Raw genomic sequence first — 56,048 nt, forward strand, 5'->3', positions numbered from 1 at the left:
GACCCGCGCTTCACCGTGCTGATCGGCGGCTCAAAGGCGAAGACCATAGTCACCATCAACAACAAGAAGAAGCCGCTCGACGACGTCCGCGTCCGCCGCGCGATCCTTGCCGCGATCGATCGCAAGGCGATGATCGAAGGCGCCGTCGACGGCCTGGGTACGCCGATCGGAAGCTTCTACGTGCCGGGCTCGCTCGGCTATGTCGACACCACCGACATCAATCCCTACGACCCGGAGAAGGCCAAGAAGCTGCTGGCGGAAGCCGGCATCGCCACGCCGCTGCAACTGTCGCTGCGGCTGCCGCCGCCGGCCTATGCGCGCCAGGGCGGCGAGGTGCTCGCGGCTCAATTGGCCAAGGTCGGCATCGTCGCCAAGATCGAGAATCTCGAATGGGCGGCGTGGCTGTCACAGGTGTTCAACGGACCGCATGATTTCGACCTGACCATCGTCTCGCATGTCGAGCCGTTCGATCTCGTGAAGTTCACCGATAAGAACTACTATTTCGGCTATCAGTCCGAGGCCTTCGACAAGCTGTATCAGAAGATCGTCGACACGCCGAACGAGGCGGAGCGCACCAAGCTGCTCGGCGACGCTCAGCGCATGCTGGCAACGGATGCGGCCGCCGGCTTCCTGTTCCAGCCGCAGTGGATCACGGTGATCAACAAGAAGCTGAAGGGCGTCTGGAAGGACGTGCCTCAGTTCGAGAACGATTTCGCGAGCTGGTCGTGGGAATGATCGTGAGCCCGTTTTGCTTGGCTGCGAAATAATTCCTGCGCAATGCGGTGCCCTCTCCCCTTGTGGAAGAGGGCATCGCCGGTCCATCCATATGTGCGGTCGCGTGAGGGGTATCTCTCCACGAACGACACCATTAATTCTACAGATCAGTTCGGCCATTCGATCGGCGTGAACCGCATCTGCCGCCGTCGCATTTCAGCCTGAAGCTCCTGGGCGTATTGCTTGGCCCGGTCTCCAATGAGCCGATAGGGTCCCCCGATCCGACTATCAGCGGCAACTTGCTTTCGGACACTCTCATAATAGGCCAACAGACTTTCGTCGGTTGAATTCTCAAATCGCATCGATGCTCCCCGAAACGCAACCTTAGGTGTCAAATTTTGCCACTATCGCCGCGGCATGGCAGTGACATAGGTTAAGTTCCGTTGCCCAAAAAAAGTTCCTTGTGTGTTCCGGATTATGGCCGAGCGAATTTTGCTCCGGAGCCCGGGGGGGGGGGAACTTGGGACCGCGGGCTGCGTAGAATTTGGGGTGTCGGCGTCGACCGAGCGCTCAGGAACCTGCCGGTTTCGGCAGCGGTCGCGCGCATGGGACGAACAACGGTTTCGCGGCAGACGCGGCCGAGCTGTCAAGAAGGGCGAGGGGCTGCGATGCGCACCGAAGTTCTCGTCGTCGGCGGCGGGCCGGCCGGCCTGATGGCCGCGATCTATCTGGCGCGGTTCCGACGGGACGTCGTGATCATCGACAGCGGCGCATCTCGGGCAGCCCTGATTCCCCGCAGTCATAATCTACCTGGCTTTCCTGACGGCATTTCGGGACATGAGCTGCTCGCGCGGATGGAGCATCAGGTGGAGGACCTCCGCGTCCCGATCATCCGCGGCACGGTGACATCGCTCGACAGGACCGGCGCGGACGTCGTCGCGACATATGCTGACGGTGCAATCGCCGCTCAGCGGGTGATTCTGGCGACGGGGATCGTCGACAGGCAGTTTCCTCTTCCCGACTGGATCGAGGCGGTTCGCCAGGGTGAGCTGCGCTACTGCCCTGTCTGCGATGGCTACGAGGCAGCCGACCGCAAGATCGCGATCGTCGGCGCACTCGGTCATGCTGCAGGCAAGGCGCTGTTCATGCGTGTCTACAGCGCCGACATCACGTTGATCCCGAGCGATGACGCGCAGAACGACGCAGCGCGGGAGGAGCTGGCCGCGGCCGGGGTTCGCGTGATGCCGCCTCTCCGGTCGCTTCAGCGCCGGAGCGGTGCCATCGAGGCGGTGTTCGCAGATGGCGCCAGCGAACGCTTCGAGGTCATCTATCCCGCGCTGGGGGCTGAGGTCCGCTCGGAGCTCGCCATCCGGATGGGCGCGCGACACACGGCCGAGGATTTTCTGGAGGTGGATGCCAAGCAGCGCTGCGGCGTCGACGGGCTTTATGGTATCGGCGACGTCGTCACCGACCTACACCAGATCTCGGTCGCGTTCGGCCATGCCGCGGTGGCCGCCTGCCACGCACATCATTCGCTGCCGATGCGCTATGTGTAACCTTCCGACAGGACAATCATGCGAAGTCGATCACAACCTCAGATCGCGCTATCCTGTGTTAACGCGTTTGGTGTTGATCTGTCGGACCTTGGCGCATGGACAGGAAATCGGCATGTTTGGCGGCGGCGTCAAGCTGCCATGAGGAAGCCGCACGCGATCCGGCACGCCGCGACCTTTGGCTGCAGGAAGCATCGAAATGGACGGCGCTGGCGGGCGAGCCGGCTGGCAACGCGGTCATCGTCTGCGAACAGGGCGCCTCTGCGACCAAGGAAGCCCGCGGCTGAGTGCAGCTATTGCAGCGTCGGGTCGAGCCGGTCACGCAGCCAGTCGCCGATCACGGACACCGCAAGCGTGGTCACGACGATGATGATCGCCGGCGCCAGCATGATCCACGGCGCGCGCGTGAGATATTCGCGGCCATAGCCGACCATGTTGCCGAGGCTCGTCATCGGCGGCTGCACGCCGAGCCCGAGGAACGAGAGGCCGGACTCCAGCAGGATGACTTCCGGAAACACCAGCGTCATCGACACGATCAGGGTCGAGGCGATGTTCGGCAGGATGTGCTTGAGATACACGCGCTGCGGCGTCGCGCCGAGCTGGCGCACGGCGGCGGCGTAGCCTTGCGCATTGGCGGAGATCGCGAGCCCGCGCGCGATCCGCGCATAGCGCTCCCAGCCGAACAGGCCCATCAGCCCGATCAGCAGCGGCAGCGAGTTGCCGAAGAAGGCGAGCACGGCAAGCGCGAGGATCAGGAATGGCATGCTGGCCTGGAAGTCGGCGAGCATCAGCACGGCCTGCTCGACGAGGCCGTGGAAATGCGCGGCGAGAAAGCCCAGCGTGGTGCCGGCGATGGCGGAGATCGCGGTGGCGCCGAATGCGATCAGGAGCGAGATCCGGATCGAGACGATCAGACGCGACAGCACGTCACGGCCGAGTTCGTCGGTGCCGAGCCAATGCGCGGCGTTGCCGGGCAGCGTCAGGCGATTGCGCAGGTCGAACTTGGTGAAGCCATAAGGTGCGAACTGGTCGGCGAAGACGGCCAGCAGCAGCATTGCCGCGATCCAGCACGCGGCGATCGTGACGGAGACGGGAACGTCGGGCCAGCTCAGCCGCCGCGCGGCAGGTGCCTTCATCGCAACGTCGGTCATGCCTCCGCTCCCTTGCTGCGCAGCCGCGGATCGAGCAGGCCGTAGAGGAAATCGACGATCAGGTTCGACGTGACCATCGTCATCGCCACCAGCAGCAGGATGCATTGCACGACCGCGAGGTCGCGGTTGGCGACGGCGACGACGAGCAGCCGGCCGACGCCCGGCCACGAGAACACGCTTTCCACCACGACCGCGCCGGCGATCAGGCTGCCGACCATGAAGCCGAGGATGGTGACGGTCGGGATCGCGGCGTTCGGCAGCGCATGGTCGGTGATGACCCGGCGCCAGGGCACGCCCTTGGCTGATGCGGTCCGTATATAGGGCTGGCCGAGGATCTCGAGCATCGCGCTACGCGTGAACCGCGCCAGCACCGCAGCGCCGCCGAAGCCGAGCGTCACGATCGGCAGGATGGCATGACGCCAGGAGTCCTGCCCGCCCGACGGCAGCCAGCCGAGCTGGACGGCGAAGATCAGCACCAGAATCAGCGCCAGCACGAAGCTCGGCACCGTGAAGCCGGCCACCGCCGTGATCATCACGGCGCGGTCGATGGCCGAACCGCGGTGAAGCGCTGCATAGATGCCGGCGGGAATGCCGAGCAACACCTTCACTAGGAACGCCGGGATGGTCAGCGCCAGGGTCGCCGGGATGCGCTCGATGACGAGCTGGATCGCCGGCCGGCCGTCGCGCATCGAGCGTCCGAGCTCGCCCTGGCCGATTGCCTTGAAGTAGTCGAGATATTGCATCCAGATCGGATGATCGAGGCCCCACGCCTTGCGAAACGCGGCGATGACCTCGGGCGGCGCTTCCGGCCCCATGATCATCAGCGCGGGATCGCCCGACAGCCTGAGCACGATGAAGGCGAAGGTGACGACGAGTGCGATCGTCAGCAGCGCGCGCGACAGGCGGATCGCGAAATAGCGCAGCATCACGCGGCATCCTGGGTCTGTGACTGTGGCCCCGTCACGAGATGGCAAGCCACCTGGCGCTGTTGATCCAGCGCGGTGAGCGCGGGCACCTCATTGGCGCAGCGGGCGGTCGCGCGGCTGCAGCGCGGATGGAAGGCGCAGCCGGAAGGACGCGCCGCCGGATTCGGCGGATCGCCGGTCAGGACGATGCGGTTGGTGCTGCGGCGTCCCGGAGCAGGGGAGGCCGAGACCAGCGCCTGCGTATAGGGATGCTGGGGCCGCGCGAACAGATCGTCGGCATCGCCATATTCGACGATGCGGCCGAGATACATCACCGCGACCTTGGTGCTGATCTGCCTGACGACGCGCAGGTCGTGGCTGATGAACAGCATGGTCAGCCCGAGCCGCGCCTGCAGATCGACGAGCAGGTTGACCACCTGCGCCTGGATCGAGACGTCGAGCGCGCTGACCGGCTCGTCGCAGACGAGAAAGTCCGGCCTGGTTGCCAGTGCGCGAGCGAGCACGATGCGCTGACGCTGGCCGCCGGACAGTGCGCCGGGATAGCGCCGGCCATGGCTGTCGTTGAGATCGACGGCGTGCAGCAGCTCGCGCACGCGCGCCTCGCGCTCTGGCTTGGTCCCGATGTCATGGATGTCGAGCGGCTCGCGGATCTGCTCGGCGACGGCAAGCCTGCGATCGAGCGCGCCGAGCGGATCCTGGAAGATCATCTGCATGCGCGCGCGCTGCGCGCGCCAGGCCGCCGAGCCTAGTGCTGCGATCGGCGCGCCGCCGAAGCGCACGCTGCCCTGGTCGGGCGGCTCGAGTCCGAGCACCATGCGCCCGGTGGTGGATTTGCCGGAGCCGGATTCGCCGACGATGCCGAGCGTCTCGCCCTTCGCAATCGCAAAGCTCAAGCAGTCAACGGCGTGGACCGATGCAGGACGCCCGAACAGGCTGGACCTCATCCGGTAGGTGCGCGAGATCCCGTGGACCTCGACCAGCGGCGCGGTCATTCGGCGGCGAGCTCCACCGGCAGACGCTGCGGCCGCAGGCAGGCCACCGCGCGGTCCGGCTCGATCGGCGCCAGCGGCGGCACGCCGGCATGGCAGCCGTCGCCGGCAAACGTACAGCGCGGTGCGAAGGCGCAGCCGCTCGGCAGCGCGCGCGGATCGGGCACCGTGCCGGGAATGGCCTGCAGCCGCCGCCTGATGCCATCGAGCGGCGGCAGCGCGCCGATCAGGCCCTGCGCGTAGGGGTGCCAGGGATCATCGAACAGCCTCGTCGCCGGGGCGCGCTCGACGATGCGGCCCGCATACATCACGCAGACGCGGTCGCAATTCTCGGCGACGACGCCGAGGTCGTGGCTGATCAGGACCATCGCCATGTTGAACTCGCGCCGGATGGCCGACAACAGATCGAGGATCTGCGCCTGGATCGTGGCGTCGAGCGCGGTGGTCGGCTCGTCCGCGATCAGGAGGTCGGGCTGGCCGGCGAGCGCCATCGCGATCATGATGCGCTGGACCTGGCCGCCGGAGAACTCGTGCGGATAAGCCGACAGCCGCCGCGCCGCATCGGGAATGCCGACGAGATTGAGCAGCCTGAGCGCCTCGGCCCGCGCGGCCTCGCCGTGCAGCCCGCGATGCAGCGCGAGGCTTTCGCACAACTGGCGGCGGATCGTGAGCACCGGATTGAGCGCGCTGGCGGGATCCTGGAAGATCATCGCGATGCGGCGGCCGCGCACCTGGTCGAGCACCTTGCCATCAGCACCCAGCAGCTCGCGGCCTTCGAGCTTGGCTGATCCGGACACTTTCGCCTTGACCGGCAACAGGCCGAGCGCCGCGAGCCACGTCACCGACTTGCCGGATCCGGACTCGCCGACGAGGCCGACGGCCTCGCCCTTGCGGATGTCGAGATCGATGCCATGCAGCACGGGCGTGCCGTCGAAGGCGACCCTGAGGCCGGAGATGCTGACCAGCGGCGCCACGGCATCACGCTCCGTAGTTGCCGGTGCGGAAGTCCATCGCGAAGGCCGGCGAGGCCTTCCACTTGATCGACTTCGGCTTGGCGGTGAAGGTCGCGTTCTGGTGCAGCACCGTGTAGGCCGGGTCCTCGCGCTCGGCGATCTCCAGCATCCGGCGGAACGCCTTCTTGCGGGCCTCGCGATCGGTCGAGGTTTCCAGGAACTCCGACAGCCGGTTGAGCTCGTCGTTGCTCCATTCGCCGACCTGCTGCTGCTGGCCGTTCGGACCGTGCTGGGCGACGAGCGACGACACCGGATCGTTGAACGCGGCCGAGTTCGACCAGTCGCGCACGGCGCGGGTGGGCGCGCGCTCCAGGATCTGCGACCAGTTCTCCTTGGTCTCGATCTGCACGTTCAGGCCGACCGCCTGCCACATCTCGACCAGCACCTGCGCGGTCGCGACCTGGTTGGTGTAGTAGTTGTTCAGCAGGCGATAGGGGATCGGGTCGCCCTTGTAGCCGGCCTGCTTCAGCAGGTCCTGCGCCAGCTTGGGATCGAATGCTGGCACGCTCCAATCGGCGACGAACATGTCGCCGTAGAACTCCCACTGCAGGCCCTTCGGCACGCGGGTGCGGCCGGCCCACAGGCTGTCGACGATGGCCTGGCGGTCGATCGCGTGGGTGAAGGCGCGCCGCACCAGCGGATTGGCGAGCTGCGGATGATTCTTGTCGAACACGGTGAGGCGGTGGTTAAGGATGGTGCCGCCCTGGACCTCGAACGCCGCGTTCTTCTCGATGCCGGCGATCTGGTCCGGCGGGATGTCGCAGGCGAACTGATATTCGCCGGAGAGAAGCCCATTGATGCGGCTCGCGACCTCCGGCACTTCGAGGAAGCGGATGCGCTTCAGCGGCGGGCGGCCGCCCCAATATTCGTCGTGGGCCTCGAGCGTCAGCGACACGTCGGGCTTGAACTCGACGATCTTGTAGGGACCCGTCGTGATCGGCTTGCGCGCCCAGTCGAGGTAGCTCGCCGCCTCCTCCCAGCCGCGCCGGCTCATGATATCGGAGCCGTAGCGCATCAGGCGGCCTTCGATGGTCACGTCAGGCGTCGCGTTGACGAAGCGCACGGTGTATTTGTCGACCGCATCGACGCGGACCAGATCCGGCCACATCCGGCGGGCGACGCCGATCACGTCCGGCGGCAGCTCCTTGCCCGGGCGCGGCGCCGGGATCTTCTCGAACGCCTTGATCGTGGTGCGGCTCTTGGCCTCGCTGTCGCCGAACATGCGCTCGCGGCTGAACGAGAACACGACGTCCTCGGACGTCATCTCGTCGCCATTGTGGAACTTGACGCCCTGGCGCAGCTTGAGCTCGACGGTCTGGTCGTCGATGCGCTTCCACTCGGTGGCGAGGCCGGGAACGGCTTCGAGGTTGCCGCGGAAGTTCTTCGAGATCAGGCTTTCCCACAGCGACGAGTAGAACACGCGCTCGCCGACATTGGACTGCTCGCGCAGCACGTCGAGCACGTTCGAGTTGGTCACCTTCTGCACGGCGATGGTGACCGAGGGACGGTTGTCGGCTTGCGCGATCGAGACGCGCGGCAGGATGAAGCTGCCGCCGATCGCGGCGCCGGCGCCGAGCAGGCCGCGGCGGGTGAGCTTGGTCATGGCAATATCTCTGTGGTCTGAGGTTGTCCGAGAAATGAGGATGCGTTGGCTTATTGAGCGAGCTCGAGCGAGGCGAGATACGCTGCGCCGGCCTTGACGTGATCATGATTGCGCAGTTCGAGGATCAGGCGCGGATTGGAATTCAGCTTCGCCAATGCGCGGAACACGGCGACCCAGCGGATATTGCCTTCGCCCGGCGCCCAGTGGCGGTCGGCGTAGCCGTCGGTGTCCTGCAGATGGACATGGGTCAGCATGTCGCCGGCAGAATCGACGTAGTAGTCGACGGGCGGCGCGCCGGTCGAATGGTGCGCGTAGTTGGCATGGCCGGTGTCGAGCGAGACCCGCACCTTGCTGCTGCCCAGCGCCTTCGCCAGTCCAACGCGATCCTGCGGGTTCTTGTCCTCGATGTTCTCGATCACGATCTCGCAGTTGGCCTGCTCGGCAGAGGCAATGACGTCGGTCAAGGTCGCCCGCACGCGCTCGATCAGCGCCTCGCGATTGTCCGGCAGCATGTCGATGTTGTTGGCATCCCAGGTCGTGTACGGCGAGTGGATCACCATCTGGTTGGCGCCGAGAAATTCGGCGACCTCGAGCCCCTGCAGCAGGCGTTTGGTCACGGCGCGGCGGATCATCGGGTCGTGACTGTCGATCTTGAAGCCCCAGAACGGGCCGTGGATGCCGAGCCGACCGGTGTGCCCGTCCAGCATCGACTTGATCTCCTTGGCGGTGCTGCGCCAGTCGCTGTCGAGAAGGTCCGCGCGGAAGAAGTCCTGGATCTCGAGATCGCGTTGACGTTCGAGCAGCCAGTCGCGATGAGCCGGAATGGACTTGACGGAGAGGGCGGCGCCGAGCACCGGCAGCGTGGTGGTCATGTCGAGGAAACCCTTTCGAGGAAGCCCTTGGCCTGCGTGAGACCCGGCAAGCGCTAGCGGAGTTCGATGACGCTCCCATGAAGGGCTGTGGAGGACGTCCGCGACATGTTGTGCCTTCGTGGGCACGAGGCCGGTCGGCCTCGCAATCCCTGGGGTAGTCGCACGTTCTTCGCTGCTACTTGACGTAGCCGCGGGAATTGCAACAATGCGGCGAAAACGGGGAATTGGGATGACGGTGCGGCGTACGATCGTTGGAACGATGCTTTCGCTCCTGGCGCTGGCGACAGCTGCGTTGAATGAGCCTGCGCATGCGAAGGGGCCTTACGGCTCCATCTCCGTCGCGGGCTGGTCGGGCGGCGCCTACACCGACGACAACACCGGAAAATTCTCGAGCTGCATCGCTTCCGCCAGCTACAAGAGCGGCATCAATTTCGGTGTTCTGGCGCTGCCGACCTTCAACTGGGCTCTCGCCTTCATCCATCCCGGCTGGTCGCTCTCGCAGGGGCAGAAGTTTCCCATCGTGCTCAGCTTCGACGGGCGCAATTCCTACAATGTCGAGGGCTCGGTATGGTCGGCCAACATGGTCGTCGTGCCGATGCCGAACGACTCCAGCCTGATCAAGGCGTTCAGGGCGGCACGGACGATGTCGGCCTTCGCGCAGGGCAATCTGTTCCAGTTCGATCTGAACGGCACGTCCGTGCTGCTGCCGTCGCTGGCGAATTGCGTGCGCATGATCAATGCCGGCGGAATGGCGGCCGCGACGAATTTCACCGTGCAGCACGGCGCTCCCTCGGCGCAGCGTCAGGGAGCGCCGCCCGCCGCCACCGCGACGACGAGCACGCAGCCGGCGCGGGCGTCGGAGGACTCTCCCGAGTTGCAATTGGAAGCGATGCAGATCGCCTCCAACTTCATTCTCAAAGCCGCGCTGTCGCATCCGGCCATTCTTGGCGGGGGCGAACGGCCAGTGTGGTTGACATCGGGCGGGGTCGCCTGGAAGGCCGACAACGCCACCGGGTTCGTTCGGATCGTGCCGCCGCAGCGGAATGTCGACGGCCTCGAAGTCGCCGCCACGATCATCGGCAACGACGCGCGCGACTGCAAGGGCAAGTTCATCTCGGCGCGCAACAGCGAACTGGTCGACAGCGCCGTCGTGTTCCGCGGCATGTCCTCCTGCGAGGACAGCGAGAAGTCGGACATCGCCGAATACTTCATCTTCCCGCGCAAGGCCGGCGGCTTCGTCCTGTTCTCGGTGGTCACGCCGACCAAGCCGGTCGGTGGCGGCGGTGGCCAGCAGCTGCAGACCCGCGAGGAAGCCAACGCCAACTTCCGCAAGGCGGCCTATACGTCGATCGGGAAATAGGGCTGCCTTCCCTTCGCTACGCCGTCCGCGGGTCGATTTGCCGGCTCACCCTCGCGACCGCTTCGGCCGCCTGACGGCGCGGACCTTGCCGCTGCCGCCGCCGCCGCAATACAGCGTCTCGCCGCCGTCGGATTCCATGCCGGAGACGCCGGTGCCAGCAGGCATGTCGAGCTGGTCGAGCACCTCGCCGGTCGCGGGATCGATGCGCCTGATGTCGCTGACGTCGTCTTCCCAGGTGCCATGCCAAAGCTCGCCATCGACCCAGGTGACGCCGGTGACGAAACGCGTGCACGGGATGCTGCGCAGGATTTGCCCGGTCGCGGGATCGATCTGGTGGATCTTGCGATCGCGATAGGCGCCGACCCAGAGCGATCCCTCGGCCCAGGCGAGCCCCGAGTCCCCGCCTCCCGACGGCGCCGGGATCGTCGCGAGCACGCGGCCATTATCGGGATCGACCTTGTGAATGCGATCTTCGGCAATCTGATAGAGGTGCCGGCCATCGAACGCCGTGCCGGCATGCGAGGGGATATCCAATGACTTCCGTACCGCGCCGTCGGCCGGATCGAACGCCTTGATGCTGTTGCCGGTCGCGATCCACACCTGCCGACCGTCATAGCTGACGCCGTTGACGCGCTCGGCGTCGTCGAACGGGCCGTACTCGCGAATGATCTCTGCGGTTGCTCGTGTCATGTCTGCCATCCCCTTTTTCCGATGGACCCACGCTAGTCGAGCGACGACCACGCCGGGAGTAACAACGCGGTCGCGAATTCCGGCACGACGGGGCAGGTCCAGCGTTGCGCGCGGCCCCGACCGAACGACTGGACCCTGCCGGACGACGCCAGTCCATCGAGGGCACGCTGCACGGTTCGCTGGCTCGCGCCTAGCGCCAGCGCAAGGCCGGAGCTTGACCATGCCTCACCGTCGGCGAGGCAAGCAAGCACGGTGGCATTGTCGTCCTCGATCGGCTGTGCGAGGACGACGACGTCGTGATCGCGACACGGCACCAGGGCAAAGCCGTCGCGCGTGGCATTGATATCGGCCAGGCCATGGAGGAGCTGGCGCAACCGTCCGATCTCGACGCGCAGGCGGGCGCGGTGCGACTCGTCGGCTTCCTTGCCGCGGAATGCATGCGCGATCAGTGCGGCCCGCGGCACATCATCGGGGACCCCCTCGGCCAGCCGCCGGGCGAGTGCAAACAGCACCGGGCGCCGCGCCAGCGACACGATCTGGCTCGCCCGGCGTACCGCCAATCGGCAGGCATCGATGATCAGCACATCCGACCGGAATAGCGATTCGACGTCGTCGAGCTGCAGCAGGCGTTCCTCGCCGCGCAGGATCATCCGCGCGGCCGGCGCCGACAGCGCCGACGAGGCCCGCTCGATCTCCGCCTGGAGCTCCGGAATGCGGGCCTGCCGCGCCGACCGCGTCGCGCGCTCGAGCGCCGATCGCGCGGTCTTCGTCTGTAGACGGCGCAAGGCCAGTCCGGCGACGATGAGCTCGTAGATCGTGCGCGCGGCCGGCAGAAGCGGCGAGGGATCGAGCTCGGCGAGGCTGCGCTCGGCGTCATCGAGGTGCCCGATCAGAATCATGCGCCTGATCTCTAGGCTGCGCGCATAGGCGGCATTGGCGCGGTCGCCCTGCTGCTCCAGGGTCTCACGCGCCGCTGCGAGCGACTTGGTCGGCCAGCCGAGATCGCGCGCTGCGAGTGCGATCTCGGCCTCTGCGACGGTGCAGCGGGCGCGGGCCAGAACTGCCTTGGGGCCAAAGCTTCGCGCGGCCTGCCGCAGCAGCGCCTTCGCGCGCCCGAAATCGCCAAGCCGCGCCATCGCGATGCCGCGCAGCGCCAGCGCCGGGGGATCATCGCGCAACGCAACCCGGTTCAATGCGCCGAGCGGATCGCCCGCAGCGAGTGCCTGCGCCGCCGCTGAGATCAGCGAGTCCATGCAAATCCCGCCATACTTGTCACTCCCGGCCCCTCCCGTACCGATCCTAGTCTGAGCTGCGGTCAACACGCAAAAGGATGACGATCATGACCATGCATATCACCGGGACGCGCGAAGATTGGTTGAAGGCCCGGCTCGACCTGCTGCAAGCCGAGAAGGAACTCACCCGCCGCAGCGACGAGTTGGCGGAGCGCCGCCAGGCCCTGCCATGGGTGCGCGTCGACAAGGCCTATCGCTTCGACACCGAGGACGGACCCGCCGCGCTGCCCGACCTGTTCAGGGGGCGCTCGCAGCTGCTCGTCTATCACTTCATGTTCGGACCCGACTTCCAGGCCGGCTGTCCGTCCTGCTCGATGATTGCCGACGGCTTCAACGGCTTCCAGGTCCATCTCGCCAATCACGACGTGTTGCTGTGGGCGGTGTCTCGCGCGCCGTTGGCGAAGCTGAAGGCCTACAAGGCGCGGATGGGCTGGACCTTCCCCTGGGCGTCGTCGGCGAGCAGCGACTTCAACTTCGACTTCAACGTCGCGATCACCGAGGAGCAGCAGCGCCAGGGCGGCACCGACTACAACTACCGCACCAGTCCTCCGCTCGGGGCTGGCGACGTGCCGGCGATGGTGGCGGAGATCGCCGCCGGCACCGGCACGGATGGCGCGACCTTCATGCGCGATCGGCCGGGCATGAGCGCCTTCATCCTTGAGGATGGTGCCGTCTATCACACCTATTCGGCCTATGCGCGCGGCCTCGATGGGCTGTGGGGCGCCTATCAATGGCTCGATCGCGCGCCGAAGGGCCGCAACGAGCAGGGCGTTTGGTGGCGCCGCCGCGACGAATACGGCAAGCGCTGACACGCAGGAGCAAAGCCATGGCGTTCTTCCACTCCAGGATGCGCGCGATGCCCGACATCGCCAATGGTCTCCGCTTCGCCGCGGCGCCGACCTTCGCGCTGATGGCCGTGCTGAACGCCATGGCGCGTGACGGCCGGTCGGACGTGATCTGCTCCGCCATGCCCGCGGGCGCGCCGCTCGGCGACATGACGGTGATGTATCTGCTGATGAGCGCATTCCACCTCGTGCCATGGTTGAAGCGCGTCGGCCGCTACGTTGCTATTCGAGCGAGCGAACGATGTGCTGCTTCAGCCGTTGCGCCGGCAGCGACAGACCCTTGACCTCGAGCAGCGCGATCTCGGTGTCCTTGAGATCCGGCAGGTCATGGCCGTCGAGCACGTGCAGGCCTGCCGGCACCATGTCCTTCGGCAGCACCGCGAGCCCGAGCCCTGCCTTGACCGCGGCATGCGCGCCGGACAAGGCGGCGCAGGTGTAGGAGATGCGCCATGGCTTCCTCGCTCTGTCGAGCGCCGTGGTGGCGCGCTTGCGGTAGACGCAGGGCGGCGGCGACACCACCAGCGGCACCTTCGCGCCGTGATGCAGGAAGTCGCGGCTGCCGGACACCCAAACCAGCGGCTCGCGCCAGACGCGCAGGCCCTTGGCGCGCACCGACGGCTCCTGCTTGACCAGCACCAGATCGAAATCGCCGGCGCGGAAGCGGTCGACCAGGTTGAGCGTCAGGTCGCAGGTGACTTCGAGCGCGACGGACGGATAGGCCTGCGCGAATCGCGCGAGCACCTCGGGCAGATGGCGGGTCGCGAAATCCTCCGGCGTCCCCAGCCGCACCACGCCGGTCATCATCGGCTCGCCGAACCGCGCCACCGCCTCGTCGTTCAGGTCGAGCAGCTTCTGCGCGTAGTCCAGGAACAGCTTGCCCTCGGTGGTCAGCGCCACCGCGCGCGGCGAGCGCTCCAGCAGCTTGGCGTTGACCGCGCTTTCGAGCCGCCCGATCTGCAGCGAGATCGTCGATTGCTGGCGTCCGAGCCGCTCGGCGGCCTGGGTGAAGCTGCCGAGCCGCGCGATGGTCGCGAAGGTGCGCACGAGGTCGATGTCGAGATTGGTCAGCGTCTTCGGCATGGGGCGGTCATGATTGAGAATTACAATGGTAAAGCTTTCAATTATCAATTTTACAAATTATCGCCCTTTGCTGCAAGTGCGGCCGGCGCCCATTGGGGGGCGCCCTTGGAGGGCGGAGGCCGGCACCAGAGGCCGTCCGCCCGATGCGGAGTAGGGCTTCATGGGGCTGACCGAGCTTGCGTTTCAGAATCTGCTGTCGCCGATGGTGTTGTTCTTCGTGGTCGGCCTCGCCGCCGCGCTGGCGAAGTCCGATCTCACCGTACCTGAGGCGGTGGCGAAGCTGCTGTCGCTCTATCTCCTGATGTCGATCGGCTTCCGCGGCGGCGTCGAGGTCGCGCATCACGGCATGAGCTGGGATCTGGTCGCCGCGATCTGCGCCGGTGTCCTGCTGTCCTATTTCACGCCGATCCTGGCCTATCTGCTGCTGACGCGAATGAGCCGGCTGTCGCCGGTCGACGCCGCGGCCGTGGCCGGACACTACGGCTCGATCTCGGCGGTGACATTTGCCGCCGTCACCGGCGCGCTCAATCTCGTGTCGTTGCCGTTCGCGGGCTACATGGTCGCGGTCGCGGCCGCGATGGAGACGCCCGCGATCGTCTCGGCGCTGCAGCTCGCGCGTCCGCATCGCAAGACTGAAACGGGGGACGGGCATTCGATGTGGCGCGAGGTGATGCTGAACGGCTCGGTGGTCACTCTGCTCGGTGCCTTCGTGGTGGGTATGATCACCGGCACCAAGGGGCTCGCGACGGTGAAGCCGTTCCTGGTCGATCTCTTCCCAGGCGTCCTCTGCGTGTTCCTGCTCGACATGGGCTTGATCGCAGGCCGCGGCCTGCAGCACGGACGCAAATATCTCAGCGTGCCGCTGTGCAGCTTCGCCGTGCTGATGCCGCTGATCGGCGCAGCGCTGGGCGCTCTGCTCGCAAGTGCCATCGGGCTATCGGCCGGCTCTGCCGCCGTGCTGATGACGCTCGCGGCGTCGGCGTCCTACATCGCCGTGCCCGCCGCGCTGCGGCTGGCGCTGCCGGAGGCCAATGCAGCGATCCCGCTGACGCTCTCGCTCGGGATCACCTTTCCGTTCAACCTGCTGGTCGGCATTCCGCTCTATATCGGCGCTGCGACGATGCTCGCCGGCGCCGTGAAATGAGGGAGGAGACGATGAAGACATTCGCCAAGAAGCGCATCGATCTGATCATCGAGATGCCGCTGCTGCGCCGGGTCACCGAGCGCTTCGACCAGGCCGGCGTGACCGGCTATTCCGTGCTGCCGGTGATCGCCGGGCGCGGCCAGTCCGGCCCCTGGTCGGCCGGCGGGCAGGTCTCGGAGGTCGGCCAGATGGCGGCGATCATGTGCATCGTCGATGGCGGCCGCGTCGATGCCGTGCTCGATGCCGTCTTTGCCGTGGTCCAGCATCAGATCGGCCTCGTCACCGTGTCCGATGTCGAGGTGGTCAGGCCCGAGCGGTTCTGATCGGGCGCGGCGGGGATTACGCCTCCGCCGCTACCTTCAGCGCCTCGGCGCGGATCTCCTCGACCAGCCGCTCCTTGAGCGCCACGAACTCCGGCGAGGTCTTGACCTTGTAGGAGCGCGGATGCGGCAGCTCGATCTTGATGTCGGCCTTGATGCGGCCGGGCCGCGCGCTCATCACCAGCACCCGGCTGCCGAGGAAGATCGCCTCCTCGATGTCGTGGGTGACGAACAGCACCGTCTTCTGGTCGCGCTCCCAGATGCCGAGCAGCATCTCCTGCATCAGCACGCGCGTCTGGTTGTCGAGCGCGCCGAACGGCTCGTCGAGCAACAGGATCTTCGGATCGTTGGCGAGCGCGCGCGCGATCGCGCAGCGCTGCTGCATGCCGCCGGAGAGCTGCTTGGGCCAGTGGTTCTCGAAGCCCTTGAGGCCGATCTGTCGGATGAAGCGATCGGCGATGGCATTGCGCTCGGCCTCCGCCACGCCGCGCTCGCGCAGGCCGAAGGCGATGTTCTCGCGCACGGTGAGCCAAGGAAACAGCGTGTAGGACTGGAACACCATGCCGCGATCGGCGCCGGGACCGGTCACCTCGCGGCCGTCGAGCAGCACCTTGCCGATGGTCGGTTGATCGAGGCCCGCGACGATGCGCAGCAAGGTCGACTTGCCGCAACCGGAGGGCCCGAGGATGGTGACGAAGTCGTTGGTGCCAATCGTGAGCTCGACCGGCTCCAACGCGCGTGTCGGCGCATGGCCCTGGCGGGCCGGAAAGGTGCGCGTGACGTTGTTGATGACGAGCGTGGTCATGCGAGCTTCCACGGGAACAGCCAGGCGTTGAACGTCTTGAACAGGAAGTCCGAGATCAGCCCGATCAGGCCGATGACGATGATGCCGAAGATGATCTGCCCGGTGTTGAGCAGCGCCTGGCTGTCGGTGATCATGTGGCCGATGCCGGAAGACGAGCCGATCAGCTCGGCGACGATGACGTAGGTCCAGGCCCAGCCGAGCACGAGCCGCAGGATCTCGGCGATATCAGGCGCAGCGGACGGCAGCAGCACCCGGCCGATGATGCCGCGGTCGCTGGCGCCCAGCGTATACGCAGCCTCGACGAGATCGCGTCTGGTATTGCCGACAGTCACGGTGATCATCAGGATGATCTGGAACACCGAGCCGATGAAGATGATCAGAAGCTTCTGGAGCTCGCCGATGCCGGCCCACAGGATCAACAGCGGAATGAAAGCGGAGGCGGGCAGATAGCGCGCGAAGGACACGAACGGCTCGAGGAACGCCTCGACCGGCTTGTAGGCGCCCATCAGTAGGCCGAGCGGGACGGCGATGGCAGCCGCGAGCACGAACCCGCCGACGACACGCCAGACGGTCATGCCGATGTCATAGAGGAAGCCGAACTTGGTCAGCAGATCCCAGCCCTCGCGCACCATCGTCAGCGGATCGGCAAGGAAGGTCTTCGACACGTAGCCGCCGAACGTCGCCAGGGACCACGCCGCGACGAAGACGACGAAGAAGGCGAGGCCGAGCGCTGTTCTTGACCTGGCGCTGACGGGATCGAGAGGTCGGATCACGGAGAAAGGCTTTCGTGGTGGAGGCGGTACGCCCGGTGTCGCGGGCTGCTGGTGGTCGGTTCGAATAAATTCACGAGGGCATGATCTCTCCACATCGTCATTGCGAGGAGCGAAGCGACGAAGCAATCCAGAGTCGCACCCCGCCCTGGATTGCTTCGCTACGCTCGCAATGACGGATCACTCAGAGCTTAGCTCCGAGCTACTTGATGAAGCTCGCGTCGTAGAGGTCGTCGATTTTCGGGATCTGCTTGACGATGCCGACCTCGAGCAGGAGCTCAGCGGCCTCCTTGTTGAAGGTCTTGAACTCGGTCTCGAAGAACTTCTGGCTCGCGGCCTTGTCCTGCCAGCGCAGATATTTGGCGGAGTTGCCGAACTGCTCAGCCGTCTGCTTCACGTCCGCGCCCATGATCTCATAGGCCTTGGCTTGGTCCTTGGCGATCATGTCCAGCGCCTCGAAATAGCTGTCGGCAAGCGCCTTGGCGGCCTTCGGGTTCTCGGACAGGAACTTCGGTGTGCAGCCGAACGTGTCCATCACCATCGGATAATCGAGGGTGGTGGCGATGATCTTGCCCTTGTCGGGAGCGGCGCGCACCGTCGACAGATACGGCTCGTAGGTCATCGCCGCGTCGTTCTGACCGGCGACGAAGGCCTGCGCTGCGGCGGCCGGCTCCAGGTTCACGATGGTGACGTCCTTCACCGTGAGGCCGTTCTTCTTGAGCATCCAGGCCAACCCGAAATAGGGCGAGGTGCCGGGTGCAGACGCGGCGACGGTCTTGCCCTTCAGGTCCTTGATGGAAGCGATGTCGTTGCGCACGGCCATGCCGTCGGCGCCGTAGCTCTTGTCGAGCTGGAAGATCTGCTTGGTGGCGACGCCGTTGGCGTTCCAGGAGATCCAGGTCTCGACCGTAGTTGCCGCGCACTGCACGTCGCCGGCGGCGATCGCGAGGTGGCGATCCTTCTGCGGGATCTTCTTGATGGTGACGTCGAGGCCGTTCTTCTTGAAGATGCCGGCTTCCTTCGCCAGCGTCAGCGGCGCGAAGCCGGTCCAGCCGGAAATGCCGATGCCGACCTTGACGTCATCGGCGTAGGCGGTCGTCGAAGTCAGGAGCGCGGCCGTTACTGCAAGTAGCCCGAATCTGCGCATCGTCATCGTCCTTTGCGGTGGGAGGAAACTGGTCGCGCGGCTCGCGCGCCGTCAAGGCTGCGCGGTCCGCCTGCGTCTGCAAGCGTGCTTGCAAATCTCGTGCTCAGGCCGGGCGCGCTTGATCGTTTCATTCGCTGCCCCTGAACCGCGCCACAAGCCGATGCTGCTCGCCGGGATAGACCAGCCGCACCGCTGTGAGCGGCTGGTTCTGGCGCCAGGTGTGCCGCTCGATCACGAGGCAGGGTGCGCCGATCGCGATGTCGAGCCCATCGGCGATCGCCTCGTCGGCGACGATGGCGCTGATCGCATGCTCCGCTTCGGTCCATGGCACGTGATGTAGCAGCCAGGAGCCGGGCGGATCGACCTTGAAATTGGCCTTGGCCGCGTCGGGGACGGCATCGAGGTCGATCAGGCGATCCTCGATCGCGAATGGCAAATTGTCGGCGCTGTGCCGGCAGCGGATCGCGATCACCTTGCATGGCGTCTTGACGCCGAGGCGCTCGCGATCGGCCGCGTTGGCGGTGCGGCGCGTCGATGAGATCAGCTCGTAGCCATAGGCGCGGCCGAGCGCGCCGATCTCGGCGCGGATGTCGGGGATCTTCAGCACGGCCGACAGGAATTGCGGTCGCCGCACGAAAGTGCCGGCGCGCCGCCGCCGCTCGATCAGGTCGGCCTGGGCAAGCTCCGACAGCGCCTTGTTCACGGTCATGCGCGAGCAACCATAGTGCTCCATGATCTCGTGCTCGAACGGGATGCGATGGCCCGGCGGCCATTCGCCGGTGAGGATGCGGCGCTCGATGTCCTGCCGGATCGTCTTGTAGAGCGTGCCGGTTGCCTGCTTGGCGCTGTCATCGGCGAGGCTCATGCGAGCAGCCTCCGCACGGCTCTGTTGAAGCCGCGCCGGGCCGTGTCGCGCGAACGATGGTGGCCGCCCTGGACGACCTTGGCGCCGCCGGCCCAGACGCAGTCGATCGCGTCGTTCGACGTCGCGAAGATCCAGCCGTCGAGCAGCGCATCTTGCGTCCGCCCCGCGAGCGAAGGATGCGTCAGATCGAACGTGACGATGTCGGCACGGCCGCCCACCTGCAGCCCGGCGAGAGATTGCGCCAGCGCCTGCGCGCCGCCGGCGAGCGCGGCATCGAGAAGCGTGCGGCCCGTCGACGCATCCGGACTTGACGTCAGCACGTTGCGCTCGCGATGCGTCAGCCGCTGGCCGTATTCGAGCTGGCGCAACTCATCGCTAACGCCGACCAGCACGTTCGAGTCGGTGCCTACGCCGATGCGTCCACGCGCGCGCAAGAAGTCGCGCGCCGGGAAGATGCCGTCGCCGAGGCTGGCTTCGGTGATGGGGCAAAGGCCGGCCGTCGCGCCGCTGCTCGCGAGTGCCGCCGTTTCATCCGGCGTCATGTGCGTCGCGTGGATCAGGCACCAGCGAGCATCGACGGCATGATGATCGAGCAGCCATTGCACGGGACGCTGGGCCGACCAGGCCAGGCAGTCCTCGACCTCCTTGACCTGCTCGGCGGCGTGAATGTGGATCGGGCCGCCGTCCGCAAGCGGCAACAGCGTGCTCAGCTCATCCGGCGCGACGGCGCGCAGGCTGTGCGGCGCGATGCCGAGATTGGCGCCGGCAAGAGTGCTGATAGCCCTGCGCGACGCCGCGAGCAGCCTCTCGAAGCGATCGACATCGCAGATGAAGCGCCGCTGTCCCTCATGCGGCGCGGCGCCGCCGAACCCGCCATGCGCATAGAAGCTCGGCAGCAGCGTCAGGCCGATGCCGGATGATTGAGCTGCACCGGCGATGCGCACCGCCATCTCGGCGATGTCGGCGTAAGGCGTGCCATCGCGATCATGATGTAGATAATGGAATTCGCCGACCCGCGTAAAACCGCGCTCCAGCATCTCGACATAGAGCAGCGTCGCGACCGCCTCGACATCGTCAGGGCTCATCGCCAGCGCGAAGCGATACATCGTCTCGCGCCAGGTCCAGAACGTGTCGGTGGAAGGACCGCTGATCTCGGCAACCCCTGCCATGCCGCGCTGGAACGCGTGACTGTGCAGGCTGGCGATGCCGGGGATCGCGACCTCATGTTGCTCGTCGGCGGAGGTCGGAGGCACGCCCGCGGTGACCGACGCGATTGTGCCGTTGCTGATGACGACCTGCACGTCCTCGGCCCAACCCTTGGGCAGAAGCGCGGATGCGAAGTGCAGTGACGCCATGATCGATAAGCCCGCTGGACAGGACGGCGGAAGCGAGTTTATGTATAGACATATCGCCCGTCAAGCTTTCGTGAAGTTGGGAGGCAGCAGCATGGCCGAGCGCTTCGATCGGATCTGGCACAATGCGCGGCTCGCGACGCTGCGCGAGGGGCAGCCGGGCCTCGGCGTGATCGAGCAGGGCGTGGTGGCCGCGCGCGGCGGCCGCATCGCCTTTGCCGGCCCGCAGTCCGATTTTCCAGCCAATGCGGATGCGCCCGAGCGCATCGATTGCGAGAGCCGCTGGATCACGCCGGGCCTCGTCGATTGTCACACCCATCTCGTCTACGGCGGCGACCGCGCCCATGAGTTCGAGCTGCGCTTGGCGGGCGCGAGCTATGAGGAGATCGCCCGCGCTGGCGGCGGCATCGTCTCGACCGTCGCTGCAACGCGCGCCGCCAGCGAGGAGGCGCTGGTTGCATGCGCTCTGCCGCGGCTCGATGCACTGCTCGCCGAGGGCGTCACCACGATCGAGATCAAGTCCGGCTATGGCCTGGAGACCGCGACCGAGCTGCGGCAATTGTCCGCAGCACGCGCGCTCGGCCGTCGGCGGCCGGTCGGCGTGCGCACCAGCTTTCTCGGCGCCCACGCGCTGCCGGTGGAGGCTGGCGGCGACAAGGACCGCTACATCGATCTCGTCTGCAATGAGATGCTGCCGGCGGTCGCAAGGTCGGGCCTCGCCGATGCCGTCGATGCGTTCATGGAAAACATCGCCTTCTCTCACGCGCAAACGTCGCGGGTATTTGCCGCGGCGAAAGCGCTCGGCCTGCCGGTCAAGCTGCATGCCGACCAGCTGTCCAATCTCGGTGGCGCTGCGCTCGCCGCCGAATTCGGCGCGCTCTCGGCCGATCATCTCGAGCACACCGACGATGCCGGCGCCGCCGCGATGGCGCGCGCCGGCACGGTCGCAGTGCTGCTGCCCGGTGCCTACTACTTCATCCGCGAGACGCAGAAGCCGTCGGTCGAGCTGTTCCGCAAACATGGCGTGAAGCTCGCGCTCGCCACCGACTGCAATCCAGGCTCGTCGCCTTTGACCTCGCTGCTGCTCACGATGAACATGGCCGCGACCTTGTTTCGCATGACCGTCGACGAGTGTCTTGCCGCAGTGACGCGCGAAGGCGCCCGCGCACTTGGTCTGTCGGCTGAGACCGGCACGCTCGACGCCGGCAAATGGTGCGATCTCGCGATCTGGGACATCAGCCGCCCGGCGGAGCTGGTTTACCGCATGGGCTTCAATCCGCTGCATCAGCGTGTCTGGAGGGGCCAATGAGCACGATCATTGCGGCGCCCGGCCGCGTCGGCCTCGACGATCTCGCGCAGATCTATGCGGGAGCTGCGGTCGTGCTCGAGCCTTCCTATTGGCCTGACGTCGAGGCGGCGGCCGCGATCGTCGCCAAGGCGGCGCAAGGCGCCGAGCCGGTCTATGGCATCAATACCGGTTTCGGCAAGCTGGCCTCGAAGCGCATCCCGCCCGATCAGACCGCGCAGCTCCAGCGCAATCTGATCCTCTCGCATTGCTGCGGCGTCGGCCCGGCGACGCCCGAGCCGGTCGTGCGGCTGATGATGGCGCTGAAGATCATCTCGCTCGGCCGCGGCGCCTCGGGCGTGCGGCGTGAGATCATCGAGCAGCTCCAGGCGATGCTGGCGCACGGCGTGTCTCCGTTCGTGCCGCAGCAGGGCTCTGTCGGCGCCTCCGGCGATCTGGCGCCGCTCGCGCACATGACGGCGGTCATGATCGGCGAGGGCCAGGCCTTCCACGATGGCCGGCTGGTGCCCGGGCGCGAGGCGCTGGCGCACGCCGGCCTGACGCCGGTCACGCTCGGGCCGAAAGAAGGCCTCGCGCTGATCAACGGGACGCAGTTCTCGACGGCCTATGCGCTCGCTGGCCTGTTGCGCGCGCATGATCTGCTCAACGCCGCGCTGGTGGCCGGCGCGCTGTCGGTCGATGCCGCGATGGCCTCGACTGCGCCGTTCCGCCCCGAGATCCAGGCGCTGCGCGGTCATCCCGGTCAGATCGAAGCTGGCCGCGTGCTGACGGAGCTGCTCGACGGCAGCGCCATCCGACTGTCGCATCTGGAAGGCGACGAACGCGTGCAGGATCCGTATTGCCTGCGCTGCCAGCCGCAGGTCGCAGGCGCCGCGCTCGATCTGTTGACGCAGGCGGCGCGCACACTGGTGACCGAAGCCAATGCCGTCACCGACAATCCGCTGGTGCTGGTCGGGACCGGCGAGATCATCTCCGGCGGCAACTTCCATGCCGAGCCGGTGGCGTTCGCTGCGGACCAGATCGCGCTGGCGCTGTCCGAGCTCGGCGCGATCAGCGAGCGGCGCATCGCCACGCTGGTCGATCCCGCGCTGAATTTCGGCCTGCCGCCGTTCCTCACGCCGGAGCCGGGACTGAACTCCGGCTTCATGATCGCCGAGGTGACGGCGGCGGCTTTGTTCGCCGAGAACAAGCAGCGCGCGCTGCCATGCTCGATCGACTCCACGCCGACCAGCGCCAACCAGGAAGATCATGTGTCGATGGCCGCGCATGCGGCGCGGCGGCTGCACGACATGGCCGACAATCTCGCTGCTATCATCGGCATCGAGCTGCTCGTCGCCGCCCAAGGCATCGAGCTGCGAGCGCCGCACGACACCAGCGCGGCGCTGTCGGCCGTCATCGGTGCGCTGCGCGTGCACGTGCCGGCGCTGGAGAACGACCGCTACATGGCCGACGATCTCGCCAAGGCGGCCGCGCTCGTCGGTGGCGGTGTGTTGGCCACGGTTGCAACGCATGCACTCGGACGCGATCCGTTTCCCAAGCTTGGATGAGAGGGACCCATGAACCGACGCCTGGACAATGCGCGGGTGATCCGCGCCCCCATTGGCAGCGACATCAGCGCCAAGAGCTGGCTCACCGAAGCGCCCTTGCGCATGCTGATGAACAATCTCGATCCTGATGTGGCCGAGAAGCCGAGCGAACTGATCGTCTATGGCGGCATCGGCCGCGCCGCGCGCGACTGGGACAGTTTTGATCGCATCGTCGAATCCTTGCGCAAGCTGGAGGCGGATCAGACACTGGTCGTGCAATCCGGCAAGCCGGTCGGCATCTTCCGCACCCATCCGGATGCGCCGCGCGTCCTGATCGCCAACTCCAACATCGTGCCGCATTGGGCGACGCTCGATCATTTCAACGCGCTCGATAAAATGGGCCTGATGATGTACGGCCAGATGACGGCCGGCTCCTGGATCTACATCGGCAGCCAGGGCATCGTGCAGGGCACCTACGAGACCTTCGTCGAAGTCGGTCGACGTCACTACGACGGCGATCTCTCGGGCAAGTGGATCCTGACCGCCGGCCTCGGCGGCATGGGCGGCGCGCAGCCGTTGGCTGCCACGATGGCTGGCGCCTCGATGCTCGCCGTCGAATGCCAACCGAGCCGCATCGAGATGCGGCTGCGCACCGGCTATCTCGATCGCCAGGCCGCCACGCTCGACGAGGCGCTGGCGCTGATGGCGGAGGCCGCGACGACGAAGAAGGCGGTCTCGGTCGGCCTGCTCGGCAATGCTGCCGAGATCTTCCCGGAGCTCGTGCGCCGCGGCGTGCGGCCCGACATCGTCACCGACCAGACCAGCGCGCATGATCCGATCAACGGCTATCTGCCGAAGGGCTGGACGCTGGCCGAGTGGGAGGCCAAGCGCGCGTCGGAGCCGAAGGCCGTCGAGCAGGCGGCGAAGACCTCGATGGTCGGCCACGTCCAGGCGATGCTGGATTTCCACGCCATGGGCATTCCGACGCTCGACTACGGCAACAACATCCGCCAGATGGCGAAGGACATGGGCCTCGCCAACGCGTTCGATTTTCCGGGCTTCGTGCCGGCGTATATTCGTCCCTTGTTCTGCCGCGGCATCGGTCCGTTCCGCTGGGCTGCGCTGTCGGGCGATCCGCAAGACATCTACAAGACCGACGCCAAGGTGAAGGAGCTGCTGCCGGACAACAAGCACCTGCACAACTGGCTCGACATGGCGAGGCAGCGCATCAAGTTCCAGGGGCTGCCGGCGCGGATCTGCTGGGTGGGGCTCGGCGATCGTCATCGCCTCGGGCTTGCGTTCAACGAGATGGTCGCCCGTGGCGAATTGAAGGCGCCGATCGTGATCGGGCGCGACCATCTCGACTCCGGCTCGGTCGCGAGCCCGAACCGCGAGACTGAGGCGATGAAGGACGGCTCGGATGCCGTGTCGGACTGGCCGCTGCTCAACGCGCTCCTGAATTGCGCGAGCGGCGCGACCTGGGTGTCGCTGCATCATGGTGGCGGGGTTGGCATCGGGTATTCGCAGCATGCCGGCATGGTGATCGTCGCCGATGGCACGGCCGACGCCGCGCGGCGGCTGGAGCGCGTGTTGTGGAACGATCCGGCCACCGGCGTGATGCGCCATGCCGATGCCGGCTACGAGGACGCGATCGCCTGCGCCGAGGCCTACGGCCTCGACCTGCCGAGCCTGGCACGCTGAGGGCGTGCATTCCTCACGGGTTGAAGTGCGGCCCCTGATCGTGATCTCATGCTGACAACGCGACGGGAACTCGTCGCGGTGCAGGGGAAGCTCATGGGGATCGCCTTCCGTTCTCGGCCATCGTCGGCCAGGACGAGATGAAGCTAGCGCTGATGATCGCTGCCGTCGATCCGAAGGTCGGCGGCGTGCTGGCCTTTGGCGACCGCGGCGCCGGCAAGTCGACCGCGGTCCGCGCGCTCGCAGCGGGCAACTAGCTCCCCTTTTCGGTTTCCTCGTCGTCGCTTTCTTCTGGTTGGCTGAGGTCATACCGATCGAGCTTGGCGTAAAGGCTTTGGCGGCTGAGACCAAGAATTTCGGCGGCCGACGTCCGATTCCCATTGGCGAGCTCGAGCGCGGCACGGACGTAATGCTGTTCAACGACCTCGACCGTGCTCTTCACCAGCTTGCGCAGCGGAGTCTTGCCGACGGATTCGTTCAGGGCGGCCAGCGCGGCCCTGAGGTTGTCATGCTCCGCAGTCGGCGACAGCCGCCTGGCGACGTTGCGCAGCACCAGCGCAATCCGGGGATGGCCGTCCAGACCATAGGCCGCAGCCGAGATCTCGACCTCCGTTTCGGTGCCGAGTTCGCCTTGGATGGTCGTGGATAGCAGCCGAACGGTGCCGTGGCGCTCGACGTTGGAGATCAGGACCGAAAGGTCGGCGCCCGGGCGCGTCAACCAGCGGCTCAGCTTCTCGCCGATGATCGCCTCCGTCGACCCGATCTCGACCAGTTCCAGAAACGCGCGATTCGCGCGCTTGATGGCACCGCCGCCGTCGATGCTGATGACGGCGTCGGGGAGGCTGTCGATCAGCGCTTCGGGATTGTCCGGCACGAGGCCAGGCTGCGCAGCCTTGCCGATCGGCGCCATCTGCAGCAGGAACATCGGCCCGGTATTGCTGGTCATCAGGGATCCCCTGAGCATCCAGGGGACGGCCTCTGCGCCGAGATGGACCACGATGCCGGGCGCCTTGCCCTGGTCGCGCACGCGTTTCAGCATCTGTTCAACCAGCTCGCGGTCAGTGGCCGGAATCTCCTGCAGAAACTCGCGGCCGACCAGATTGTCCCTGCGGCGGCCGGATGCCCCCAGCGCAGAGGCCGCGGTCCGGTTGGCTTCGACGATGCGCAGATCCCGGACCTTCGTCAGCAGTACGGCCTCGTTGGAATCCTCGATCACGAGCCGGTAGCGCGTTTCGATCTCGCGCAGCTTCCAATAGTCGCGCTCGATGGTCTGCTGGGCCGAGATCAGCCGGGCCTGCAGCTCGGCCACGGCCTGCAGGTTCTTGCCGATCGCGAGCATGCCAGCCCGACCGCCGAGCAGTACAGTCGTGAATTCCATCGGAAGTTCGAGGCCGCTGGGGAAGCGCTGCGTGATCTGGCGGAATGCGGAAATGCCGGTCCGCTTGGTGTCCTGCATGATGCGTTCGATCTTCTCGCTCGCACCGTCGACGATCTCGGACCAGGGACGGCCAAGCCACACGTCGACATTTTCGGATGAAATGTTGGGAGACAGCGTCGCCTCACGGATCACGCCGTCCATGTCGAGCAGTAATGTCACGTCGGCGCGTGGACCGTGAAATTCGGCCATGGTCTAGGCACCCGTTGGAGACGCTCAAGGACCACGGCCGACGCCGTCGGCGCGCATCTTGAAGGCGCTAGGTCGCATCCCGCTAACGTCTTGAGAGACTCGACAGTCCATGCTGCGCCCTCAGTGTCAAGGCTTATTTACAAGCACATACTTCCAACTGTATCCCTGCGCCCGCCGCATGCTCAAACTGCGGCTTGACCGCTCGTTTTCAGCGATCATTTCATCGACACATGGCATGACAAGTATTCATTGCACTAATCACTGTAAGGAATAGCTGCGCGAGGACTCGGAAAATCGGGACAACGCAGGATGCTGAGAGCGGGTGTGGTTGCGACGGTCGTGTTGGCAATTTCGGCCGACGGCACTCTCGGCGATCTGGGCCGAGATGGGGCTGGCGCAGGCCGCGTGAGGTCTGGTGCGCGCGCACATCGACGTGCGCGCGCACGGTGCCACCACGCCGGTCCCTCACCGTGCCGTCAACGGGGCAGGAACCGTGCACCCTCCTTGCCGAGGAAATCCAGCATGGCCTGCGCCGGCGGCAGCAGCAGCTTGTCGGCGCGCCGTACCGCATGCCATTGCCGGATCACGGGCAGTCCGGGCACCTTCAAGGTGACCAGGCGGCCCTCGGAGAGCTCGTGCGACACCGTGTGCTGCGAGATGAAGGCGATGCCGAGGCCGGCGATGACGGCCTGCTTGATGGTCTCGTTGCTGTCCATCTCCATGCTGGTCTTGAGATGCAGACCGTGCTTCTCCAGGAAGGTCTCCATCAGCATGCGGGTTCCCGAGCCGCTCTCGCGCGTGATGAACACCTCGCCCGCGAGCTCTGCGGCCGCGATCCGTTTTCGGCGCGCGAGCCGGTGCCCCGCCGGCGCGACGATGACATGCGGATGCTTGCCCATCGGCCGCATGTCGACGGGAATGTCCGCCGGCGGCCGTCCCATGATGGCGATGTCGAGATCGTATCCTCTGAGCGCTTCGCGGATGGTGTCGCGATTGCCGATCCGCAGGGTGACGTCGATCTTGGGGAACCGTCGCGAGAATTCCGCGATGGCGAAGGGAACGAAATATTTCGCCGTGCTGACCGCGCCGATCGCGACCCTGCCGCCGCTGCGCCCCGCCAAAATGTCGAGCGCCTGCTCGCAATCCTGCAGCGCCGCCTCGACGCGTTCGGCCAGCGCCAGCACGCTGCGTCCGGCTTCGGTGAGGATCATGCCGTCGGTGGTGCGCTGGATCAGCGGCAGGCCGGCGAGCTCCTGAAGGTTGCGAATTTGCAGCGTGACCGCAGGCTGCGTCAGGTGAAGACGGCCGGCCGCGGAGGTGACCGATCCGGACTCCTGCACGGCTGCGAGCGCGCGCAGCTGGCGAATGGTGAGGTCGCGTGAGAAGCGCCGGCTCATGGAACCCTCGATATAAGGAAAACTTTTGTCGATCCAAAGATAAAGAAATTTCCCTAATCACGCAAACAGGGCCTTGATGGGGGTGCGGCACGACCCCTTCGTGCCGCACGCATCAAGCTCTCCAAAGAATGGGCTGATGGCAAGGGAGTGGCCCATGGATCATCATCAGACATTGCAGGCACATCTGGCGGCGCAGGGTGCCGACGCCGATTGTGCCGCGGTCATCGAGGCTCTGGCCGAGGCGGCGCGCGAGCTCGCGCGGCAGATCGCTATCGCGCCGCTGTCCGGCGTCGACGAAGGCGCCGCCACCGTGAACGCCGACGGCGACGTCCAGAAGGCGCTCGACATCGTCGCCGACAATCTGATGCGGGATGCGCTGCGCCGGGCTCCTGTCGCCGGCATCCTGTCCGAAGAGGTCGATCGGCCGGAAACGGTCAACGCTGCTGCCCCACTATGCGTGGCGATCGACCCGCTCGACGGCTCCTCGAACCTGCAGAACAACATCTCGGTCGGCACCATCTTCTCGATCCGGCCGCGCGGCCGCGACGTGCTCTCCAGCTTCTTCGAGCCCGGCACCGCACAGCTTGCCGCCGGCTTTTTCGTCTACGGACCGCAGACCTGCCTGGTGCTCGCGATCGACCGCCGCGTCGATCTCTACGTCCTGCATCCGACCTTGCACGAGTTCATGCTCGCCAAGTCCGGAATCCGCATCCCGCAGGATACGCCGGAGTTCGCCATCAACGCCTCGAACCGCCGGCACTGGAGCGGGACGGTGCGCAACTATGTCGACGAATGCCTGGCGGGCGCCGCGGGCCCGCGCGGCCGCGACTTCAACATGCGTTGGATCGCCTCGCTGGTCGCCGAGGCCTATCGCATCCTGATGCGCGGCGGCGTGTTCCTCTATCCGGCCGACTCCCGCCCCGGCTATCGTGAGGGCCGGCTGCGGCTGGTCTACGAGGCGCATCCGATGGCGCTGATCATGGAATGGGCCGGCGGCTCGGCCTCGAGCGGCCGTTCGCGCATTCTCGAACTGTCGGCGCGCTCGCCGCATCAGCGCGCGCCGCTGATCATGGGCGACGTTCGCCTTGTCCGCGACGTCGACCAGCTGCACGAGGGTGTCGAGCCGCTGTTCGAAACCAGCGATGCGCCCCTGTTCGCGCGGCGCGGCCTGTTCCGCTGAGCCTGCCTGCCGAACGCGCCTTCCGGAGAAAAGTCATGTCACGTCGTCATCCCATCATCTCGATCACGGGCTCGTCGGGCGCCGGCACCACGTCCGTCAAGAAGACCTTCGAGAACATCTTCCGCCGCGAGAACGTCAAGGCGGCCTACATCGAGGGCGATGCCTTCCATCGCTACAATCGCGAGGAGATGCGCCGCAAGATGGTCGAGGAGGCCGAACTCGGCAACAAGCACTTCAGCCATTTCAGCCCCGACACCAACCTGTTCGAGGAGCTCGAGAAGACCTTCCGCGATTACTCCGAGACCGGCACGGGCATGACGCGCCACTACGTCCATGACGAGGAGGAGGCGCGGCTCTACGACACAAGGCCCGGCAACTTCACCGACTGGACGCGGCTGCCGGAAGAGTCCGATCTTCTGTTCTACGAAGGCCTGCATGGCGCTGTCGTCACCGAGACGGTCAACATTGCCCAGCATGCGGACCTCAAGATCGGTGTCGTTCCGGTCATCAATCTCGAATGGATCCAGAAGCTGCACCGCGACCGTGCCTCGCGCGGCTATACCACCGAGGCGGTCACCGACACAATCCTGCGGCGCATGCCGGACTATGTGAACTACATCATTCCGCAGTTTTCCGAGACCGACATCAACTTCCAGCGTGTACCGACGGTCGACACGTCGAATCCCTTCATCGCGCGCTGGATTCCCACGCCCGACGAGTCGATGGTCGTCATCCGCCTGAAGAATCCGCGCGGCATCGACTTTCCCTATCTGCTCTCGATGATCCAGGGCAGCTTCATGTCGCGCGCGAATTCGATCGTGATCCATGGTTCCAGGCTCGATCTCGCCATGCAGCTCATTCTCACCCCCATGATCATGCAACTGATGGACCGAAAGAGGCGCACGCTATGACCGCCACCGCCGTGCAGACGCTGGCCCCCAAGACTGATAGCAAGACCGATATCAAGGCCGATCCCAGCCATGCGGAGATGGCGAATGCCATCCGCTTCCTCGCGATCGACGCCGTCGAAAAGGCGAAGTCGGGCCACCCCGGCATGCCGATGGGCATGGCCGATGTCGCCACTGTGCTGTATCAGCGCTTCCTGAAGTTCGATCCCGCCGATCCGGCCTGGCCCGATCGCGACCGGTTCGTGCTGTCGGCCGGACACGGCTCGATGCTGCTCTATGCGCTGCTGCATCTGACTGGCTATGAGGCGGTCACGATCGATGAGCTGAAGAAGTTCCGGCAGTGGGGCGCCAAGACGCCCGGGCATCCGGAATATGGCCACACGCCGGGCGTCGAGACCACGACCGGTCCGCTGGGGCAGGGCATCGCGACGGCGGTCGGCATGGCGCTCGCCGAGCGCCTGATGAACGCGCGCTATGGCGACGATCTGGTCGATCACTACACCTATGTGATCGCCGGCGACGGCTGCCTGATGGAGGGCATCAGTCACGAGGCGATCTCGCTCGCGGGTCATCTCAAGCTGAATCGTTTGATCGTGCTGTTCGACGACAACGGCATTTCGATTGACGGCTCGACCGGGCTGGCATGCTCCGACGATCAGCTCGCGCGCTTTGCCGCCTCTGGCTGGACGACCTGTCGCATCGACGGCCATGATCCGGAAGCGATTGCTGCGGCGATCGCAGCGGCGCGGCAGAGCGATCGTCCCAGCATGATCGCGTGCCGGACGACGATCGGCTTCGGTTCACCCGGACGGCAGGGCTCGGAGAAGGCGCATGGCGCGCCGCTCGGGCCGGAGGAGGTCGAGAAGACCCGCGCGGCACTGCACTGGCCCCACCGTCCGTTCGAGGTGCCGGCCGACGTGCTGGTGAGCTGGCGCGAGATCGGCGCGCGAGGCCGCAGCGTGCGCCAGGCCTGGAAGGAGCGTGCGCGCAAGCTGTGCACCGCGGACCGGTCGCCCTGCCACGACGCGCTGAACAAGAAGCTTCCAGCCGCCTATACCGAGCGCATGGCGCAGTTCATCGCGCAGCTCACGGCCGAGCGGCCGAAGATCGCCACCCGCCAGGCCTCGCAGAACGTCATCGATGTCATTGCGACGGTGCTGCCCAATCTGCTCGGTGGCTCGGCGGATCTCACTCACTCCAACCTCACCAAGGCCAAAACGCACAAGTCGGTCACATCAGCGACCATGGACGGCAACTACATCCACTATGGCGTGCGCGAGCATGCGATGGCCGCGACCATGAACGGCATCGCGCTGCATGGCGGCTTCATTCCCTATGGCGGCACCTTCCTCGCGTTCGCCGACTACAGCCGGCCGGCGATTCGCTTGGCCGCGCTGATGGGCATCCGCGTCATCCACGTGATGACCCACGATTCCATCGGCCTCGGTGAGGACGGCCCGACGCATCAGCCGGTCGAGCATGTCGCGAGCTTGCGCGCCATTCCGAACCTCCTGGTATTCCGCCCGGCCGACGCGGTCGAGACGGCGGAAGCCTGGGACTGCGCGCTGCGCGCGGAGACCTCGCCGTCGGTGCTGTGCCTGTCGCGGCAAGCCTTGCCGGCCTTCCGCACCGAGGCATCGGATCACAACAAGGTAGCGCTCGGCGCTTACGTGGTCATCGAGCCCGAGGCCGGTCGCGACGTAACTTTGATTGCGACCGGTTCGGAGGTGACCATCGCGCTGGAGGCGGCCAAGCTGCTGGCGGCCGAAGGCGTCCAGGCGGCGGTGGTGTCGGCGCCGTGCTTCGAATTGTTCCGCAAGCAGTCGGCAGAGTATCGCGCCGAAGTGCTCGGCCATGCGCCACGCATCGGGGTCGAAGCTGCGATCGAGGGCGACTGGGCGCGCTGGCTCGGTGATGCCGGCGAGTTCGTCGGCATGCAGGGCTTTGGCGCCTCGGCGCCGGCCGATGAGCTGTACCGCGAATTCGGCATCACGCCTGCGGCGGTCGCCGATGCGGCCATGCGCAACATCATCCGGGCGCGGGCTTCCTGAGCCGCGTCGCAGAACAGAACATCGAAACAGGAACGGAGATCAACATGGCGCGGATCACGCTCAGACAATTGCTGGACCATGCTGCCGAGCGCAGCTATGGCGTGCCGGCTTTCAACATCAACAACATGGAGCAGGGGCTCGCGATCATGGAGGCGGCCGCGGCGGTCGACGCCCCCGTGATCATCCAGGCCTCGCGCGGCGCGCGCTCCTATGCCGGCGACATCATGCTGTCGAAGATGATCGACGCGCTGGAGGAGATGTATCCGCAGATTCCGCTCTGCCTGCACCAGGACCACGGCAACGACGAGGCGACCTGCGCCACCGCGATCAAGTACGGCTTCACCTCTGTCATGATGGACGGGTCGCTCAAGGCCGACGCCAAGACCGCGGCGGATTATGACTACAATGTCGACATTACCCGCCGTGTCACTGACATGGCGCATTGGGTCGGCGCCTCGGTCGAGGGCGAACTCGGCGTGCTCGGCTCGCTCGAGCATGGCGGCGGCGAGCAGGAGGATGGTCATGGCCTCGAGGGCAAAGTCAGCCGCGAGCAGCTGCTGACCGATCCGGACCAGGCCGTGGATTTCGTCCGCGCCACCAAGGTCGATGCGCTGGCGATCGCGATGGGCACCTCGCACGGCGCCTACAAGTTCTCGCGCAAGCCGGACGGCGAGATCCTCGCCATGAACGTGATCGAGGAGATCCATCGCCGGCTGCCGAACACGCATCTGGTGATGCACGGCTCGTCCTCGGTGCCCCAGGCGCTGCAGGACATGTTCAATCAGTTCGGCGGCGAGATGCCGCAGACCTGGGGCGTCCCGGTCGAGGAGATCGTGCGCGGCATCCGCCATGGCGTCCGCAAGGTCAATATCGACACCGACTGCCGGCTGGCGATGACCGCGATCTTCCGCAAGGTCGGCGCGTCGTCGAAGGTCGAGTTCGATCCGCGCAAGTTCCTGAAGCCGGCGATGGATTCGATGCGCGAGTTGTGCCGCGAGCGGTTCGAGCAGTTCGGCGCTGCCGGCAATGCATCCAGGATCAAGGTCATTCCGCTCGCCGAAATGGCCAAGCGCTACCGCTCCGGCGCACTCGATCCGCGAGTTGGGGGAATGACTGAAGCTGCCTGACATCCACGGCCATAACGAACATTCAGGAGGAACACATGAACGACCCATCGATCACGGTGCGCGGCAAGGATCGCTACAAGTCCGGCGTCATGGAATACAAGCGCATGGGCTACTGGGAGCCGTCCTATCAGCCAAAGGACACCGACGTGATCGCGCTGTTCCGCGTCACGCCGCAGGACGGTGTCGACCCGACCGAGGCTTGCGCCGCGGTCGCCGGCGAATCCTCGACCGCGACCTGGACCGTGGTGTGGACCGACCGCCTGACGGCGGCCGAGAAGTACCGCGCCAAGTGCTACCGGGTCGAGCCGGTGCCGGGCTCGCCCGGCAGCTACTTCGCCTATATCGCCTATGACCTCGATCTGTTCGAGCCGGGCTCGATCTCCAACCTGACGGCCTCGATCATTGGCAACGTGTTCGGCTTCAAGCCGCTGAAGGCGCTGCGGCTGGAGGACATGCGGCTGCCGGTTGCCTATGTGAAGACGTTCCAGGGGCCGGCGACCGGCATCGTCGTCGAGCGCGAGCGGCTCGACAAGTTCGGCCGGCCGCTGCTGGGCGCTACCGTCAAGCCGAAGCTCGGCCTGTCCGGCCGCAACTACGGCCGCGTCGTCTACGAGGCGCTGAAGGGCGGGCTCGACTTCACCAAGGACGACGAGAACATCAACTCGCAGCCGTTCATGCATTGGCGCGAGCGCTTCCTGTACTGCATGGAGGCGGTCAACAAGGCGCAGGCGGCCACCGGTGAGATGAAGGGGACTTATCTCAACATTACCGCAGCGACCATGGAAGACATGTATGAGCGCGCCGAGTTCGCCAAGGAGCTCGGGTCATGCGTTGTCATGATCGACCTCGTGATCGGCTACACCGCGATCCAGTCGATGGCGAAGTGGGCTCGCAAGAACGACATGATCCTGCATCTGCATCGTGCAGGACACTCGACCTATACGCGGCAGCGCGCGCACGGCGTGTCGTTCCGCGTCATCGCCAAGTGGATGCGGCTCGCCGGTGTCGACCACATCCATGCCGGCACCGTGGTCGGCAAGCTCGAGGGCGACCCGAACACCACACGCGGCTACTACGACATCTGCCGCGAGGACTTTAATCCGATGCGGCTCGAGCACGGCGTGTTCTTCGACCAGCCCTGGGCCAGCCTGAACAAGCTGATGCCGGTGGCGTCCGGCGGCATCCATGCCGGCCAGATGCACCAGTTGCTCGACCTGCTCGGCGAGGACGTCGTGCTACAGTTCGGCGGCGGCACCATTGGCCATCCGCGCGGCATCGCCGCCGGTGCGACCGCCAACCGCGTCGCGCTGGAGGCGATGATCCTCGCCCGCAACGAGGGCCGCGACTACGTGCATGAGGGCCCGGAGATCCTGGCCAAGGCGGCGCAGACCTGCACGCCGCTGCGCGAGGCGCTGGAGATCTGGAAGGACGTCACCTTCAACTACGAATCGACCGACTCGCCGGACTTCGTGCCGACCGTCACTCCCGCCGCCTAGTCATTATTCGATGCGCCGCCGCGACGCGGGCCGGAGCCCGCTCGCCCGCATTAGCCACATCAGGAGACATCAACATGCGCGTGACCCAAGGCTGCTTTTCTTTCCTACCCGATCTGACCGATGAGCAGATCACCGCCCAGATCCAGTATTGCCTCGAGAAGAATTGGGCCGTGAACATCGAGTTCACCGACGATCCGCATCCCCGCAACACCTATTGGGAGATGTGGGGCCTGCCGATGTTCGACCTGCGTGACGCCGCCGGCATCATGCGCGAGCTGGCCGAATGCCGGAAGATCTATGGCGACCGCTACATCCGCATCTCGGCCTTCGACTCTACCCACGGCTGGGAGTCGACCCGGCTGTCCTTCATCGTCAACCGGCCGCAGAACGAGCCGGGCTTCCGGCTCGACCGGCAGGAAACCGTCGGGCGCAATCAGCGTTATTCGACGCGGTCCTACGCGGCCGAGCGCCCCGAAGGCCAGCGTTACTGATCCCTGGCGGGCGGAGGTCGCTGCTGCGCCTGCAGGTCTGCGGCGTGGCAGGGATCTCCGCCCGGAGCGGCCATATCACTCTATCTGCCGTTGCTTCGTTGCTGCCAGGTTCGCAATCGAACGCACGGCGATCTGATGCGAGCGTCCCGAACGGAGCACGAGCGGATGATGCAGGCCACGCAGGCGGACACCACCCAGGCGACGCCGGTCGATACCGTCGACCTGCGCCGCGAGTTTGAGAGCGTCGATATTGCGCCCGTGCTGGAGCAGCTCGACCGTGAGCTGGTCGGGCTCGCGCCGGTCAAGACGCGGATCCGCGAGATCGCCTCGCTGCTGATGATGGAGCGGATCCGCCGCAAGATGGGGCTGGCGACGACGTTTCCGACCCTGCACATGTCGTTCACCGGCAATCCCGGCACCGGCAAGACCACGGTCGCGCTGCGCATGGCGGGCATCCTGCACCGGCTCGGCTTCGTCCGTCGCGGCCACGTCATCAGTGTCACCCGCGACGATCTCGTCGGCCAATATATCGGCCACACCGCGCCAAAGACCAAGGAAGTGCTGAAGAAGGCGATGGGGGGCGTCCTGTTCATTGACGAGGCCTATTATCTCTACCGTCCCGAGAACGAGCGCGACTACGGCCAGGAGTCGATCGAGATCCTGCTGCAGATCATGGAATCGCAGCGCGAGGACCTCGTGGTCATTCTTGCCGGCTATGCCGACCGGATGGAGAAGTTCTTCCAGAGCAATCCCGGCTTCCGCTCGCGCATCGCCCACCACATCGACTTCCCCGACTATTCGGAAGCCGAGCTACTGACGATCTCCGAGATGATGCTGGAGGGGCAGAATTATCGCTTCACCCCGGAGGCCCGCGCCGCTTTCGAAAAGTACATCGCCGTCCGGCGCACCCAACCGTTGTTCTCGAACGCGCGCTCGATCCGCAACGCGCTGGATCGGATCCGCCTGCGCCAGGCCAACCGGCTGGTGTCGCGGCTCGACCGCGTACTGACGTCCGATGACGTGATGTCGATCGAAGCCAGCGACGTGCTGGCGAGTCGCGTGTTCGCCAAGGGCGCCGACGCAGGCGACGGCAGGGCGGAGGCGCAATCATGAGTCTCGCTTTGGTGATGAACGCGCCGCTCGACGATCTCAGGCGCCGCATCGCCGACGCCGGCGCGCTGATCTTCGATGTCGACGGCACCATGGCCGAGACCGAGGAGATCCATCGCGAGGCCTTCAACGAGGCGTTCGTCGCGGTCGGCATCGACTGGCACTGGGGCCGCCGCATCTACAAGGAGCTGCTGCGCGTCGCCGGCGGCAAGGAGCGCATTCGCGCCTTCGACCAGAGGCGGCGCACGGGGCCGCCGCTGAGCGACGCAGTCATTGCCCGGCTTCATCGCATCAAGACGGAGCGGTTTGCCGCGCTGATGGCCGACAAGGGATGCCCATTGCGTCCGGGCGTCGAAGCACTGCTGGGGGCTGCCTCGGCACGCGGGCAGCGGCTCGCGATCGCGACGACGACCACGCGCGCCAATATCGATGCCCTGCTGGCGCCCGTGTTGGGCGTGGATTGGGAGGCAGGATTTGCCGCCGTCGTGGCGGCCGACGATGTCGCGCGCAAGAAGCCTGCGCCCGATGTCTACCTGGAGGTCTTGTCGCAGCTCGATCTACCCGCGGCCAGTTGCATCGCGATCGAGGACTCCGGTAACGGGTTGATGGCTGCGACCCGCGCCGGCGTTCCCGTGCTGATCACGCGCAGCCTCTACTTTCATGACGACACGTTCGACGGTGCGCTCGCTGTGCTCGACGATCTCGTGGAGTTTGTTGCCTGAGGTATTTTGAGGTGCCTGTGCTGATGCATTGCCGATTATGTACGCCACCATGCGCATAGCCGCGTGGCGTAGTTGTTCTATTGCCGTCTCGACAAGAACGTGTAATCCCTTAACGATATGTCTTCATGTCGAGTCGAGGTCGTTGAGTATGGCCCGCACGCAGGCCAAATTGAAACGTACGGACGTTGCACGCACGGAAGCGTTTCGCGGGCGGGTGGGACGGCCGCCGAAGGCGCTGGCTGGAAACATCGAGGAACGTATTCTGGACGCTGCGCGCGCGGTGTTTCTCGAGCGCGGCTTTGACGGCGCGAGCATCGACGAGATCGCCGAACGCGCTCCCGCCAGCAAGCCGACGATTTATGCCCGATACACCGGCAAGGCCGCCTTGTTTGCCGCCGTCGTCGAGCGCTCCATCAACGACGTGATGAATCTCGGGGCCTACACGCCGGTCGCCGGCACTGCACAGGAAAAGCTGGTTGGACTTGCCATCGCCATCGTCGATCGCGCGCTGAAGGAATCGCTCGGATTGTTACGGGTCACGATCGGGGAGGCCTACCGGTTTCCCGATCTCAGTTGTCAGTTTCATGACGTCTCGCGTAAGCGCGCCACCCATGCCGTGGCGGCGCTGCTCGCCGAGACGATCGGCGTCTCGGCCATGACCGCCCGCCGGACGCCGTCGAAGGCGTCGGCGGCCTCCGCCGAGATCTTCATCGACCTGATCGTCATGCCGGTGATCATGCGCTCGCTGATGGGCGAGAGCGAACGGACGATCCGCAGGGAGCTGCCCGGCTTCGTCCGTGACCGGGTCAAGACTTTCCTGGCGCTGCAGCCGAAGGCCTGAGCAGCGCGATCAGCGCCGCCGCAGCAATGACGGTTCGAGCGTCACCTGCTTGAGATCGTTGCCGCTGACGACGACCACGATGAAGGCGAGCTTGCCGTCCTTGTTCATCAGGCCGCCACTGATCGCCCGGCCGGCCGCCGAGCGCTCGGCGATCCGAATCGCATCCGACATCTTGAGCCGGACCGTGGTGAGGGCGGCCAGGCTGTTACGGTCGCTTTCGCTCAGTCCGTCCACGGTCGAGAACAGCACGCTGTTGCGCACCTTTGCCGTGGTGCCGTCGATGTCGGATTCCCAGATCCGTCCGCGCTGCAGGGTTCGAACCTTGTAGACGGGGGCGTCGAGCCCACCCTCGAAGCTGATGTCCGCGGTCTTGGAGCCAGGATGAATCCTTTCGGCGATTCGCAGCGCCTGGTGCAGTGACACCTCCGTCCGCCTGAACTTGTCGAGCTCGCGATCAATCGTCTCCTGGCTCAGCGCCGGATCGGTGGAGGCTTGCGGATCCCCGTCCGTCTGCATGCCGGTTCCGGCGACGGCATGCGCCACGGGAGTCCATGACAGCAGGATCAAGGTCAACAGAATGAATCGTTTCATGACGGCCTGCTGTCTCCGATCTCGGTCGGTGCTTGTAGAGCATTCCCTTGGGAAACGGTTGCGATAAAACGAAACTGTATCGTTTTATAATTGTCGGCGGCGCGGTTGTCAAGGTAACGGCGCCGGCGGCGTCTGGGTCCAGAAGCGACCCGAGCGCGCGCCGTCATAGCCGAGGGTGTAGAGCGAGCGCATGTAGTCGGTGTCGAAGCCGACGCCTTGGCCCTCGGGGACGGACGGGTCGATCGCCGTCATGTTGAAGGCCAGGCCATTGTGCCGGGCGAACTGATAGGTGGCCGAGAGGTAGCTCCGGATCTCGCGTTTGCTCTTCATGGCCAGCGAGCGGATCGCGATCGCCTTGGCGCTGTTTTCGACCGGCTGGAAATCGGTGGACGTCCGGCCGTTCATGATGATGTAGATGGCGGGCCTCGCTGAGGCCATGCGCCGCGATGATTCGGGCTGCATCAGCAGACGGTCCGGAAAGGTGAACACCTGGGTCGAGACACCGCCGTCGACATGCATCTCCTCGATCGGCTTGCCGTCGGAGGAGGCCGCGATCAGCGACGGCGGAAACGCCACGGGAACGCTGGCGGACGCGGTCAGGACCTGCCGGAACAGGTCGAGCGCGCGCGGCGTCCGCGCCGAGGCGATCTCACCCATGTTCCACAACACCGGGCGCCCCGCGTCCAGGTCGGTGGTCACGACGAACAGTCTCCGGCCCTTGGCGTGTTCTCTGGCGATCGCCGCGAGCAGGTCCGGCGTCGTGTAGTGGCTGATCGCGTCGCGGAGCGGCTGCCCATCGAACAGGGATGAGCCGAACACGGCGTTGAGCGCGTTGGGGGAGGCCGCGAACGAGCTGGCGAGCCCGCTCGTATACATCTCCTTCAGCGTCGCATCGTAGGCTGGCCCGAGGAAGGCGAACGGAGCGATCAGCGCGCCGGTGCTGACGCCCGAGACGATCGTGAATTCGGGACGAGCGCCGCTTTCGCTCCAGCCGTTGAGAACGCCGGCGCCGAATGCGCCGTCGCCGCCGCCGCCGGACAGCGCAAGATAGGCGAAGGGCTTGCCCGGTTGCGGCTGCGGCTTGAACGCGGCGTTGTCGAAGCTCGCGGCCGGCGCATCGGCCCACATCCGGATCGCGCGAAAGCCGTCGATCGTGGCGCGTTTGGCATCGTCGGCCGAATAGGCCGCGCGCTGAACGGCGGCACAGCCGCCGAGCAGGAGAGCCAGGCTGCAGAACGCGGCCAGACTCCCTGCCGCTCGGATCCAACGCGATCGCACGTCCCACCTATCCGTTCACTAAACGAAACCGTATAGTATTGTTATTGCGATTTGATCAAGCCCGAAGGCGATCGACGCGTATCCGCGGATCACGATTGCGGGAGCTGGATCTTGGAACCTGCACGGCAGCCTGGGCCGATCGTCCTGCTGCTCGATCGCAGGCGGCGCTCGGCGCGTTCATCTGCGGCTCACGCGCCGCCGGCTATGATTTTCTTCCATTTCCGATAGGTTGTCGCCGTTTCAACCAGGGGCGGCCGATATTGCCGCGCAGCGGCGTCCGATGTTCCGACAGGGGCACGATGCAGGCCGCATCGGCGGACGCGACCAGAGGAGTCTGAATGATCAACCGGCGGGCCATGATCACCTTCACGTTCACCGCCGCGACGCTGCTCGCAGCCTGCGGCGGCGTTGCGCAGGCGGCGCAGTGCGGCTCGTCGCCGGCGGGGTTCGAGGCGTGGAAGCGCGAATTCAGCGAGGAGGCGAGGGCGAAGGGCGTCGGCGGCACCGCGATCGCCGCGCTGATGCAGACCAACTACGCCTCGGCGACGGTCGCCGCCGATCGCGGCCAGCGCAGCTTCCAGCTCTCGCTCGATCAGTTCCTCGCCAAGCGCGGGGCTGCGGCGATCGTCGCGCGCGGCCGCCAGCTCAAGCAGTCGCAGGCGGCGATGTTCGCCTCGATCGAGCAGCGCTACGGCGTGCCGCCCGGACCCCTGATCGCGATCTGGGGCATGGAAAGCGCGTTCGGCAGCCAGCGCGGCAATCAGCACATGCTGTCGTCGATCGCGACGCTCGCCTATGATTGCCGCCGTCCGGAGTTCTTCACCGACCAGCTCTATGCCGCGCTCAAGCTGATCGACCGCGGCGTGCTCTCGGGCAACACCCGCGGCTCGATGCATGGCGAGGTCGGGCAGACGCAATTCATGCCGAAGAACATCCTCGCTTACGGAGTCGGCAATCTCGACGTCGCCGCCAACGCGCTGGCCTCGACCGCGAACTTCCTGCGTGCCAACGGCTGGAAGGCAGGCGCCGGCTATCAGCCGGGCGAGCCGAACTTCGCCGCCATCGAGGCCTGGAACGCCGCCGGCGTCTATCAGAAGGCGATCGCGCTGATGGGCCGCCAGATCGATGGCGGCGGCTCGGCCGCGGCGCGCTGACAGGCTTGCGACTGGCAAGCATGTCGAAATGAAAGAAGCGGCGCTTCATCACTGAAGCGCCGCCTCGCATTATTCTCGGTCAGTCAGCTTCTCGACTTAGGCCTTCAGCTCGAACCGATCCAGGTTCATCACCTTGGTCCAGGCGGCGACGAAGTCCCTGACGAACTTCTGCTTGGCATCCGAGCTCGCATAGACCTCGGCGAGCGCCCGCAACTGCGAGTGTGAGCCGAAGATCAGGTCGGCGCGGGTGGCCGTCCACTTGATCGCGCCGGACTTGCGGTCGCGGCCCTCGAAGGTGTGCTCGCCCTGATCGACCGGCCGCCACACCACGCCCATGTCGAGCAGGTTGGCGAAGAAGTCGTTCGTGAGTGTCTCGGTCTGCGCCGTGAACACGCCATGCTTGGAGCCGTTGGCGTTGGCGCCGAGCACGCGCAGGCCGCCGACCAGCACGGTCATCTCCGGCGCGGTCAAAGTGAGCAGTTGCGCCTTGTCGACCAGCAGCTCCTCGCCCGACAGCCACTGCTGGCCGCTGAGATAGTTGCGGAAGCCGTCATATTTCGGCTCGAGCACCGCGAACGACTCGACTTCGGTCTGCTCCTGCGAGGCATCGGTGCGGCCGGGCACGAACGGCACGGTCACCTCGACGCCGGCCTTCTTGGCCGCCGCTTCGACGCCGGCATTGCCGGCCAGCACGATCAGGTCGGCGAGCGAGATCTTCTTGCCGCCGGTGGCCGATGCGTTGAACTCCTTCTGGATGCCCTCGAGCGTCGAGAGCACCTTGGCGAGCTCAGCCGGGTTGTTGACCGCCCAGTCCTTCTGCGGAGCGAGACGAATGCGCGCGCCATTGGCGCCGCCGCGCTTGTCCGAGCCGCGGAAGGTCGAGGCCGAGGCCCAGGCCGTCGACACCAATTGCGACACCGACAGGCCAGAGGCGAGGATCTTCGCCTTGAGCGACGCGATGTCGTTGTCGTCCACGAGCGGATGGTCGACCGGCGGCACCGGATCCTGCCAGATCAGATCTTCCTTCGGCACCAGCGGGCCGAGGTAGCGCACCTTCGGACCCATGTCGCGATGGGTCAGCTTGAACCAGGCGCGGGCGAAGGCATCGGCGAACTGATCCGGGTTCTCCATGAACCGGCGCGAGATCTTCTCGTAGGCCGGATCGAACCGCAGTGCGAGGTCGGTGGTCAGCATCGACGGCGCGTGGCGCTTGGACTTGTCATGCGCATCCGGCACGGTGTTGGCGCCGGCGCCATGCTTCGGCTTCCACTGGTGCGCGCCGGCCGGGCTCTTGGTCAGCTCCCATTCATAGCCGAACAGATTCCAGAAGAAGTTGTTGCTCCACTTGGTTGGCGTCGTCGTCCAGATCACTTCGAGGCCGGAGGTGATGGTATCGCCGCCCTTGCCGGAGCCGTACTTGCTGGCCCAGCCGAGACCCTGCTGCGCGATGTCGGCGCCTTCCGGCTCGGCCCCGACCAGCGACGCATCACCCGCGCCGTGGGTCTTGCCGAAGGTGTGACCGCCGGCGATCAGCGCCACCGTCTCTTCGTCGTTCATCGCCATGCGGGCGAACGTCTCGCGGATGTCGCGCGCGGCAGCCAGCGGATCGGGATTGCCGTTCGGGCCTTCCGGGTTGACGTAGATGAGGCCCATCTGCACGGCAGCGAGCGAGCCTGCGAGCTCGCGGTCGCCGCTGTAGCGCTCGTCGGCGAGCCACTTGCCCTCGGGGCCCCAATAGATGTCCTGCTCGGGCTCCCAGGTATCGGCGCGACCACCGCCGAAGCCGAAGGTCTTGAAGCCCATCGATTCCAGCGCAACGTTGCCGGTCAGCACGAACAGGTCGGCCCAGGAGATCTTCTGGCCGTACTTCTGCTTGATCGGCCACAGCAGGCGGCGCGCCTTGTCGAGGTTGGCGTTGTCAGGCCAGCTGTTCAGCGGCGCAAAACGCTGCTGACCAGTGCCGGCGCCGCCACGGCCATCGCCGATGCGATAGGTGCCGGCGGCGTGCCAGGCCATGCGGATGAACAGCGGACCGTAATGGCCGAAATCGGCCGGCCACCATTCCTGCGAATCCGTCATCAGCGCGTGCAGATCCTTGACCAGCGCGTCGAGATCGAGGCTCTTGAATTCCTTGGAGTAATCGAACGCCTCGCCGAGCGGGTCGGACAGGTTCGAGTGCTGATGCAGGACCGACAGATTGAGCTGGTTCGGCCACCAATCCTTGTTCGAAAATCCCTTCAAGCCGCCCGAGAACGGGCACTTGCTGACGTCATCCATGTTTGCCTCCTGACGTGATCGTCATGGTTCCCCCTGGGGTGGGAGCCGGGACCCTACGCGGCTACTTCGATCAGGGGAAATTGAGATTGATGATCGTAACGATAAGATTATCTGATGAATATGGTGTGACGCTGTCCAAACGCATATGGACACGGTGCGTTACCTCCGCATCTCAAGATTGTGGTCAGGAAAATTGACTTCGCGGCGATGATCGATAAGATAATCTGATGATACATTTGACGATGCGGCAGCTTCGCTATTTCGACGCGCTGGCGCGTCTGGGGCATTTCGGCCGCGCCGCCGAGGCCTGCGCGATCTCGCAGCCGGCGCTGTCGATGCAGATCAAGGAGATGGAGGAGGCGCTCGGCGGCGTGCTGCTGGAGCGCAACGCCCGCCAGGTCGTGCTGACCCGGTTCGGCGAGCAACTCGCCGAGCGCGTGCGCGAGATCCTGCGCTCGGTCGATGAGCTCGGCGACTTCGCCCGCGCCTCGCGCGACAAGCTCACCGGCCGGCTCCGGCTCGGCATGATCCCGACGGTTGCGCCTTATCTGCTGCCCAAGGTGATCGGGAACCTGACGCGCAAACATCCCGAGATCGACATCCACGTCCGCGAGTCCAAGACGCCGACCTTGATCGAGGAGCTGGTCGAGGGCCGCCTCGATGCCGCCATCGTCGCGCTGCCGGTCTCGGAGCCGTCGCTGACTGAGGTCGCGCTGTTCGCGGAGAACTTCCTGCTGGTGCGGCCGCCGGAATATGAAGGGGCGGCGGTGCCGAGCAGCGAGATGCTGCGCGAGATGCGGCTGCTGTTGCTGGAGGAGGGGCACTGCTTTCGCGACCAGGCGCTGTCGTTCTGCAACATGCAGGCGCCGCGCGAGATGCTCGATGCCTCCTCGCTGTCGACCCTGGTGCAGATGGTGGGCGCCGGCATGGGCGTGACGTTGATTCCGGAGATGGCGGTCGGCGTCGAGACGCGCTCGGCGTCGGTGTCGCTGGCGCGCTTCGCCGATCCGCAGCCGCAGCGCACGGTCGGCATGGTCTGGCGCAAGACCAGCCCGCTCGCCAAGCAACTGATGCAGATTTCCGAGATCGTCGGCAGCGCGGCCCAGGGTCTGCGCAAGCAGGCCGCGGCCGGGCAGGGCCGCAAGCGGCGAGGGTGAGCGCAGACGTCGTGCGTTTCTCCCGGAACGTCCCGCGATGCGGAGATTTGTCCGTCTCCTGCCGGAGAAGGAGAACGGGCGGCTGCAGCTCTCTACGGCTATGTCGGCGTCGGCTACGGGCCGTACTACGGTCGTCCATACGAGGCCCGTCCATATTGGCGGCACCGCTATGACGGTTGGGTGGTCATTGGCGCGGCCCGTGGTGGTGAGATCGGCCGATTGATCCTCTGACACGAGGTCGTCTGCGCGCCAGATCTCGCAGGCGATCTGGCGTGACGGCTAGCCGGCTGACGAGACCTCCCCTGCGCCCCGCTGGGTCGGAACGCGCCGTCGTGATGGCCCCTGATGTCCTGCTTTCCCATGGCATAAGTCTTGTATCGATCTCCGCGAGCGGTTGAACGTCCGACGCGCATGCGGTGCGGCGATGCCGTCGGATTGTGATCTCGGTCGGTCGGTTCGCGCGCTCGCGCGGCTTGCTAGTCGAGATCGCGTGCCTGGAGAACGGTCCATGTCTGAGCCGCGCAATGCCCGGGAGTTCTGGGCTGCCACGATTATCGATTGGCTCATCGAGAACGCGAGCCTCAGGCGGGAGCGCGTCGACCTCGCGCGGAAGTTCACCCAGGAGCCCTACAATCTAAGCGTCGTCAGGGTCCTGACCATGATGGATGAACTCGTTGCGCGCCACAATGCAGCGAGCGGCGCCAGCCTCGTGCTGTCGCAGAACTGGCGCCTGGCGCATCGCAGCGACACGGTCGGTGACTTCATCGCGGCTTTCCTGCAACTGGTAATTCCCGAGGGGCGCGGCGCGACAATGGACGACGCCGCGAGGGACAACGGCGTAGCGACGCCCGGCGACGCGTCGGAAAGCCGACAGGGCCGGACGCAGTCGGGCCGCATCGATGCGCTGCGGGCTAGTCCGGGCGGCGACTGGAAGCCGGTCGATTTCGAGATCATCGCCTCGCAATACGCGATCAAGTTTCGCAAGATCACCGGCACCCACGAGGTGTTCCTGCATCCCGCGGTCCCGAATTGCGTGACGATCCCGCTGAAGGCGAGGATCAGGCCGCCGCATGTCCGGGCCTTCGTGGCGATGATCGACGGAATGGAGGAGGCGGCGCGATGAGCGATTCCCGTGTCTATGCCTATGAGGTCACGGCGCTCGGCGCCGAGGATGGCGGCGGCTTTCTCGTCACCTTCCCCGACATTCCCGGGGTCATCGGCATCGGCGCTAACGCCGAGGAGGCGGTTGCCGACGGTCAGCAGGCGCTGTTGGCATGTCTCGACGCGCTCAAGGCCGTCGATCGCGGGCCGCCGGTCCCGGCCGCGGCGCGAGCTGCCGTGCCGCTGGCGTGATTCTTGATGTGAGGTCCGGGACGCCAATGCGACGGGAGACAGTATGCCATTGACAGAGGACGCCATCCAGGTCGGCAAGTGCTACAAGACGAAGATCGCCGAGAGCTACAAGGTGCTGTCGATCACGCGCGGCATCGTCACCTATCAGACGCTGACCTCGCCCTTGCGCATCAACACCGGCATCAAGGCGTTCGCCGACGCCGTCTACAAGGAGATCAACTGTCCGCGACCGGGCTAGCGATCCGGCGGCGGCCGTATCGTGCGGCACGCGGACCGGGAGCAGGCGGCAGGCTCGGGGCGGACAGAGAGCGCATCACCTCTCCTCCGCCATTGCGAGGAGTGTCAGCGACGAAGCAATCCAGACTGCCTCTACGGAAAGACTCTGGATTGCGTCGCTGCGCTCGCAATGACGTGGAGAAGGCTCGCCTTTGTTCACGCGCTGCGGAGGTAGGAATGAAAGTCGAACAGCGCGATGACGGCGTGCTGGCCGTCGTCGACGAGGAAGGCCGCGTCTGGGCGCAATGCGCGCGGTCCTCGCAACATGCCGATGAGACGGATTACGTGATCGAGGGGCCCCTCAGTGGATTCGTCTATGAGGACGGCACGTTCACGGCGGACAGCGAGCAGGCCTTCTGCGCCTGGCTCGCCGACCGCCTGATCAGCGACGAGATCTTCCATGTGAAGGACAGGGAGACCGCGTTGGCTCTGTGCCGGCGTATCGCGATCGCGGCCCGCGAGATCCTGAAGGACAAAGCAGGCCCGGCTCATTGTTGAGTGTCCCTGCGTTCCGCGGCGCCATCGCAGATCCCGATCCGGGCCTCAGCCGAGGTCCGGCCTTCCTCGCGCGCTCTCCTCATTCAGAGGGACATGATCGATGCACGACCTGGGCGCAGTGCGCCGCGTGGGATGAGCGGCAAGGTATCGATCGGCTTCGTTGATTTTGCTGCGTTCTCGTTCGATTTCGATTGAGTTCGTTGCGGTTTGTTCGGATCGTTTCTGGTGCGGCCCGTCGGGGGCAACATCCTCTCTAGGCTGAAACAGGGGTTCGATTCCCTAGAGAACCTTAAGATCACTTGGCAATCAGGGGGCCACCTCGTGTTGTCCGGAAGCCATCATTGGTACACAATGCATTTTCCGAGAGCTGGCAAACCCTGAGTCCTCAAGAAGATACCGGCTGGAGGCTTGCCTGGGCCGTAGAGCCATCCTGCACACAAGCGGCTGAGCTTCGCTATTGGGAAGTCCCGCCCAGTCTAACTGAGGGAGTGTCAGTCAAACTCCCCCGTCAGATAACGACCTTCCGCCACTTGCAGCGCATGATCGTCTCGGTGTTGCCGGATGGATTGATGTCGGTGCCGACAATGACCGTGCCATCGGCGGCGACGCCGTTGTGCCGGCCTGAGATATTAATCCGGAAGCAGTCGGCGGACAGGGATCGATCGCATACCAGTGGCCGCAGTCTGGCGAACCGCGTTCTGACGCGGGAAGCAGGAAAACGTGAGAGTGTTGCCCCCGCAACAGCCGCCTTTTGCGGGTCGACGTGGAGAGCAGAGTACAGATTCTGTGACGAGTGCAGTTAACGCAAGGAGGCCTTGCGGTAGCGTAAGCTTCCCCGGCTGCGCTATTTCAGCGTCGACAGATAGGCGACGACGTCGGCCCGCTCCTTCGCGTCCGCCAATCCCTTGAAATACATCTTGACGCCGTGAACGTCCCCGCGCGGATCGGCGATATAGGCATCCAGCGCGGTCGTGGTCCAAGGCGCGTTGTTTTTTTTCATGCCCTCGGAGTAGGCGTAGTCCGGTACAGCCGCCGGTTGCCGTCCGACGATGTTCCAGAGGCTCGGGCCGACCTTGTTGATGCCTATCTCGGCAGAGTGGCAATTCTGGCAGATGCGCTGGAAGATGCCCTTCCCAGCGACGGGATCTCCATCCAGCGCCTGGGCGCTCGACGCCAGACTTGCGAGAACAACGACAAGAGCGATGCGGCGGAGCATGCGAATCCTTCCCTTTTGATCCGGAGCGGGCGCGGGCCAGCCCCGCGGCCAGGCCGGTGAGCAGATCGGTGCAGATGATCTGACGACAGCCCGGCCCAAGTCCTTGTTCTGGATCAAGCCGCGCAGTTGCCGTTGCTGCTCAATTGGCTTAATCTTCTAAAAAAACGAACGATCACCAACACGAAACCCAAGTGTCGTTCTGGGAGGTGCCCGGTGGGAGACGCCGATCCTCGGCCCGCGCGTCCGTCTGGCGTGATTGCGGCGAAGTCGAAGGCTGCGACGGAGGCCGCCGCGGCGGCCGACATCTGCGGCCAGTTGCCGGCTGACGGCTTGGCCATGGTGCTGATCTTCCTGTCGCCCCACTACGACCCAAACGCGTTCATGGCGGAAGTGACGACCCGTCTCGCAGACATCCCCGTGTATGGTTGTACGACGGCTGGAGAGCTGTCGCCCGATGGCTGGGACGACAACAGCGTCGTCGCTCTCGGCTTTGCCGCCGATGATTTCACGGTATTCGCACAGCCCATCTTCGGGCTGTCGGGCTTCCGCGTCGACGAGGGCCGCCGCCTTGGCGTCCAGTTGAGGCAGGATCTGTCGCGGCACGGCGGTCGCGACGATGACGGCGTGTTCGGGCTCGTCCTGATCGACGGCATGTGCCAGCGCGAAGAGGCGATCATGTCGGCGATCTATGCGTCGCTCGACAATATCCCCTTGGTCGGCGGGTCGGCCGGCGATGGTCTGCGCTTCGAGCGCACCTGGGTCTTTCACGACGGCAAAGCGCATACGGACATGGCGGTGCTGATCCTGATCAGGACGTCATTGCCGTTCCGGCTGTTCAAATGTGACAATTTCGAGCCGACCTCGACCAAGATGGTGGTGACGGAGGCCGATCTCGAACAGCGTATCGTCAAGCAGCTCAATGCCGAGCCGGCGGCGGAGGAATATTGCCGCGCGGTGGGCATCGCGGATTCCGAGCTCGACCCATTCCTGTTTGCAGCCCATCCGGTGCTGGTGCGCGTCGGCGGCTCCTATTTCGCGCGCTCGATTCAGCGCGTCAGCCCTGACGGCTCGCTGCGGTTCTTCTGCGCGATCGACGAAGGAATGGTGCTGACGGCGGCAAGGTCGCGCAACTCCGTGGCCGCCGCCCGCGAGATGCTGGCCGAGGTTCGAGACGACATCGGCGAGGTCTCGATCTTCATCGGTTTCGAGTGCATCCTCCGTCGTCTCGACGCTGAGCAGCATCAGTTCGCGCGGGAAATGTCCGAGCTCTATCGCGATAACCGGATCGTCGGGTTCCATACCTATGGTGAGCAGTACGGTTCAATGCACGTCAATCAGACGTTGACCGGCGTCGCGATCGGCAAGCGTCCAGGGGCGCAGCAATGACTGTCGTCGGGTCTCCGGAAGACCTGCAGCGCGAGGCGGCCAAGCTCAGGAAGATCAATGCCGCACTGATGTCCCGGGTCGAGCGCTCGATGGACCAGCAGTTCAATGCGTTCTCACTGTTCGAAACGGCGATCGCACTCGATCAGCAGGTGCGCGAGCGGACGCAGCAGCTGCGCGATGCGCTGCGTTCGATCGAAACGGCCAACAAGGACCTGTTTCGGGCCAAGCAGCAGGCCGAAGCGGCCAGCTCCCTGAAATCCTCGGTTCTCATCTCCGTCACGCATGATCTGCTTCAGCCACTCAACGCGGCGCGGCTGACGCTGTCGACCTTGGCGGACGAAGTCTCGTCCGATCGTGGCACAGCCATGGTCGGCCAGGTCGACCATTCGCTGGCCATGCTGGAAGATCTGCTGCGATCCCTGCTGGAGATTGCCAAGCTCGATGCCGGAGCCCTGCGGCCCGACGTGAGGCCCGTTCTGATCTCGAGCCTGTTCGAGCCGCTCGAACGCGAATTCGCCCCGATCGCGGCCAAACGCGGGTTGTCCTTGCGCATTTGTCCCTGCTCGGTCGCGGTGGTCTCGGATGCTATGATGCTGCGGCGCATCTTGCAGAATCTCCTCGCGAACGCTCTGCGCTACACGCGGCGAGGCGGCGTCGTCATGGGATGCCGGCGCGGACCGGGGGCAGGCCGGGTTCGCATCGAGGTCTACGATACCGGCCCTGGCATTCCCAAGCCGCAGCAGGAAGCGATCTTCCTCGAATTCCAGCGCGGTCATTCGAGCGCCGAGGACCAGGCCGGCTTTGGGCTCGGCCTGTCGATCGTCCGTCGCTTCGCCAATGCATTGGACCATGAGGTCAGGCTGGCTTCGCGGGTTGGCCATGGATCCACATTCAAGCTCGCGCTCGACCGGGCAGACCCGGCAGCCGTACCGCCGGATCCGCATCCTGCTGAGCACGTCGAGCACGATTATGGCGGGCTCGAAGGCGCCAAGATCCTGTTGATCGAAAACGACCTGGCCACCGCCGATGCCATGGTCGGTCTGCTGGAGAAATGGGGCTGCGACGTCGTGGCCACGGTCTCGTCGAAGGACGCGCTGCAGCGCCTGAGTGCGCTCGGGGCGGCCCCCGAGGCGATCATCGCGGATCTTCACCTGGATGGCGACGAGAGCGGGCTTGCCGCCATCCGGGACATCCGGCAATTCCTCAGCCGAGATGTTGCGGCCATGATCGTCACCGCTGACTATTCCGAAGATGCAGCCAGGGAAGCGAGCCAATACGGGCTCGAGATCCTGACCAAGCCGGTCAGGCCTGCGGAGCTTCGCGCGCTGTTGTCGTTCCTGCTGTCATGAGCGCGTCAACGCCGCTCGCCCGCGCCGGCATGCGCGGCCCGCTGATGAGGTTCACGAAGTCGATCTTTTCCATCTCGATGATGGCCTTGGTCCGGCTCATCACGCGGAGCTTTCGCAGGATTTCAGAGACGTGGACCTTCACCGTCGTCTCGCAGATCCCGAGCTCGAAGGCGATCTGCTTGTTCTGCAGTCCGCGGCGGATCAGGTCGAGCACGCGCAGCTGCTGCGGCGTCAGCTCGTGAAGACGCTTCAGGAGATCTTGAGCGGGAAGTCGGCCACGGCGCACGCCGGCGCAGAGGGAGCCACCTTCAATGTGGACTTCGCCGCGCAGCACCGCCTTGATCGCGTCGGCCAGTTGCTGCTTCGAGGTTGATTTCGAGATATAGCCGGAGACACCCAGCGCGAGAACATGGGCGACGAGGCGCGGGTCCTGATGCGCGGAAACCACCAGGATCGGTGTGCGCGGCGCGGTCTTGCGGATGCGGATCACGCCGGAGAGCCCGGTCGTTCCGGGTGTTGAGAGGTCGAGCAGGATCAGGTCGAATCTCGGAGGCGATGACAGAAGATCGACGGCCATGTCGATGGATGTTGCCTCGCGCATCTCGGCATCAGCCAGAGCGGCGCGGATCGCGCTCTCCAGCGCCTCGCGAAACAGCGGATGGTCCTCGACGATGAGCAATCGAGCCACGTGCCTGTCACCCCCCGGCCGGATCGGAGATCCGGTTTGTTCATTGTCGCGGATCTGACATTCAAACCAGTGCGCGCGCTGCGTCTTCGAAAGAACGTCAGGGCCGGAGCACCAGCGATAGCGCGTCGGTCGGCCTCAATCAACGACCAAGACGCCATCAACGGTGCGACGCCTGCGGCGGCCGTGACCTCCTGCAGCGCAGCAATAGCGCTACGGGTGCTTTCTGCGCGAGGCGTTGCGCGATCCCTGGCGGTCGGCCGGAACGGGCAGCGCGATCTTGCCGATCTCGATAACGGCCTTGTTGCGGCTGAACAGGCGGAGTTTTCTCAGGATCTCCGTGATGTGCGCCTTGACGGTCGACTCCGCGAGCTGAAGCTCGCCCGCGATTTCCCGGTTCTGATAGCCACGCCTGATCAGGTCGAGGACGCGAAGCTGTTGCGGGGTCAGCTCCTCGAGGCGCGCCTGCAGCGCGCGGGCGGAGCCGTTGCCGTGGCGCTCGGCCACTGGCACGAAGTCCTTCGGGACCGAGATCGAGCCGCTGAGCACGCGCTCAATCGCGGACGTCAGCTCACGCTTCGAGGTCGACTTCGGCAGATAGCCGGCGGCGCCGAGCGAAAGCGCCTCGCGCACGACGTTGAGGTCTTCATCACTCGAGACGATCGCGACCGGAAGCCGGGGATGCGTGGCACGAAGCCGCAGGAAGCCCGAGAAGCCCACGGCATCGGGCAGCGTCAGGTCGAGCAGCGCCAGGTCGATGTCGGGTTCTAGCGCGAGGGTGTTGAGCGCATCGGCAATCGACAGCGCCTCGAAGATCTCGGCGTCAGGATGCGCCAGACGCACCGCATTGCCGAGGGCTTCGCGAAACAGCGGATGATCGTCGATGATCAGAAAGCGCGTCATGTCCGCCCCCTCACTTGCCCTCTGTACGCGCCGGGTGATCCGGCAGATCGAGCGGCCGGTGTCCGCCTCCTTCAATTGGCCGTTTCGGACGACTGCACGGTCCGTAGGAACGCATAGATGCTCTCGAACTGCTCGTCGGTAAAGACTTCCTTCCAGGCCGGCATGCCCTTGGACGGACGGCCTTCATGCACGGTGGTCCAAAACTTGTCGCGCATATCCTCGCCATAACGGGTCTGCAGCCGCCGCAGGTCGATCTTCCGTTCCGCCTGCACGGCGTCCGGTCCATGACAATGTGCGCAGGTGCCGTTGAAGATCTCCTTGCCGGCGCTGACCGCCTCGGTCTTGGAATCGCTCGCAGCAGCCGCGTCCGAAACCCTGATCACGGCCGCCTCGGCGACCGGCTGGCGGAGAAGCTGAGCAGGGTCAGTCGTCGACGCCAGCTTGATCGGGCGCGGCACGGCGCCGAGCCTGATCGACGGCTCGCTTGGCAGTCCGTATTTGACCGCCAGCTCGGCGATCCGCGATGCGAGCTGCGGCAGGGCGGCGTCGATCTGATCGCGCAATTGCGTGGAGCTCTTGGCAAGGCCGATTGCGGCATCCCAGGACAGACCGTCGCCCTCGACCGGCTGGATCCGGAAGCTGCTCTGGTAGGTCGTCTTGTTAAGCCAGCCTGCAACCGGTCCCCAGACGAAGGCGACGTCGGCCTTGCCCTGTGCCAGCGCCGCCAAGCCTTCGTTCGGCGTCAGCACCGTCACCTTCTCGATGTCGTCGCGCTCGGCCAGCAGATCTTGCGGCGTGGTCTGGTATTGCACGGCGACGCGCTTGCCTCGGAGGTCGTCGATGCTGTGGACGACGAGCGTTCCGCGGCTGACAAGCGCGTAGGTCTCGGTCGCAATCTTCTTCGAGAAGATCACCGTCGGTCCCATGAAATCCGAGGACAGCGGCAGGCCGATCATCGCGTCGCACTGCTTGCCGAGCAGCGTCACGCGCACGGTTCGCTTGCCGAAATAGGATTTGTACCAGTCATACGTCACGGGCCGTCCGAGCTGCTGTGACAGCGCCTGGCCGACCTCGAGGTAGAATCCCGGCTGCGTCGGATTGTCGCTCGAGAATGGAAGATTGGTCGGATCCGCACAGAGCCGCAGCGGCTCCGCCTCGTTGGCCAGGCCCGCCGCCGACGATGCCAACAGGGTAGAGGCCATCAAGGCGACGAGAGTCGTCGCACGTGCTGACAGTTCGGCGGCGGCCCGCCACTTTGAGCCAGTCTGACGGCGATTCAGGCGCATCCTCGATCCCTCGGGTCTTGTTTATCTGTTTGTACGGCTCGGTCTCGCGGCCGGGCCGTCTTCGTCCGCTTGATGCGGATTGGCGGAACGCTGCGCGTGTCCCCGCGGCCGGGGCCACGCGCATCCGTCGCGAGCGTTGCGGCTATTGGACCGCGAACACGAACAGGGCGCCGCCCTCGGGAGCAGCGTTCGTCATCTTCTTGCCGATCTCGCCCAGGAACGCCGGGATCGAGGCGGTGCGGCCGACGACGACAGCTACGTACTGCTTGCCGTCGACGGAGTAGGTCACTGGACCGGCGCCGATGCCGGAGCCGAGATTGCGCTTCCACAGGATCTTGCCGGTCTTGGCGTCGATGGCGCGGAAGTCGCCGTGAAGATTGCCGGAGAACACCAAGCCGCCGGCGGTGCTCAGCGTGCCGCCGTTGAACGGAAGGTCTTCCTGAATCGACCAGACCTTCTTGTTGTTCACGGGATCCCAGGCGATGAGCTCACCGAGGAAGCCGCCGGGGCCTTCCTTGGTCGGAAATTCCGCACCGAGATAGAACACACCGCGCTTGTAGGAGACGTCGCTGACCGACCAGTCCATGCAGACATTGTTCGCCGGGATGTAGACCAGCCCGGTGTCCGGATTGTACGACATCGGCTGCCAGTTCTTGCCGCCGATCAGGTTCGGGCAGACGTCCTTGACGGGATGTCCAGGGCCCGGCCGCTTGTCCGGATCCTCGACCGCGCGCAACGTCGAGGTGTCCCATTTCTGCGCCCAGTTGGCGAAGACGTACTTCTCGGCCGAGATCACCTTGCCGGTCTCGCGGTTGGCCACGAAGAAGAAACCATTGCGATCGGCCTTCATCAGCGTCGGGACAGCCGCACCGCCAACCTTGAGATCGGCGAGAATAGCCTCGTTGACGCCGTCATAGTCCCAGGCATCGGCAGGCGTCGTCTGGATGTGCCACTTGATCTTGCCGGTGTTCGGATCGAGCGCCAGCGTGGACGCCGTATACAGATTGGTCAGCTTGCCGAAATCGCCATTGCCGGTCGAGCGCACAGCGGTGTTCCAAGGACCGGGGTTGCTGGTGCCCCAATAGACCGTGTCGCTCTTCGGATCGTAGGAGCCGACCAGCCAGGCCGCGCCGCCGCCATGCAGGCCGGTGTCGCCCTTCCAGGTCTCGCTGCCGGGCTCGCCGGGCGCAGGCACGGTATAGGTCTGCCAGACCATTTTGCCGGAGTTGATGTCGTAGGCCTGCAGCGAGCCGCGCACGCCGTACTCGCCGCCGCCGAAGCCGGTGATGACCTTGTCGCGCACGACCAGCGGCGGCGAGGTGATCACCGAGCCCTGCTTGTAGTCGACCACCTTGGACGTCCAGAGCTCCTTGCCGGTGGCGGCATCGAGCGCGGTCAGCTTGCCGTCGAGCCGGCCGACGAACAGCTTGCCGTCGGCATAGGAGATGCCGCGGCTGTTCACGTCGCAGCAGGCATATTGCAGCGTATCGTCCGGAATGTCCGGCTCATAGGTCCATTTGCGCGCGCCGGTCGCGGCATCAAGCGCATAGACGTATTTCGGCCCCCACGACGTCGAGACGTAGAGCGTGTTGCCGATCACGATCGGCGAGGCCTCGTTCGAGCGTAGCGAGGCCAGCGAGAACGAATAGACCAGCGACAGCTTGCCGGCGTTCTCGGTGTTGATCTCCTTGAGCGGGCTGAACCGGGTGTTGCCGTAATCATGGCCCGCCATCGCCCAGGCCCCGGGCTCGCCGGCGGCCTTCAGCGCCGAGTCGTTGGCGCGGACGCCAAGCGTGCCGGCAACGAGGAAGGCAACCGTCGAGATGCCAGCCAAGAATCTCCTGCTCGTGAAATTCATCAGTTCCCTCCGCATATTTCTTTGTTGTGGCACGTGCGCGCCAAGCCCCAGATGTGCAGTCGCGCTGCAAGCATCGGGAGCGATTACAGCATCAGCTCTGCCAGGCTCTCATAGGCGGAAGGTAGTAGGCCGTGGGGCTGCCGTTGAACGTCGATTCTCCAGCAGTTTCGCAGGCTTATGAAGTCCGGACGCCAAATGTCCGACTTCAACACGATGGTCAATCGCGTGATCAAGGAAGCGGGTATCGACAAATTCACGATACGTGACTTGAGGCGCAGCTTACGCACCGTCGTGCCGCGCGCGTCTACGTCCCATCGATAAAAAGCTCGCCGGCAATCTGGGCCATCAGCGCGGGAGCAGGGGTGGTCCGGCAGAGGGCAGCGGACGAGGCACTGACGACTGCACAGCCGATGACTGCGCCCTGGGTTGCGAGGGTTTATGCTGCGGGATCGGGGCCGCTAGCTGCTGGGACAGCGACGAAGGCGGGGTTGTCGACATTCTCTGTCTGATGTCGTCTGCGACAGCTTGCAGCGTCGCAATGCTCTGGGCCATCTGCTCTTGCTTGCCGGCGAGTTGCTCGACGCTGCGCCGCACGACATCGAGATTGAACGCCAGGGGCTCAAGCTGCTGCATCGGGTCCGGGACAGTTGCAGCAATGGCTGGCGACTTCGTCGTCGAGACGGATAACAACCAGCCCAGCGATGGAGCCCGGGCCACCACCTTGTCCCTTGCTGCGTTACCGTAGGACTGCCAGGCAAGGGTGGCGCCGATACCGATGAGAACTGCAATAACGAGCCGGGCAAGGGTGTG

The 56,048-nt window shown here is 65.5% G+C and carries 53 protein-coding genes and 1 pseudogene (2 of these 54 cut by a window edge); 28 read left to right on the forward strand and 26 right to left on the reverse strand.

Translation table 11 applies throughout. The features are described from left to right. Nucleotides 1-735 carry the end of an ABC transporter substrate-binding protein gene (locus tag QX121_RS23310; RefSeq protein WP_315798202.1) on the forward strand. It extends 756 nt beyond the left edge of the window, so the window shows 735 of its 1,491 coding nt (coding positions 757-1,491); the start codon falls outside the window, past its left edge; the stop codon is at nt 733-735. A gap of 146 nt (nt 736-881) precedes the next feature. On the opposite strand, the gene QX121_RS23315 is transcribed toward QX121_RS23310, so the two are convergent. Beyond that, nucleotides 882-1,076 (reverse strand): hypothetical protein, encoded by a 195-nt coding sequence (locus tag QX121_RS23315; RefSeq protein ID WP_315755179.1) that lies wholly within the window; start codon nt 1,074-1,076, stop codon nt 882-884. A 306-nt stretch (nt 1,077-1,382) separates the two neighbouring features. On the opposite strand from QX121_RS23315, the gene QX121_RS23320 reads away from it, so the two are divergent. After that, the gene (locus QX121_RS23320) at nt 1,383-2,270 is read left to right on the forward strand and encodes an NAD(P)/FAD-dependent oxidoreductase (protein WP_315785605.1); all 888 of its coding nucleotides are present in this window, start codon (nt 1,383-1,385) and stop codon (nt 2,268-2,270) included. A gap of 290 nt (nt 2,271-2,560) precedes the next feature. On the opposite strand, the gene QX121_RS23325 is transcribed toward QX121_RS23320, so the two are convergent. From QX121_RS23325 to QX121_RS23350, 6 genes are read right to left on the reverse strand one after another with little or no spacing between them, the layout of a single operon-like run. Then, nucleotides 2,561-3,403 (reverse strand): ABC transporter permease, encoded by an 843-nt coding sequence (locus QX121_RS23325; RefSeq protein WP_409999365.1) that lies wholly within the window; start codon nt 3,401-3,403, stop codon nt 2,561-2,563. An 11-nt stretch (nt 3,404-3,414) separates the two neighbouring features. Then, nucleotides 3,415-4,344, reverse strand: a complete 930-nt coding sequence (locus QX121_RS23330) for an ABC transporter permease (protein WP_315785493.1) — start codon at nt 4,342-4,344, stop codon at nt 3,415-3,417. Further along, nucleotides 4,344-5,336: an ABC transporter ATP-binding protein gene (locus tag QX121_RS23335; protein ID WP_315813146.1), complete on the reverse strand. Its 993-nt coding sequence runs from the start codon at nt 5,334-5,336 to the stop codon at nt 4,344-4,346. The genes QX121_RS23330 and QX121_RS23335 overlap by 1 nt, the downstream gene beginning before the upstream one ends. Continuing rightward, nucleotides 5,333-6,307 carry an ABC transporter ATP-binding protein gene (locus QX121_RS23340; RefSeq protein WP_315813147.1) on the reverse strand — a complete coding sequence of 325 codons (975 nt, stop codon included), beginning with the start codon at nt 6,305-6,307 and terminating at the stop codon, nt 5,333-5,335. The genes QX121_RS23335 and QX121_RS23340 overlap by 4 nt, the downstream gene beginning before the upstream one ends. A 4-nt stretch (nt 6,308-6,311) precedes the next feature. Next, nucleotides 6,312-7,949 carry an ABC transporter substrate-binding protein gene (locus QX121_RS23345; protein ID WP_315755186.1) on the reverse strand — a complete coding sequence of 546 codons (1,638 nt, stop codon included), beginning with the start codon at nt 7,947-7,949 and terminating at the stop codon, nt 6,312-6,314. 50 nt (nt 7,950-7,999) lie between these two features. Then, nucleotides 8,000-8,821, reverse strand: coding sequence for a sugar phosphate isomerase/epimerase family protein (locus tag QX121_RS23350; RefSeq protein WP_315813148.1), 822 nt, complete (start codon nt 8,819-8,821; stop codon nt 8,000-8,002). Nucleotides 8,822-9,050: 229 nt separating this feature from the next. On the opposite strand from QX121_RS23350, the gene QX121_RS23355 reads away from it, so the two are divergent. Next, the gene (locus QX121_RS23355; RefSeq protein WP_315778106.1) at nt 9,051-10,181 is read left to right on the forward strand and encodes a hypothetical protein; all 1,131 of its coding nucleotides are present in this window, start codon (nt 9,051-9,053) and stop codon (nt 10,179-10,181) included. 45 nt (nt 10,182-10,226) lie between these two features. On the opposite strand, the gene QX121_RS23360 is transcribed toward QX121_RS23355, so the two are convergent. Both QX121_RS23360 and QX121_RS23365 read right to left on the reverse strand, forming a co-directional pair. Beyond that, nucleotides 10,227-10,871, reverse strand: a complete 645-nt coding sequence (locus tag QX121_RS23360) for a PQQ-binding-like beta-propeller repeat protein (RefSeq protein ID WP_315733775.1) — start codon at nt 10,869-10,871, stop codon at nt 10,227-10,229. A 32-nt stretch (nt 10,872-10,903) separates the two neighbouring features. Beyond that, on the reverse strand, nt 10,904-12,124 hold the full coding sequence (locus QX121_RS23365; RefSeq protein ID WP_315785510.1) for a helix-turn-helix domain-containing protein: 1,221 nt from the start codon (nt 12,122-12,124) through the stop codon (nt 10,904-10,906). 86 nt (nt 12,125-12,210) lie between these two features. Between QX121_RS23365 and QX121_RS23370 the strand changes: the two genes are divergently transcribed. Together QX121_RS23370 and QX121_RS23375 are read left to right on the forward strand one after the other, a co-directional pair. Further along, nucleotides 12,211-12,972 (forward strand): DUF899 domain-containing protein, encoded by a 762-nt coding sequence (locus QX121_RS23370; RefSeq protein ID WP_315813149.1) that lies wholly within the window; start codon nt 12,211-12,213, stop codon nt 12,970-12,972. 17 nt (nt 12,973-12,989) lie between these two features. Further along, on the forward strand, nt 12,990-13,292 hold the full coding sequence (locus tag QX121_RS23375) for a hypothetical protein (protein ID WP_315813150.1): 303 nt from the start codon (nt 12,990-12,992) through the stop codon (nt 13,290-13,292). Here the strand turns inward: QX121_RS23375 and QX121_RS23380 are convergent. Continuing rightward, entirely contained in the window at nt 13,231-14,088 is an 858-nt protein-coding gene (locus QX121_RS23380; protein WP_315733767.1) for a LysR substrate-binding domain-containing protein, read from the reverse strand. The genes QX121_RS23375 and QX121_RS23380 overlap by 62 nt on opposite strands. Before the next feature lie 160 nt (nt 14,089-14,248). Between QX121_RS23380 and QX121_RS23385 the strand changes: the two genes are divergently transcribed. Continuing rightward, nucleotides 14,249-15,232 (forward strand): sodium-dependent bicarbonate transport family permease, encoded by a 984-nt coding sequence (locus tag QX121_RS23385; protein WP_315813151.1) that lies wholly within the window; start codon nt 14,249-14,251, stop codon nt 15,230-15,232. 11 nt (nt 15,233-15,243) lie between these two features. Beyond that, nucleotides 15,244-15,555: a DUF190 domain-containing protein gene (locus QX121_RS23390; protein ID WP_315733763.1), complete on the forward strand. Its 312-nt coding sequence runs from the start codon at nt 15,244-15,246 to the stop codon at nt 15,553-15,555. A gap of 16 nt (nt 15,556-15,571) precedes the next feature. On the opposite strand, the gene QX121_RS23395 is transcribed toward QX121_RS23390, so the two are convergent. The 5 genes from QX121_RS23395 to QX121_RS23415 form a co-directional block, all read right to left on the reverse strand. After that, nucleotides 15,572-16,357, reverse strand: coding sequence for an ABC transporter ATP-binding protein (locus QX121_RS23395; protein WP_315813152.1), 786 nt, complete (start codon nt 16,355-16,357; stop codon nt 15,572-15,574). After that, a complete protein-coding gene (locus tag QX121_RS23400) occupies nt 16,354-17,127 on the reverse strand; it encodes an ABC transporter permease (RefSeq protein WP_315735642.1) in 774 nt (257 codons plus the stop codon). The genes QX121_RS23395 and QX121_RS23400 overlap by 4 nt, the downstream gene beginning before the upstream one ends. A 202-nt stretch (nt 17,128-17,329) precedes the next feature. Continuing rightward, nucleotides 17,330-18,274, reverse strand: a complete 945-nt coding sequence (locus QX121_RS23405; protein WP_315733759.1) for an ABC transporter substrate-binding protein — start codon at nt 18,272-18,274, stop codon at nt 17,330-17,332. Nucleotides 18,275-18,401: 127 nt separating this feature from the next. Further along, nucleotides 18,402-19,139, reverse strand: a complete 738-nt coding sequence (gene hutC / locus QX121_RS23410) for a histidine utilization repressor (protein WP_315785525.1) — start codon at nt 19,137-19,139, stop codon at nt 18,402-18,404. Continuing rightward, nucleotides 19,136-20,494: a formimidoylglutamate deiminase gene (locus QX121_RS23415; protein ID WP_315733755.1), complete on the reverse strand. Its 1,359-nt coding sequence runs from the start codon at nt 20,492-20,494 to the stop codon at nt 19,136-19,138. The genes hutC and QX121_RS23415 overlap by 4 nt, the downstream gene beginning before the upstream one ends. Nucleotides 20,495-20,585: 91 nt before the next feature. On the opposite strand from QX121_RS23415, the gene hutI reads away from it, so the two are divergent. From hutI to QX121_RS23435, 4 genes and pseudogenes are all read left to right on the forward strand, one after another. Then, nucleotides 20,586-21,800: an imidazolonepropionase gene (hutI, locus tag QX121_RS23420; protein ID WP_315813153.1), complete on the forward strand. Its 1,215-nt coding sequence runs from the start codon at nt 20,586-20,588 to the stop codon at nt 21,798-21,800. Then, entirely contained in the window at nt 21,797-23,344 is a 1,548-nt protein-coding gene (gene hutH, locus QX121_RS23425; RefSeq protein ID WP_315813154.1) for a histidine ammonia-lyase, read from the forward strand. Before hutI ends, hutH begins: the two co-directional genes overlap by 4 nt. 9 nt (nt 23,345-23,353) lie before the next feature. After that, the gene (hutU, locus tag QX121_RS23430; protein WP_315733749.1) at nt 23,354-25,024 is read left to right on the forward strand and encodes a urocanate hydratase; all 1,671 of its coding nucleotides are present in this window, start codon (nt 23,354-23,356) and stop codon (nt 25,022-25,024) included. Nucleotides 25,025-25,131: 107 nt separating this feature from the next. Then, a pseudogene (locus QX121_RS23435) lies at nt 25,132-25,269 on the forward strand (magnesium chelatase ATPase subunit I); the annotation flags it as partial. Between the two features lie 5 nt (nt 25,270-25,274). On the opposite strand, the gene ppsR reads toward QX121_RS23435, so the two are convergent. Beyond that, nucleotides 25,275-26,648 carry a transcriptional regulator PpsR gene (ppsR, locus tag QX121_RS23440; protein ID WP_315813155.1) on the reverse strand — a complete coding sequence of 458 codons (1,374 nt, stop codon included), beginning with the start codon at nt 26,646-26,648 and terminating at the stop codon, nt 25,275-25,277. Between the two features lie 476 nt (nt 26,649-27,124). Next, the gene (locus tag QX121_RS23445; protein WP_315755203.1) at nt 27,125-28,045 is read right to left on the reverse strand and encodes a LysR family transcriptional regulator; all 921 of its coding nucleotides are present in this window, start codon (nt 28,043-28,045) and stop codon (nt 27,125-27,127) included. Nucleotides 28,046-28,181: 136 nt separating this feature from the next. Here QX121_RS23445 and QX121_RS23450 point away from each other — a divergent pair, with 136 nt between their 5' ends. From QX121_RS23450 to QX121_RS23490, 9 genes are all read left to right on the forward strand, one after another. Then, nucleotides 28,182-29,225 carry a class 1 fructose-bisphosphatase gene (locus tag QX121_RS23450; protein ID WP_315798218.1) on the forward strand — a complete coding sequence of 348 codons (1,044 nt, stop codon included), beginning with the start codon at nt 28,182-28,184 and terminating at the stop codon, nt 29,223-29,225. A 35-nt stretch (nt 29,226-29,260) separates the two neighbouring features. Next, on the forward strand, nt 29,261-30,136 hold the full coding sequence (locus tag QX121_RS23455; RefSeq protein WP_315733741.1) for a phosphoribulokinase: 876 nt from the start codon (nt 29,261-29,263) through the stop codon (nt 30,134-30,136). Beyond that, on the forward strand, nt 30,133-32,184 hold the full coding sequence (gene tkt / locus QX121_RS23460) for a transketolase (RefSeq protein ID WP_315813156.1): 2,052 nt from the start codon (nt 30,133-30,135) through the stop codon (nt 32,182-32,184). The genes QX121_RS23455 and tkt overlap by 4 nt, the downstream gene beginning before the upstream one ends. A gap of 44 nt (nt 32,185-32,228) precedes the next feature. Next, nucleotides 32,229-33,311, forward strand: a complete 1,083-nt coding sequence (gene fba / locus QX121_RS23465) for a class II fructose-bisphosphate aldolase (protein ID WP_315733737.1) — start codon at nt 32,229-32,231, stop codon at nt 33,309-33,311. A 35-nt stretch (nt 33,312-33,346) separates the two neighbouring features. Beyond that, complete coding sequence (locus QX121_RS23470) at nt 33,347-34,807, forward strand: form I ribulose bisphosphate carboxylase large subunit (RefSeq protein WP_315733736.1); 1,461 nt, start codon at nt 33,347-33,349, stop codon at nt 34,805-34,807. Nucleotides 34,808-34,881: 74 nt separating this feature from the next. Further along, a complete protein-coding gene (locus QX121_RS23475; protein ID WP_315733734.1) occupies nt 34,882-35,298 on the forward strand; it encodes a ribulose bisphosphate carboxylase small subunit in 417 nt (138 codons plus the stop codon). A gap of 168 nt (nt 35,299-35,466) precedes the next feature. Further along, complete coding sequence (gene cbbX / locus QX121_RS23480; RefSeq protein ID WP_315735640.1) at nt 35,467-36,411, forward strand: CbbX protein; 945 nt, start codon at nt 35,467-35,469, stop codon at nt 36,409-36,411. Next, on the forward strand, nt 36,408-37,130 hold the full coding sequence (locus QX121_RS23485) for an HAD-IA family hydrolase (protein ID WP_315733732.1): 723 nt from the start codon (nt 36,408-36,410) through the stop codon (nt 37,128-37,130). Before cbbX ends, QX121_RS23485 begins: the two co-directional genes overlap by 4 nt. 148 nt (nt 37,131-37,278) lie before the next feature. Continuing rightward, nucleotides 37,279-37,971, forward strand: a complete 693-nt coding sequence (locus QX121_RS23490) for a TetR/AcrR family transcriptional regulator (RefSeq protein ID WP_315813157.1) — start codon at nt 37,279-37,281, stop codon at nt 37,969-37,971. A 9-nt stretch (nt 37,972-37,980) separates the two neighbouring features. On the opposite strand, the gene QX121_RS23495 is transcribed toward QX121_RS23490, so the two are convergent. Next, nucleotides 37,981-38,562 (reverse strand): PepSY domain-containing protein, encoded by a 582-nt coding sequence (locus QX121_RS23495; RefSeq protein ID WP_315813158.1) that lies wholly within the window; start codon nt 38,560-38,562, stop codon nt 37,981-37,983. 108 nt (nt 38,563-38,670) lie between these two features. Further along, nucleotides 38,671-39,840, reverse strand: coding sequence for a patatin-like phospholipase family protein (locus tag QX121_RS23500; RefSeq protein WP_315785548.1), 1,170 nt, complete (start codon nt 39,838-39,840; stop codon nt 38,671-38,673). A gap of 338 nt (nt 39,841-40,178) precedes the next feature. On the opposite strand from QX121_RS23500, the gene QX121_RS23505 reads away from it, so the two are divergent. Next, complete coding sequence (locus QX121_RS23505; RefSeq protein WP_409998861.1) at nt 40,179-40,994, forward strand: lytic transglycosylase domain-containing protein; 816 nt, start codon at nt 40,179-40,181, stop codon at nt 40,992-40,994. Nucleotides 40,995-41,090: 96 nt separating this feature from the next. On the opposite strand, the gene katG is transcribed toward QX121_RS23505, so the two are convergent. Next, nucleotides 41,091-43,271 (reverse strand): catalase/peroxidase HPI, encoded by a 2,181-nt coding sequence (katG, locus tag QX121_RS23510; protein ID WP_315813159.1) that lies wholly within the window; start codon nt 43,269-43,271, stop codon nt 41,091-41,093. Nucleotides 43,272-43,498: 227 nt separating this feature from the next. On the opposite strand from katG, the gene QX121_RS23515 reads away from it, so the two are divergent. The 5 genes from QX121_RS23515 (at nt 43,499) to QX121_RS23535 (ending at nt 46,555) form a co-directional block, all read left to right on the forward strand. After that, complete coding sequence (locus QX121_RS23515; protein WP_315813160.1) at nt 43,499-44,428, forward strand: hydrogen peroxide-inducible genes activator; 930 nt, start codon at nt 43,499-43,501, stop codon at nt 44,426-44,428. A 508-nt stretch (nt 44,429-44,936) separates the two neighbouring features. After that, complete coding sequence (locus tag QX121_RS23520; RefSeq protein ID WP_315813161.1) at nt 44,937-45,551, forward strand: hypothetical protein; 615 nt, start codon at nt 44,937-44,939, stop codon at nt 45,549-45,551. Next, on the forward strand, nt 45,548-45,781 hold the full coding sequence (locus tag QX121_RS23525; RefSeq protein ID WP_315798225.1) for a type II toxin-antitoxin system HicB family antitoxin: 234 nt from the start codon (nt 45,548-45,550) through the stop codon (nt 45,779-45,781). The genes QX121_RS23520 and QX121_RS23525 overlap by 4 nt, the downstream gene beginning before the upstream one ends. Before the next feature lie 43 nt (nt 45,782-45,824). Beyond that, nucleotides 45,825-46,019 (forward strand): hypothetical protein, encoded by a 195-nt coding sequence (locus QX121_RS23530; protein ID WP_315813162.1) that lies wholly within the window; start codon nt 45,825-45,827, stop codon nt 46,017-46,019. A gap of 215 nt (nt 46,020-46,234) precedes the next feature. Continuing rightward, a complete protein-coding gene (locus tag QX121_RS23535) occupies nt 46,235-46,555 on the forward strand; it encodes a hypothetical protein (RefSeq protein WP_315813163.1) in 321 nt (106 codons plus the stop codon). Nucleotides 46,556-47,399: 844 nt separating this feature from the next. On the opposite strand, the gene QX121_RS23540 is transcribed toward QX121_RS23535, so the two are convergent. After that, on the reverse strand, nt 47,400-47,771 hold the full coding sequence (locus QX121_RS23540) for a c-type cytochrome (protein ID WP_315785562.1): 372 nt from the start codon (nt 47,769-47,771) through the stop codon (nt 47,400-47,402). A gap of 213 nt (nt 47,772-47,984) precedes the next feature. Here QX121_RS23540 and QX121_RS23545 point away from each other — a divergent pair, with 213 nt between their 5' ends. Together QX121_RS23545 and QX121_RS23550 are read left to right on the forward strand one after the other, a co-directional pair. Continuing rightward, complete coding sequence (locus tag QX121_RS23545; RefSeq protein ID WP_315785564.1) at nt 47,985-49,157, forward strand: FIST N-terminal domain-containing protein; 1,173 nt, start codon at nt 47,985-47,987, stop codon at nt 49,155-49,157. Continuing rightward, the gene (locus QX121_RS23550) at nt 49,154-50,506 is read left to right on the forward strand and encodes an ATP-binding protein (protein WP_315798227.1); all 1,353 of its coding nucleotides are present in this window, start codon (nt 49,154-49,156) and stop codon (nt 50,504-50,506) included. The genes QX121_RS23545 and QX121_RS23550 overlap by 4 nt, the downstream gene beginning before the upstream one ends. On the opposite strand, the gene QX121_RS23555 is transcribed toward QX121_RS23550, so the two are convergent. From QX121_RS23555 to QX121_RS23575, 5 genes are all read right to left on the reverse strand, one after another. Next, a complete protein-coding gene (locus QX121_RS23555) occupies nt 50,460-51,194 on the reverse strand; it encodes a response regulator transcription factor (RefSeq protein ID WP_315813164.1) in 735 nt (244 codons plus the stop codon). The genes QX121_RS23550 and QX121_RS23555 overlap by 47 nt on opposite strands. 210 nt (nt 51,195-51,404) lie before the next feature. After that, nucleotides 51,405-52,094, reverse strand: coding sequence for a response regulator transcription factor (locus QX121_RS23560; protein WP_315755223.1), 690 nt, complete (start codon nt 52,092-52,094; stop codon nt 51,405-51,407). 71 nt (nt 52,095-52,165) lie between these two features. Continuing rightward, nucleotides 52,166-53,296, reverse strand: a complete 1,131-nt coding sequence (locus QX121_RS23565; RefSeq protein WP_315813165.1) for a c-type cytochrome — start codon at nt 53,294-53,296, stop codon at nt 52,166-52,168. Nucleotides 53,297-53,522: 226 nt separating this feature from the next. Further along, complete coding sequence (locus tag QX121_RS23570; RefSeq protein WP_409999366.1) at nt 53,523-55,214, reverse strand: PQQ-dependent methanol/ethanol family dehydrogenase; 1,692 nt, start codon at nt 55,212-55,214, stop codon at nt 53,523-53,525. Between the two features lie 369 nt (nt 55,215-55,583). Next, a protein-coding gene (locus tag QX121_RS23575; protein WP_315798232.1) for a hypothetical protein crosses the window boundary here: on the reverse strand, nt 55,584-56,048 show its 3' portion. The gene runs 90 nt beyond the window's last position; the window shows 465 of its 555 coding nt (coding positions 91-555); its start codon lies off the right edge, out of view; the stop codon is at nt 55,584-55,586.

It is taken from the genome of Bradyrhizobium sp. SZCCHNR2028, from assembly GCF_032380995.1.
GTDB lineage: Bacteria > Pseudomonadota > Alphaproteobacteria > Rhizobiales > Xanthobacteraceae > Bradyrhizobium.

Bases quoted from the DNA above. Each gene is read 5' to 3' on its own strand.
- QX121_RS23315 (WP_315755179.1), bottom strand. From the start codon at position 1,076: ATGCGATTTGAGAATTCAACCGACGAAAGTCTGTTGGCCTATTATGAG.
- QX121_RS23320 (WP_315785605.1), top strand. From the start codon at position 1,383: ATGCGCACCGAAGTTCTCGTCGTCGGCGGCGGGCCGGCCGGCCTGATG.
- QX121_RS23325 (WP_409999365.1), bottom strand. From the start codon at position 3,403: ATGAAGGCACCTGCCGCGCGGCGGCTGAGCTGGCCCGACGTTCCCGTC.
- QX121_RS23330 (WP_315785493.1), bottom strand. From the start codon at position 4,344: ATGCTGCGCTATTTCGCGATCCGCCTGTCGCGCGCGCTGCTGACGATC.
- QX121_RS23335 (WP_315813146.1), bottom strand. From the start codon at position 5,336: ATGACCGCGCCGCTGGTCGAGGTCCACGGGATCTCGCGCACCTACCGG.
- QX121_RS23345 (WP_315755186.1), bottom strand. From the start codon at position 7,949: ATGACCAAGCTCACCCGCCGCGGCCTGCTCGGCGCCGGCGCCGCGATC.
- QX121_RS23350 (WP_315813148.1), bottom strand. From the start codon at position 8,821: ATGACCACCACGCTGCCGGTGCTCGGCGCCGCCCTCTCCGTCAAGTCC.
- QX121_RS23355 (WP_315778106.1), top strand. From the start codon at position 9,051: ATGACGGTGCGGCGTACGATCGTTGGAACGATGCTTTCGCTCCTGGCG.
- QX121_RS23360 (WP_315733775.1), bottom strand. From the start codon at position 10,871: ATGACACGAGCAACCGCAGAGATCATTCGCGAGTACGGCCCGTTCGAC.
- QX121_RS23365 (WP_315785510.1), bottom strand. From the start codon at position 12,124: ATGGACTCGCTGATCTCAGCGGCGGCGCAGGCACTCGCTGCGGGCGAT.
- QX121_RS23370 (WP_315813149.1), top strand. From the start codon at position 12,211: ATGACCATGCATATCACCGGGACGCGCGAAGATTGGTTGAAGGCCCGG.
- QX121_RS23375 (WP_315813150.1), top strand. From the start codon at position 12,990: ATGGCGTTCTTCCACTCCAGGATGCGCGCGATGCCCGACATCGCCAAT.
- QX121_RS23380 (WP_315733767.1), bottom strand. From the start codon at position 14,088: ATGCCGAAGACGCTGACCAATCTCGACATCGACCTCGTGCGCACCTTC.
- QX121_RS23385 (WP_315813151.1), top strand. From the start codon at position 14,249: ATGGGGCTGACCGAGCTTGCGTTTCAGAATCTGCTGTCGCCGATGGTG.
- QX121_RS23390 (WP_315733763.1), top strand. From the start codon at position 15,244: ATGAAGACATTCGCCAAGAAGCGCATCGATCTGATCATCGAGATGCCG.
- QX121_RS23395 (WP_315813152.1), bottom strand. From the start codon at position 16,357: ATGACCACGCTCGTCATCAACAACGTCACGCGCACCTTTCCGGCCCGC.
- QX121_RS23405 (WP_315733759.1), bottom strand. From the start codon at position 18,274: ATGCGCAGATTCGGGCTACTTGCAGTAACGGCCGCGCTCCTGACTTCG.
- hutC (WP_315785525.1), bottom strand. From the start codon at position 19,139: ATGAGCCTCGCCGATGACAGCGCCAAGCAGGCAACCGGCACGCTCTAC.
- QX121_RS23415 (WP_315733755.1), bottom strand. From the start codon at position 20,494: ATGGCGTCACTGCACTTCGCATCCGCGCTTCTGCCCAAGGGTTGGGCC.
- hutI (WP_315813153.1), top strand. From the start codon at position 20,586: ATGGCCGAGCGCTTCGATCGGATCTGGCACAATGCGCGGCTCGCGACG.
- hutH (WP_315813154.1), top strand. From the start codon at position 21,797: ATGAGCACGATCATTGCGGCGCCCGGCCGCGTCGGCCTCGACGATCTC.
- hutU (WP_315733749.1), top strand. From the start codon at position 23,354: ATGAACCGACGCCTGGACAATGCGCGGGTGATCCGCGCCCCCATTGGC.
- ppsR (WP_315813155.1), bottom strand. From the start codon at position 26,648: ATGGCCGAATTTCACGGTCCACGCGCCGACGTGACATTACTGCTCGAC.
- QX121_RS23445 (WP_315755203.1), bottom strand. From the start codon at position 28,045: ATGAGCCGGCGCTTCTCACGCGACCTCACCATTCGCCAGCTGCGCGCG.
- QX121_RS23450 (WP_315798218.1), top strand. From the start codon at position 28,182: ATGGCAAGGGAGTGGCCCATGGATCATCATCAGACATTGCAGGCACAT.
- QX121_RS23455 (WP_315733741.1), top strand. From the start codon at position 29,261: ATGTCACGTCGTCATCCCATCATCTCGATCACGGGCTCGTCGGGCGCC.
- tkt (WP_315813156.1), top strand. From the start codon at position 30,133: ATGACCGCCACCGCCGTGCAGACGCTGGCCCCCAAGACTGATAGCAAG.
- fba (WP_315733737.1), top strand. From the start codon at position 32,229: ATGGCGCGGATCACGCTCAGACAATTGCTGGACCATGCTGCCGAGCGC.
- QX121_RS23470 (WP_315733736.1), top strand. From the start codon at position 33,347: ATGAACGACCCATCGATCACGGTGCGCGGCAAGGATCGCTACAAGTCC.
- QX121_RS23475 (WP_315733734.1), top strand. From the start codon at position 34,882: ATGCGCGTGACCCAAGGCTGCTTTTCTTTCCTACCCGATCTGACCGAT.
- cbbX (WP_315735640.1), top strand. From the start codon at position 35,467: ATGCAGGCCACGCAGGCGGACACCACCCAGGCGACGCCGGTCGATACC.
- QX121_RS23485 (WP_315733732.1), top strand. From the start codon at position 36,408: ATGAGTCTCGCTTTGGTGATGAACGCGCCGCTCGACGATCTCAGGCGC.
- QX121_RS23490 (WP_315813157.1), top strand. From the start codon at position 37,279: ATGGCCCGCACGCAGGCCAAATTGAAACGTACGGACGTTGCACGCACG.
- QX121_RS23495 (WP_315813158.1), bottom strand. From the start codon at position 38,562: ATGAAACGATTCATTCTGTTGACCTTGATCCTGCTGTCATGGACTCCC.
- QX121_RS23505 (WP_409998861.1), top strand. From the start codon at position 40,179: ATGATCAACCGGCGGGCCATGATCACCTTCACGTTCACCGCCGCGACG.
- katG (WP_315813159.1), bottom strand. From the start codon at position 43,271: ATGGATGACGTCAGCAAGTGCCCGTTCTCGGGCGGCTTGAAGGGATTT.
- QX121_RS23515 (WP_315813160.1), top strand. From the start codon at position 43,499: ATGATACATTTGACGATGCGGCAGCTTCGCTATTTCGACGCGCTGGCG.
- QX121_RS23520 (WP_315813161.1), top strand. From the start codon at position 44,937: ATGTCTGAGCCGCGCAATGCCCGGGAGTTCTGGGCTGCCACGATTATC.
- QX121_RS23525 (WP_315798225.1), top strand. From the start codon at position 45,548: ATGAGCGATTCCCGTGTCTATGCCTATGAGGTCACGGCGCTCGGCGCC.
- QX121_RS23530 (WP_315813162.1), top strand. From the start codon at position 45,825: ATGCCATTGACAGAGGACGCCATCCAGGTCGGCAAGTGCTACAAGACG.
- QX121_RS23535 (WP_315813163.1), top strand. From the start codon at position 46,235: ATGAAAGTCGAACAGCGCGATGACGGCGTGCTGGCCGTCGTCGACGAG.
- QX121_RS23540 (WP_315785562.1), bottom strand. From the start codon at position 47,771: ATGCTCCGCCGCATCGCTCTTGTCGTTGTTCTCGCAAGTCTGGCGTCG.
- QX121_RS23550 (WP_315798227.1), top strand. From the start codon at position 49,154: ATGACTGTCGTCGGGTCTCCGGAAGACCTGCAGCGCGAGGCGGCCAAG.
- QX121_RS23560 (WP_315755223.1), bottom strand. From the start codon at position 52,094: ATGACGCGCTTTCTGATCATCGACGATCATCCGCTGTTTCGCGAAGCC.
- QX121_RS23565 (WP_315813165.1), bottom strand. From the start codon at position 53,296: ATGGCCTCTACCCTGTTGGCATCGTCGGCGGCGGGCCTGGCCAACGAG.